The following is a 57,671-nucleotide window of genomic DNA, read 5'->3' as shown; positions in this document are numbered from 1 at the left end:
CCGATGGGCTGCTTGCCCGTCCAGCGCAGATGGAGCGTCGGGTCGTCGCCCGCGATCCACGCGGAGGTCAGGTCCCCGTCGGTCAGATTGCGCGGCGACAGCCCGGCCCCGAGGGAGGCGGTGGAGTCGGCGGTCACCGTGATGCGGTTCTCCTGCTCCGGGGCGACCTCGTACAGCAGCTTGTCCAGCTCCGCGCCCGGCACGGGCACGGCGCTCGCCCTCACCTCGTACGTGCCCGCCGTGGTCGTGCCGAAGACGCGGTGCAGCCCCGGTTCGGTGCCCGTCGGGGAGAGCCCGGTGGGGTCGGCGGCGCGGCGCAGCGAGACCACCTCGGCGGGGGCGCCCGTGTGGTCGGGGCCCTGGGCGTCCGTCGGCAGCCGCAGGGTCCGGGTCACCTGGACGCCGGGGATCTCGATCTCGGAGAAGCCCGCGCCGACCAGCCCGGTGTGCCGCTCCGCCGAGTCCAGGATCGTGATCTTCAGCCAGTTCGTCTCGCCCGGACGGACGCTGACCCTCTGGGTGGAGCCGTCGGCCTGGAGGTTCGTCGACCGTGAGCCCCGCTCGGTCTCCACCTTGATCCGGGTGGGCGCCGACCGCACCCCGTCCTGCGGCAGCGGGGTGACCTCGAACGTGGACGGGAGGTCCTGCGCGTCCTCGAAGTCGATCCGCAGCCACTGCCCGTTGGCCGACCCCGGCGCACCCTCCGCCCAGGCCGTCGCCGGGTCGCCGTCGAAGGCGTTCACCGGGTCGAACTGGGGGAGGTGGAACAGCCAGTTGCCGGACGTCGACGCGGTGACGGACTTCGCGCCCCGCAGCTCCGCCACCGTCTGATGGCCGAGCCCCGTCAGGGGGAGGATCTGCCGCGGTTTCCCGCCCGCGTCCTGCACGCTCCCACTGGGGTTCCGCTCGTCGGCCGTGTACGTGTACGACGTGTTGGCGTTGACCAGGCCGAAGCGGGTGTCCGCGCGCCGCAGCCCGTCGCCGACCACCTGCACGGCCGGGGTGCCGAGACCGGGATGGTTGTCGCCGGTCAGCACGGTCGCGCGGTCCCGCATCGACGGGTCGGCGGCCAGTGGCAGCAGCGACTCCGGGCCGCCGGACACGACGGCGGTGTCCGCGATCCCCTTCAGCCCGGCCTGCCCGGGACGCGGCACGTCCTCGGCCGGCCGGTAGATCTCCACGGCCCGCTGCCGCGCGTACAACCCCTCCACCTGCAAGGGGGTGTTCTCGGCGATCACCCCGCCGGTCATCACCGGCCCGAGCCCCTTCACCCGCTCGTACCCGGACTGCTCCAGGGTCCGCTTCACGGTGGTGGTGGGCACGGATCCGATCTGGTCGGGGTCCAGGTCGTTGCGGACGACGACGTAGTACAGGCCCGCCCTGCTCAAGTAGTCGGCCAGCCCCGGCACTTCGGCGCCCGTCAGCAGCGCCTGCTCGACGGCGTCCATCGCGCGCCGGTTGCCGGGCGTGCCGAAGGGCACGTAGTCGCGCTGCGCCCAGCGGGACTCGGCGAGCACGTCCAGCGGCTGGTCGATGGTGGAGCCCCAGGTGTGGATGCCGTGCGCGGTGGCGGGCACGACCAGGGCCCGGGAGTCCGGGGAGTACTTCTCCAGCCAGTCGGCCGTGGCCCGCCAGTACTTCGGCAGCTCCTGGAACGAGCCCGGTTGCAGCACGGACCCGTTGAGGTACGGCCACAGCAGCCCCGGCAGGACGACCACGGCCGCGACCAGCGGCGCGAACCCGCGCCCCCGCACCCGCCGGGCCCCGCGCTCCCGCGCGGCCACGCCCACGAGGTGCGCGAGTCCCAGGACCAGGGCGAGCGCCAGCCCCGTCTGGAACTTGTAGATGTTCCGGAAGGGCACGAGGGCCCCGTTCAGCAGGTCCTGGACGACCCCGTGGAAGGGCGCCCCGAACGATCCCGCGTACCCGGCGAGCGTGACGAGGGCGACCGTCAGCACGGTCAGCACCAGCCAGCGCCGCTCGGGCAGGTCCCGCCGGGCCAGCCCGGCGAGGCCGAGGCCCGCCGCGAGCGCCGACGACAGGATCACCAGCGCCGACGCGGCCACGGACCAGCCGGCCGGCAGCCATGCCTCCCCGAAGTGCAGATAGCCCACCCAGTTCCCGGCGCCCCGGAGCGCCTCGGTGGCGGACATGGTGGCCGTCGTGGTCTGCGACGTCTCCACGTAGGGCAGGAAGTTCTCCCCGTAGAGGCCGAGGAGCAGCAGCGGCACCACCCACCACAGGGTCGCCAGGATCACCCCCGGCACCCACCAGAGGATCAGTCTCCGCCGGCGTGGTCCCGGCGGCCGGCTGAGCAGGTACAGGCCCACGGGCAGCAGCGAGGCGAGGGTCGAGGCGGCGTTGACCCCGCCCATGAACGGGACGAACAGCGCCGACCGCAGCGCGGCCACCCGTGCGCCGTACCGCTCGTTCGTCAGCGGCAGCAGCACCCACGGCAGGAACGCCCCCGGCAGCGCGGCCGCCGACGTCGACCCGACGACGGTGGTGAACACCGGCCACAGCGCGTACGCGGCGGCCGCCACCAGCCTCGATGCCGGGCTCCCGATCCTCAGCCGTTCGGCCAGCCGCAGCGCGCCCCAGAAGGCCACCGACACGATCAGCGACATCCACAGCCGCTCGGCGAGCCACACGGGCAGCCCGACGAGATCGCTGACCCCGTAGTAGGGCAGCATCGGCCACAGATAGCCGACGTACTGGTCCTGGATCCCGCCGAACCCGCCCCGGTCGTGCCACAACTGCCCGAGGTCGGACACGAACTGCCAGGGGTCGGTGGTCACCCCGAGCTTGGTGTCGAAGGTCTGGCGCCCGGGCCGGGCGAGGACCAGCAGCACGAAGACCACGGCCCAGAACCCCAGGAGCCAGCGGCGCGACCGACGCCCCTCGGGGGGCCGCCCCGTCGTGCCCGCCGGCCGCACCGGCGCGGGAGGTGGAGCCTGGACCGTGCTCGTCATGGTGCACACCGCCGGAGGATGAGAAGGAGGTTCCAGGTGGCGAACTCGCGCAGGCCCGGCGCCTTCACGACGGTCTCCGCGAGAAACGGCCAGTAGCGGGAGCGCGCCGACACGACCGTCACGTCGTCCCGTGCGCGCACCTGCCGCAGAGTGCGTCCGATGTGCACGGCGAACAGGTTCTCGCCGAGCGTGTGCTTGGCGTCCTTCCCGGTACGGCGCCGATAGCGGGCCCGCGCCCGCTCCGCCCCCAGGTAGTGCCAGGGCGCCCACTCGTGGCCGCCCCACGGGGACAGCCAGTTGGTGAACGACACATAGATCAGCCCGTCGGGCCGGGTCACCCGCACCAGCTCACTGAGGAACGTCGGCGGATCCGCCACGTGCTCCAGCACGTTGGACGAGAACGTGACGTCCGCGACCCCGTCGGCCAGCGGCAGCAGATACCCGTCGGCGACCACCGCCCCGTCGGGCGGCTTCGTCCCCAGCTCGGCGAGGTCCGGCTCGAAGAGGTACGCGTGCGCCCCGCGGCGCCGGAACTCCTCCGTGAAGTAGCCGCTGCCCCCGCCGACATCGACGACCGTGCGGCCCTCCAGGGCCCCGCCGTACGCCGCGACCTGGTCGACGGCGTCCCGGGCGAGCAGCGCGTAGCAGGACGCGGGGTCGTCCTGCTCCCTCATGAAGGCCCGGAAGAGGGCGAGGGACCGCCGCAGGGACGGATCCTTCCAAGCACCCGGTCGCGCGTTCAAGAGCCCCCACCCCGCACCGCCTCCGCGGCGACCGCCCGGAACTGCCGCACCGTACGGCCCCACCGGAAGTGCGCCGCCCGTTCCCGTGCCGCCCTCCCCATCAGCTCCCGCCGGTCGGCCGACAGCGCGAGCGCGCACCAGGCCGCGGCGAACGACGACTCCCCCCGGGCCAGCACCCCGGTCTCCCCGTCCACGACGGAGTCCCGCAGCCCCGGCACGTCGAAGGCGACCGACGGGGTCTGCCGCACCGCGGCCTCGGTGACGACGAGCCCCCACCCCTCCACGGCGGACGGGTGCAGCAGCAACCAGGCCGCGCACAGCAGCCGGTGCTTCTCGGCCTCGGAGACATGCCCGGCGAACTCGACGCCGGGCCCGGCCATCGCCTCCAGCCGCTGCCGCTCGGGGCCGTCGCCGACGATGACCAGCCGACCGCCGGTGACGGGCCTGACCCGCTCCCACAGGCGCAGCAGCAGATCGATCCGCTTGTACTCGACCAGCCGTCCCACGGCGACGAACAGCGGCTCGGGCGACCGTTCGGCACGCGGCCCCGGCTCCTCGACCCCGTTGTGGACGACCCGGATCCGTTCGCCGTCCACGCCGATCGCGCGGAGCGCCGTCTCCGTGGACGAGGACACGGCGACCACGAGGTTGCCGCGCTGCGCGCCCGTCAGCGCCCAGTGTTCGAGGCTTCTGCCGAGCCGGGCAGCGGGCGCCAGCGCTCCGCCGAACCGCATCCGCCACAGATCGGTGTGCACATGGTTGACCAGGCACAGCGTCGGCCCGCGATGCCACAGCGGTGTCAGGTACGGCATGCCGTTGCACACCTCGACGAGCAGGTCGCAGTCGCCGACCTGGCGGGCGAGGGCACTTCTGGCCCGGAAGTGGTGGCTCAGGTCGCCGCCCGCGGACACGACCCGGTAGTCGCGCAGGGCCGCCGGGCCCCCGCAGAGCAGGGTGACCTGGTGGCCGAGCCCCGTCAGGCCCTCGGCGAGCCGGTGGACGAGGAGCTCGGAGCCCCCCGCCGCCGGGTTACCGAGGTCACGGCGGGCGAGGAAAACGATCCGGCGTGGCGGTGGGGCGCCCGCCGGGGCGTGCCGGACGCCGCGCGGGAACGCGTCGACCAGCGAGAACGGCACGTGCTGGGGCATGGGTGCTCCAACTCGTCTCGGGGTGCGGAACTCAGCGGGGGAGAAGGAGGTTCGCTGTGAGGGTTGTTCCGGTGGGGCGTGTGGGGGGACGGTCCGGTCGCGGCGGGCAGGTCGTGGTGCGCGGGAGCGAGGTCGGGAGCGAGGTATGGGTGGGCTGTGCTCAGGTGGGGTGGACAGTTTTCGCCGAGAGTTTCGAAGCTGCTACTCACCGACGTGACAATTTCCGGGGTTTGTTGAACTGACGCCCTGTCATATCGTGATCGGATCCTGGGGCGACTCGGACGTTTCGGGGCGCCGCCTGCCGCGCACCACCAAAACGCCACCCGTCACGGCGAGGACGAACCCCACCACAGCGGTACCGATCGGCAACGTCCGCCCCACCAGCCGCAGCAGTCCGCTGTCCCGCTCCGCCTGCTCCACCGCGAACTTCTGCGTCTCGGCGGTGAACGCCAGCTTCCGGCTGTCGAGCAGCACCGCCGCGTCCTCGGTGTCGCCGGGCGCCCGCAGGGTCCGGCGCGGCCCCGTCCGCGCGTAGAGCACGCGTCCCGTGGCCTGGTCGACGACGAGTTCGAGGCCGTGGTTGGCGTACCACTCCTCGGCCGGCACCTGCGGCCGGCCCGGCTCGTCGACGAGGGCTCCGGGCACCAGCCGTGTGCCCGTCCTCGTCGCCGGAACGGTCGCCGTGAAACGCATTCCCTCGTAGCCGCGGATCTTCTTGCGGCCCTCGTAGTGGAGCGTGACCGTCGCGCCGAGCGTGTTGTCCCACCAGCGGTAGGAGCGTTCCCGCACGTCGAAGGGGAACTTCAGGTACGCCTCGCCCTCGATGTACGGCTTCTCCTCGCAGCAGTGCACCGGCCGGTTGGTCCTGCGGTCGCTGACCCAGCGGTGCGGGCTGAAGTCCAGCGCGTCGTGCGGGTCGGCGGCCGGCAGTGACTTCTCCGTGTCGACGCTGGTGATCACGTCCCACACGGCCGCTCCGCTGCGTTCGCTTTCGGCCACATCGCCGCGTACCCGCTGGGTCACGGTGATCTTCTGGTCCGGTACGGTCCGCACCTGCTCCACGTCGAAGACGCTGCCCGTGCCGGTGTAGACGGCGGTCGTGTCGATGTCGATCGGGTTCACCGCGGCCCGTGGCTCCACGTACCAGGCCAGCAGGGGTGCGAGGACCAGCAGGAAGGTGCCGAGGCCCAGCAGGACCAGGGACAGGGGCGAGGCTGTACGGCGCATCCGGGCACTCCAGGGGCGTTGGAAGGTGCGACTCGGGCAGGCGTCTCGGAAGGGGGGACGCCAAGGGGGAAGGTGCGCGTGACGTATGGGCCGGGAACCGTAGGCGGAGTCTTGACGCAGTGTCAATGCATTGCTGACACTGGGCCGGAGCCGGTGTCCGGGACGGACGACCGGCTGAGGGGTCGTCAGAATGCCCCCGGCGAGGTGGACGAGTACCGGGACCGTCAGGAGGTCCCGGGGTGCGGGGTGCCCTGGGTGGGGCCGACCTTTCGACCGAGAGGCTGACCCTGCGATGTCGCACGCCGAGACCACGCACCAGACGCCACCGGACCCGCCCTCCGCGCGGGCGACGGGACTTCCGCGGCGTGCCCTCGCCGCCGCGCTCACCATGGTGGCCGCCGCCGCGCTCGCCGTGGCGGCCGCGTTCGGTGTCGTCGCGCTGCTGGAGGCGACCCCGGACCAGCCGAACACCCCGCTCATCACGTACGAGAACGCCGGTCAGGAGCGCTGAGGGGTGACCGGGCGCCCGGGAACCGTCTCAGTCCGCTCCGCCTGGCACGACGTTCCACGTGACCAGGTGCGGGAGTTCGCCGCGATCGCCATGGCCGAGGCACCCGCCCTCGCCGAGGAGATCCTGGGTGAGATCCGCCGCGAGTACCCCCATCTGCCGGTCGTCCTCGACGACTCCGGAGAGCCGATGGCCCTCATCGGCATCCGCCGCGCCATCGAGGTCTTCGTCCAGCACCTCCAGACCGCGGAGGGCCGCCCGCGGGTGCCTCCCGGTGTGTTCCAGGAGTTCGGCCGGGGCGAGGGCCTGCACGGCCGCAGCCTGGACTCCCTCCAGGCGATCTACCGCCTCGGCGTACGCCTCGCCTGGCGGCGCTTCGCCGAGATCGGCCAGCGCGTGGAGATCCCGCCGCCCGCGATGTACGAGCTGGTCGACGCCGGATACGAGTACCTGGACGGGCTGGTGGACCAGTCGGTGCGCGGCTACGCGGAGGCGGCGGCCCGGCAGGCCGGCGAACGGCTCCGGCTCCAGCGGCGCCTCATGGAGCTGCTCCTCGTCGAGCACCACCGGGGCGACCCCGCGGACGCGCTCACCGAACGCGCCGCCCGCATCGGCTGGCCCCTGCCCGAGAAGGTCGCCGTCGGCGTCCTGCTGCGGCCCGCCCGCGAGGCCATGGCCCCGGCCGTCGGCCAGGGCGTCCTGCTCGACATGGAGTACGAGCAGCCCCGCATGGTCGTGCCCGAACCGGACGCCGCCGGGCGGCACGAACTCCTGCACCGGGCCCTCGCGGGGTGGTCGGGCGCGATCGGGCCGCCGGTGCCACTGGCGGAGGCGGCGAAGTCGCTGCGCTGGGCGGAGGCCGCGGTGAGCCTGATGGAACGCCGGCTGCTGCCCGCCGGGGAGGTGCTGCACTGCACCGAGCACACCGAGGCCCTGGTCCTCCTCCAGCCGGAGGAACTCATCGACGACCTGGCCTTACGCTGCCTGGCGCCCCTCGCGCACTGCGGCCCCACCCACGGGCGCCGCCTCGCCGAGACCCTCCTCGCCTGGCTGGAGACCAGGGGCGGAGCCCCTGAGGTCGCCACCCGCCTCGGCGTCCACCCCCAGACCGTCCGCTACCGCCTGCGCCAGATCCGGGAACTGTGGGGCGACGAGGTCGACGACCCCGACCGCCGCTTCGAGCTGGAACTGGTCCTCAGGGCGCAACGGCTCCGGGGAGAGCTGGGCGACCCGCGCGGCAGACGCTGACGGGCGCGCGGCGGGCGCGACGGGCGCACCGGGGGCCGGGCGGGGGCACCGGGGCTACGTCAGGCCGGACCACGCCTCGTCCACCAGCCGGGCCACCTTGCTCGGCTCGTGGGTGAGGTCCCCCGTGACGTCGCGGACCAGCACGGTCAGCCGCTCGTCGCTGCGCTGACAGGACACCGTGGACACACTGTCGGGCTCCGGCTCGTTCCCGGCGTTGGTCGGCTGGTGGTGGAGGACGCAGTCCACCTTCCCGAAGGTGACCCTCTCGCCGGTCGGCTTCTCCAGACCGAGCGCCGCCGGGTCCGTGTACGGCACATACGGCCGCGGGGAAGGCCCACGGACGGCCGCGAACTGGAAGAACGACACCAGACGGGAGTCGGAGAAGGACTGGACGACCGCCGCCGCGCCCCCGTGCGCCTCGGACAGCAGCTCCCCGCTCCTGCCGTCCCAGTCGCGGGTCCGCTCCGCCTGCTCCTTCCCCTGCGAGGCGTCCAGCTCCAGGACGGCCTTGTCCTGATGGACGAACGCGCCCAGCTTCACCGGCGCCGACAGCTCCCCGCCCCGGCCGGCCGACGCCCCCGCGGCCCCCGGCGCCGCGTCGCCATCGTCCCCCGTGATCAGCCAGGCCCCGCCTACGAGCCCCACCCCGAGCGCCAGGCCGACCAGGCCGCCGAGCAGGAATCGGGCCGCTCTGTCGGCCTCCGTCATCGTCCTCCCCCGTCCCCTTGATGTGGAAAAGGGCTGCCCTCACCCACATGCCGGGAAACACGGGGCGTTCTCGGCCATTGCCCGCCCGCACCACGTTGACTAGCCTGTGTTCGTCATGCCGATCGACTGTTGAAATTTCGAACACAGCCGGTACCGAGAACGAAGAAACAAGGGAGGGGGCCGACCGTGGGACGCCTAGTACCTGCCGTGACCCGGGCGCTCGACATATTGGAGCTCTTCCTGGACGGGGACGGCACGCTCTCCGCCCCCGACATCGTGCGCAAGCTCCAGCTGCCGCGCACCACCGTCCACGAACTGGTCACCACGCTCGCCGCCCGTGGCTACATCGTGCCGGTGGCGGGACAGCCGGGACGTTACCGCCTCGGTGTCCGTCCGTACCAGCTCGGCAGCCGTTACGCCGAGCAGCTGGACCTGGCCGCCGAGGGCCAGCAGGTCGCCCGGACCGTCGCCGAGACCTGCGACGAGACGGTGCACGTGGCGATCCTGGAGTACACGGACGTCATCTACATCGCCAAGGTCGACTCCACGCACGCCGTCCGTATGGTGTCCGCCGCCGGCCGTCGCCTTCCGGCGCACTGCACCTCCGTCGGCAAGATGCTCCTCGCCTCCCTTCCCGAGGCCGAGCTGAACGCCCGGATCCCGGACGACGCCGACCTGGTCGCCATGACGCCCAACAGCATCACCGACCCGAACGCGCTGCGCGAGACCCTGGCCCGGATCCGTGAGCGGGGTCTCGCCGTGGAGAACCGCGAGTCCAACCCCGACGTCTCCTGCGTGGCCGCCCCGGTCCGCGACCGCACGGGCAAGGTCGTCGCCGCGCTCTCCATCTCGATCCCCATGATCCGCTGGAGCGAGGACCGCCGGGACGAGCTGGAGCAGCTCGCCGCCAAGGGCGCCGCGGAACTCTCCGAGCGCCTCGGATACCGGAGCGTGGCATGAGCACGTACGACATCGCCGTACGCGAGTACGCGACCCTCGGCGAGGGGCCCACCTGGGACGCCGACGCCCAGCGGCTGATCTGGATCGACATCCTCCGCTCCCGGGTCTACACCTTCGACCCGGCCTCCGGCCGCCGCACCATCCTCGTCACCGAGCAGCACGTCGGCGCGGCCAAGCCCCGCGTCGGCGGCGGCCTCGTCCTGAACCTGCGGGACGGTGTCGGGCTGCGCGACGCCGACGGCGGCTTCCGCTGGCTGCACCACGAGCCGGTCCCCGGCCGCCGGGCCAACGACGCCGCCGTGGCCCCCGACGGCTCCCTCTTCGCCGGCACCATGCGCTACGACGAGGCCCCGGGCGGCGGCACCCTCGCCCGGTTCACCGCCGAGGGCCTCGCCCAGGGCGTCCTCGACGACGTCGCCGTCAGCAACGGCACCGGCTGGAGCCCGGACGGGCAGCTGATGTACTACATCGACTCGCCGACCCGGCGTATCGACGTCTTCGACTACGCGGAGACCGACGGCGTGCGGCTCCCCGTCGACCGGCGGCCGTTCGTCACCATCGAGGAGGGTGCCGGCTTCCCCGACGGCCTCACCGTCGACGCCGAGGGCTGTGTCTGGGTCGCCCTGTGGGAGGGCGGCGCCGTACGCCGCTACACCCCCTCCGGCGAACTGGACCGGGTCGTCCGGCTGCCCACGCCCCGCCCCACGGCCTGCGCGTTCGGCGGTGCCGACCTGACCGACCTGTACGTCACCACGGCCCGGGTCGGCACCGACACCCCGCATCCGCTGTCGGGTTCGCTGCTGGTGGTACCGGGCGCGGGCAAGGGCCTCGCGCAGCCCGCGTTCGCCGGCTGAGCCCACCCGTACCGCACGTCCGTCGACGGCCCGTCGGCCCCACCCGTACCCCGGTGGGCCGGCGGGCCGTCACTCGTGCGCGGACACACTGCTCTCGGCGGCGGAGGTCGCCGGGTCCACGGGGTCGGTGGGGCACGCCGAGCCGGTCGGGCACGCCGAGCCGGTCGGGTCCGCCGAGCCGGTCGGGCCGGTCGCGAGGGTGCGGACCTCCTCGATCTCCGCGGGGTGGCGCAGCGCCCGGGAGACGGCGTCGATGTCCTGGAGGAGGTCGGTGAGGTCGGAGGAGACGGTGAACTCGGGGTACCCCGTGCGGCCCGGACCGGCCGTGAGGTCGGGGAAGATCAGCGGGCCCGACGTCAGGGAGACGGCGGGCGGCCCGGGGGAGGGCGACGCCTTCCGCGCGGCCAGCGCGTCCTGGATCGTCACCGCGGCGGCCAGCGCCCGCGCCCGGCCGGGACCGTGACCGAGGGCGAGGGCTCCGGCGTAGGCGCGGCGGTGCAGATCGTCGTCGAAGTGGCGGGCCAGCTGGAGCAGGGCGTCGCGGATGAAGGTCTCGCGGCGGGTGAGGCGCAGCTCCGCCGTGGCGCGCAGGGCGAACGGCACCCCGGAGCCGCTGACGCTCCGGGTGAGCAGGTACAGGGGCCGCAGCCGCCGGTGGCTCACCCGCACCCGCCAGCGTTCGTGCAGGTACTGGCCGCCGTGCGGCAGGATGAACCCGACCGCGATGAAGATGGCCGCCACGGCCACCACCGGCGGCGCCACATGGGTGCTCAGCCAGTCCAGGTCGTGGCCCGTCCAGCGGGCGACCAGCGCGGTCAGCTTCGAGGCGTCGTACACCAGGTTGAGCGCGTAGCCGATCCCGAGCGCCTTCAGACCGCCGCGCAGCCACAGGTCCAGGCCCTGGGTGCGGACCCAGCTGCGGATCAGATGACAGGTGATCAGGCAGGCGGCGGTGTGGGCGGCCAGGTAGAGGAGGATCTCCTCGCGCATGAAGGGTGTGGTGGCGTAGTACGTGTCCAGGTCGCGCAGCCGTTCCCGGGGGACGTCCGCCAGCGCGAACAGCACCCACAGGACGACGATCACCGCCGTGTACACGCTGACGACCCAGCGCATGGCGCGGCGGGTCGTCGGGGAGCGGTCCGCCGGGCCGTTGCGCCAGGCGACGATGAGCAGCAGACAGGCCGCGCAGTACGCGGTGATCAGCGAGTACACCCAGGGCGCGGCGATGTTCGGCACGCCGACGACCTGGTTGGTCCAGGCGATCACCGACGGCACCGCGAACAGGAACACGCTGCACGCGAGCAGCAGCAGACCGCCGACCGCCCGCAGGAGCGGGTCCTTCCACAGCTTCACGATGCTGGGCAGCTTGATCACCAGCGCGGCCGTCAGGACGGCCGTGGGGATCCAGAACGAGATGTACAGCCCGCCGAAGAAGTCGGCGGGACTCATGGCACCGGTCGTGGTCGCGGAGACGGTGGCCCCCCTCATCCGCGCCGCCCGCGATAGCCGAGGGACGCCTGGAGGGCCTGCCGCACCGAGTCCGCCCGGTCGGCCGGACCGGCGGGGGCCGGTGCGCCGGGAGCCCGGCTGTCCGGGGCCGGACCGGCGGGGGCCGGACCCGTGGCGTCGCCGTGTCCGGTGTCCACCCAGGGGCGCAGGGCGGTGGCGAGCCGGTGGCCGAAGTCCTCGGCCTCCTGTTCGGCCGAGGCGTGCGAGCCGTCGCGCGCGGCGACCCCGAGGGCGGACCCGGGCCAGCCCGGCCCACCGGACAGCGCGAACGCGGCGGCGTCCGCGCCCGGCACCCGGTGATGGCTGTGCCCGGTGTGCAGATGCCACAACTCATGCCCCAGGATCACCAGTTGCTGCACGGGAGCGGCCCGCTCCTCGACGATCACCAGGTCGAAGCCGGGGAACTCCATCCACAGCCCCGTCACCTCTATCTCGTCCGGGAACCGCTCGAACCGCAGCTCCACGGGCCGCCCACCGCGCCGCGCGCTCATCTCCGCGCACAGCGCCGCCCCCAACTCCCTTACCCCCAGGGGGCCGTCCAGCCGTGCCCGGACCGCCTTGACGAGCCCCGCGGTCAGCCCGCGCCGCTCGGCGGCGGACCGGGCGGGCAGCAGCGCGGCCCGTACCCGGCCGAGGACACCGGTGGCCCCGGCGGCCCCGGTCGACCCGCGCGGCCGTGCGCCGCCCGGTTCACGACGGCTCATTTCCGGGCTCCTCCTCGTCGACGCCGAGCAGCCCTTCGAGCATCACCGCGAGGGCCTCCTGCTTGCGCCGGGTCAGGTGCATCCGCCCCCCGCGCAGCGCGAGGGTCACCACTCCGTGCCGGGTCGCGAACTCGACGAGCGGGCCCTCGCCCCCGGCTCCCTCCAGGCCCTCCAGCACCCGGCGCAGTTCCCGGTCCAGGACGGCGGCGGCCGGGTCGGTGAAGAACCGGACGCCCTCCTCGACGCCGAAGAACGCGGCGAGTTCGGTGAGGTCGGGCACGTTCGGCATCTTCTTGCCGAGCAGCAGCTGCCGGGCCCACTCCGGGCTGATCGACAGCCGCTCCGCGACCTCCTTGCAGACGTCGACGGTGCGTTTGCCGCTCCGCGCGAGATACGCCGTGTGCAGCGCCCGTACCCGCCCGCGCACCCGGTCGTCGATCCGGTCGCCCGGCGGCTCACCCCCGTCGAGCAGGGTCCGCACCACGTCCTCACCGAGCGCGGTGCGCTCCGACAGCGCGGAAACATCGAGGAGTCGCCCCCGATCGGCCCCCGTCCGGGCGGCGAGGACGTCGAGCCGGGCGAGGGTCCGGGGGAGGGGTACGGGGAGGTCGGGCACGGCCAGACCCTACGTGCCCAATGGCCTGAACACCACGGAAATCCAACGATCGTTGAAACCGGACCAACGATCGTTCGACGGACGACACGCCGGTCGACAGGCCCCGCTCGCCCGCTCGCCCGGTCGGCCCCGCCCGCCCGGTCGGCCCCCATTGACTCTCTCCACCGGCGAACATAGCGTCCCGTTCGACTGAACGAGCTGCATCCGTAATGTCGAACGCGAAGGATGTCCATGGCCCGCACAGCCCGCTTCACCCTCGACCCCGCCTTCCAGGTCGGCGAGGTCAACCCCCGACTGTTCGGCTCCTTCGTCGAGCACCTCGGCCGCTGCGTCTACACCGGGATCTTCGAGCCGGACCATCCGGCGGCCGACGAGGCGGGCCTGCGCACCGACGTGCTGGAACTCATCCGTGAGCTGGGTGTCACCACGATCCGCTACCCCGGTGGCAACTTCGTCTCCGGCTACAAGTGGGAGGACTCCGTCGGCCCCGTCGAGGACCGCCCCCGCCGCCTCGACCTCGCCTGGCGCTCCACGGAGACCAACCGCTTCGGCCTCTCCGAGTACATCGCCTTCCTGAAGAAGATCGGCCCGCGGGCCGAGCCCATGATGGCCCTCAACCTCGGCACCCGGGGCGTCGCCGAGGCCCTCGAACTCCAGGAGTACGCCAACCACCCCGCCGGCACCGCCCTGTCGGACCTCCGTGCCGCGCACGGCGACAAGGACCCGTTCGGCATCAGGCTCTGGTGCCTCGGCAACGAGATGGACGGCCCCTGGCAGACCGGTCACAAGACCGCCACCGAGTACGGCCGGATCGCCGCCGAGACCGCCCGCGCCATGCGCCAGATCGACCCCGGTGTCGAACTCGTCGCCTGCGGCTCCTCCAGCCAGTCCATGCCGACCTTCGCCGCCTGGGAGGCGACGGTCCTGGAGGAGACGTACGACCTCGTCGACCACATCTCCCTGCACGCCTACTACCAGCCCGAGAACGGCGACATCGACTCCTTCCTGGCCTCCGCCGTCGACATGGAGTCCTTCATCGAGAACGTGATCGCCACCGCCGACCACGTGGGCGCGAAGCTCAAGTCGAAGAAGAAGATCAACCTCTCCTTCGACGAGTGGAACGTCTGGTACATCTCGAAGTGGCACGAGATCGAGGACTCCGAGACCCGGGACTGGGCGGAGGCCCCCCGCCTCCTGGAGGACAACTACAGCGTCACCGACGCCGTCGTCTTCGGCTCCCTCCTCATCGCGCTGCTCCGGCACGCCGACCGCGTCACCGTCGCCTGCCTCGCCCAGCTCGTCAACGTCATCGCCCCGATCATGACCGAGCCCGGCGGTCCCGCCTGGCGGCAGACGACGTTCTTCCCCTTCGCCCAGGCCGCGCGCTACGGCCGTGGCCGGGTCCTCGACGTACGGGTGGACTCGCCGACGTACGTGACGGAGAAGTACGGGGAGGCGGACCTGCTGCACGCGACCGCCGTGCGGGCAGAGGACGGGTCGGTGACCGTGTTCGCGGTCAACCGGAGCCGTACGGAGGCCCTTCCGCTGGAGGTCGCGCTGGGCGGGCTCGACCTGAGCCGGGTGGTGGAGCACAGCGTGCTGGCCGACGCCGACCCCGACGCCCGGAACACGCTCGCGGAGCCCGAGCGGGTCGGCCCGCACGCGGGCGAGGGGACGACGCTGGAGGGCGGGGTACTGAAGGCCGCCCTCGAACCGCTCTCCTGGAACGTGATCCGCCTCGGCTGATCCCGGACGGGCCCACCGGCGCGCACGGCCACGCGGACGCGGGGCGGGTCTCCCGGCCCGCCCCGCGTGGCCGACAATGTGGCCCATGAGGATCTCTGCACGGGCGGACTACGCCGTACGCGCGGTACTGGAGCTCGCCGTACGGCAGGACGACGACCCGGTGAAGTCCGAGGTCATCGCGACCGTGCAGGAGATCCCCCACAAGTTCCTGGAGGGCATCCTCGGGGACCTGAGGCGCGGCGGCCTCGTGACGAGCCGCCGCGGCGGCAGCGGCGGGTACCGGCTGGCCCGGGACCCCGCCGCGATCACCGTCGCCGACATCATCCGCGCGGTGGACGGACCGATCGTGTCCGTACGGGGCGAGCGGCCCACCGGCCTCACCTACACCGGCTCCGCCGAGCCGCTGCTGCCCCTGTGGATCGCGCTGCGCGCCAACGTGCGCCGCATCCTGGAAGGCGTCACCGTCGCCGACATCGCGGCCGGCGCGCTGCCCGAACCGGTCCGGCGCCTGGCGGCGGAACCGGCGGCCTGGGAGAACCCGTAGCCCCACGGGACTACGGGCCGGTCCGGCTTCTGAGAAGCCGCTTTCGGGGTGAAGTGCTGACAACAGCCGCAGGTTCTCTCTAGCGTTGAAACACCGTAGGCGCTGAGGGGGAGACGTGACCGAGAACCGGATCGAGCTGGCCGACGCCGTGCAGGCGGTACGGGACGAACTGATCACTGCGGCGGCACGCTCCTCCGGTCAAGACGTGATCTTCGAAGTGGGGGACATCGAGCTGGAGTTCAGCGTCGAGCTGCACAAGGAGATCAAGGGTGGTCTCAAGGTGAAGGCATGGGTGGTCGAGGCGGGTGTCGACGGTGGGGGTGACAGCACGCGCACCCATCGGGTCGCCGTGACGCTGAAAGCGCTTGACTCCAGTACCGGTGAGCCGTGGCGCGTACGAAACCAGAGCCGGGGGAGTGTGGCCCGCTTCGGGAGGAGCGGCGGCGAGCAGTGATCGGGGGCGGCGCCCTGGACCGCGTGGTGGCGGTGCTCGGGCGGGGGCAGGGAAGCGGAGTGCTGCTCGGCCGACGGAGCGTACTGACCGCACGGCATGTCGTGGCCGGTGAGGGTGACCTCGAGGTGATCCATCCGTCTTGTGCGGTGCCGGTGAAGTGCCGGGTCGTCTGCGCGGACGAGACCTTCGACGTCGCCTTGCTGGTCGCGGAGTCGGATGTGATCAGCGCCGAGCGCGCAGCCCCGCTGGGCAGCCCCAGGCTCGGCGTGGTCGCCACCGACGCTCCGCTACCGCACTGCCAGATCGTCGGCTTCCCGCAGAACCAGAGGTACGGCGTGCGTGGTGAGGATTTGGAGTACGACCAGTACCGCGTGAGCATCCTGCCGATGGCCGGGCGGATGCGGAGCGTCCTCGTATGTGAACTCGACGCGCCTGGGGCCAAGGACCGGGAGCACAGGAACTCACCGTTGCAAGGGCTCTCCGGCGCGGCGGTGTTCGCCGGATCCGTGCTGCTCGGTGTGGTGATCCAAGTGCCGCGCGGGCGCGACCACTGGCGGATCGAGGCAGTCGCGGTCGAGGCCGCGATGAACGCCATGGGGCTGAACTTCGGACCATGGGAAGAGATCACCGACGTTCACCCTCAGGACGAGCATTTCGAGGCACGCTACGCGGCTGACCTGAGTTCCCAGTACCGCAGGACCGAGATCTTCGGCATCGACGAACTCGGTAGAAGCGAGTCCCGCTGGGATCTCGACACCGCCTATCTCAGCCTGCAGGCGGAGGCCGCCCGTGCGACCCGGCAGCAGGGCGGCCCCGGCTCGTCGCACCAGCGCATCGACTCCCTGCTGAGCGAACGGCCGCGTGCCCTTCTGCGTGGCGAGGCCGGCGCCGGGAAGACCACGCTGGTCTGGTGGCTCGCGGCGCACGCGGCGAACGGCAGCCTGGGGGCAGACCTCGCAGCCCTCAATGGCCTGGTCCCGTTCGTGATCCCCATGCGCGAGGTGCACGCTCGCGGCGGACACTTCCCCAGGGTCTCGGAGCTGTTGTCCGCCGGACGGATCATGACGGACGACGCCCCTGAGGGGTGGGCTCGGCGGGTGCTGGAAGCCGGCCGGGGGCTGCTCCTGGTGGATGGTCTCGACGAGGTCCCCGAACGTGAGCGGGAGGAGGCCCGCCGGTGGCTCACCGCGCTCCTCGACCGCTATCCGCGTACCCGGTGCCTGGCGACGGTTCGTCCCAACGCCGTCGAGAAGGGCTGGCTGGCAAAGGACGGGTTCGCGGAACTGACGCTGCTGCCCATGACCGATGACGACATCCGTGCGTTCGTCGGTGCATGGCACGACGCCGCCCGCCTCGAGTGCGAGCATCTGTACGACACCGGACGAGGCGGTGACGAGCGGCACCTCCTCACCACCCTTGAACAGGAACTGATCCACCAGCTCGGCCAGAACGCCGCGATCCGTGACCTGGCGCGAACCCCACTGCTGTGCGCGGTGATCTGTGCCCTTCACCGTCGTCGCCGCGGACTGCTGCCCACGACACGCTGGTCGCTCTACCGGGCTGCCCTGTCGATGCTGCTCGGAGGCCGTGATGCCGGCCGTGGTGTCCGCCACTCCGAACGGGTGCCTCTCGACTCCGACGAGCAGCACGCCTTGTTGCAGCGGCTCGCCGTCTGGCTCGTGCGTACCGGACAACAGCAGATGACCCACGGTATGGCTGCTCAGCAACTCGGCCAGGCGCTGCGGGACATGACGCACATACGAGAGCAGTCGAAGCCCGATGACGTCCTGCGCTTCCTCCTGGACCGCAGTGGGCTGCTGCAGGAGCGCTCGAATGACGCGATCCAGTTCATCCACCGCACGTTCCAGGACTTCCTGGCGGCGAAGGAGTTCCACGAGAGCGGTTACGTCTTGGAACTTCTGCGGCACGCGGCCGACGAGGCCTGGCGAGACGTGATCGTGCTGGCAGTCGGGCACGCGACGCGCAAGGACGCCCATCACATCGTCGAGAGACTTGTCGATTCCGGGGACGCCGCGCAAGAACGGGGGCAGCGGTGGTACTTCCACCTTCTGGCGGCCCGGTGCGCGACCAGTCTGTTGTCCCTGGACGCGGCGCTGATGGAAAGGGTGCGCGAGCGGGTCGGCGCGTTGATGCCGCTGAAAAGCTGGCGGGAAGCCGACGAACTGGCGGGACTCGGCGACTGGGCCGTCGACCTGCTACCGGACCCTGAGGTTGTGCCTGACTTCGGCGAAGCCCACATCACTGTGGCCGCCCTTACGCGCATTCGCAGTGCGAAGGCCCGTCAGGCGCTCAAGGGATTCGCGGTCCATCCATCGGAGTCCATCCGCTCCTACATCGTGGACGGCTGGAGCCGGCACCCCACCGACGAGTACGCCCGCGAAGTACTGTCCGGTATCCGTGTACACGCTCTGACGGTCGAAGGAAGGTGGCAGCTACCCCATTTGCGTCGCTTCGCATCGATCACCAACATCACCCTCGCAGGCTCCTACACGGCGGAAGAACTGGACGCGCACCTCCCGACAGCAGGTCTCAAGGAGATCCTGTTGTTCGCCAACCACGTGGTCACGCATCTGCATTTCCTGCGACAACGCAGCGACCTGAAGAACTTGGCCCTCCAGTCCTGCCCGCGAGTGACAGATTTTTCCGCTCTGCGGGAGCTCAGCCTGGAAGAGCTTTCCTTGAATGTGAATGGGCTGTCCGTCGAGGAGTTCAGGGAGGCGGGAGCTCTGCCCACACTGCGGGCCCTCGGTCTCACGGGTACGCCAAGCGGTGGCTGGACGGTCTTCGAGCCACATCCGGGGGTCCGCGAGCTGACGGTGGACTCCCCGCACGAAGACTGGTTGGCGCGTCTGGACGACTGGGCCAGCCTTGAGGGCCTGAAGGTGCTCGGAGGCTCTGGTCAGGGAGTGTCCGAGATTCTCTGCGCCGTCTCCGGGGTACCCCGGATAAGTTCTGTGGGCCTGAACGTCCGATCACTGCACGAGTTGGCTGCTTCCGAACCGCTGCCGCATGTTCGGCGACTCGAGCTGTACGGCGTCGTCGACAGCAGCGGCACGGCCTCGCTGTGCCGAGTCTTTCCTCAGCTCGAAGGGCTGACATTGCATCTACGGCCCTCGGTGGAGACGACGGACCCAGTGGATCTGACCGCCCTGCAAAGCCTTCCCGGCTTGCGTCTCACACTGACGGGCCAGATCTGGGAAGGTACGCCCATAGTCGGAGGAGAAGCTTTCGGAGACCGGCTCCATCGTGGGTACATCCTGCTCCCCAAGTAACGGCATCCCGCAGGACGGGCTGGCAGGGCGCCCGCGGGATGCCCCCGCGTGTCACAGCGTTGGAATCAAAACGCAACGCCCCCGGCCCGTGCGACGCGGGCACGCACCATACGATCAAGCCCGAACGTGAGCACGTACGGGCGAGATCCGTATATACGTACAGACGCGTCCCGGGTCCGGCCGGCGGCATCGGCCGGGCGCGGGCGGCGCCGACGGGCGACGGGACGTGCCCGGCGTGCTCGACCTGGGAGAAGTGCCGGCAGCTGGAAGTGGGGAAACCGTGCGCCACAAGGCCCGGATGATCGTGGCGGCCACGGCCGCGCTGACGCTCGCGGCGGGGCTGTCCGGCTGCGGCGGGGACGCGGACGCCGAGTCCGGCCGGGTCTCCCTGACCGTCGTCGCCACCAACTACGGCGACAACGTCCACAAGAACTCCGAGGGTTACTGGGACCGGGTCGTCCTCGCCTTCAACGCCGAGCACCCCGACATCGACGTGAACGTCGAGGTGTACGCCCCGGACGAGGTCGACGAGAAGGTCGCCGAGCTGGTCGAGCGGGGCGAGACGCCCGACATCGTGCAGGCCGACGGCTACTCGCAGTACGCCGCCCAGGGCCTCCTCTACAGCGCCGACGAGGTGCTGTCGGTGCCGGTCCAGGCGTCCTTCGTGTCGAGCCTCGCCGACGCCGGAGAGCTGGACCGGGTGCAGTACGGGCTGCCGTTCACCGCGAGCACCCGGCTGCTCTACTACAACAAGGACCTGTTCGCCGCGGCGGGTCTGCAGCCCCCCAAGAGCTGGGACGGCCTCCTCACGGCGGCGCGGAAGCTGAAGGCCCAGGGCGTGGAGTCCCCGATCGCCGTGCCGCTCGGCCCGGAGGAGGCGGAGGCCGAGACGCTGATGTGGCTGCTGGCCGGCGACGGCGGTTACACCAACGACTCCAACAGCTACGCCCTCGCGTCCCCGGCCAATGTGCGGACGCTGACCTGGCTGCGGGACAAGCTGGTCGGAGAGGGCCTCGCCGGCCCGATCCCGCCCGGTCAGCTCAACCGCGACGACGCCGTGCAGACCTTCCTGCGCGGTGACGCGGCCATGGTCAACGGCCCGCTGTCGCTGATCCGCCAGATCGAGGACTCCTCCGACTCCGTGCCCTACGGGTCGGTCCCGCTGCCGAGCCGCGACGGCCGGGCCACACCGGCCATGGGCACCGCGGACTGGATCGTCGCCTTCAAGAACGACGACCATCGCGAGGCGATGGGGCAGTTCCTCGACTTCCTCTACAGCGACAAGTACGTGATCGAACAGGCCGCCGAGTACGAGCTGCTGCCCGTCACCACGACCGCCGCCGACGCGATGCGCGCCGACAAGCGCCACAAGGCGCTGTGGAGCGGCCTGGACACCCTCCAGAACCTGCGGCTCTACCCCGTCGCCGAGACCAACTGGTCCCAGGTGGCCGCCGCCATCCGTAAGCAGATCGGCGGGGCGGTGAAGGCGAACGGCGATCCGCGGACGGTCCTGGAGTCGATAGCGACGGTCGCGAAGACGGCCGAATGAGCGACTGAGGCGGCGCCCCCTTTCACCGGCCCCCTGCCGCGCCCTGCGGGAGGGGGCCGGTGCCGTCGTGTTCGGCGGAGCCGGAGCCGCACCGCCCCGATCGGCGGACGGCAACCGATCAGCCGAGGTCGAGCGGAAGTGATCGCGGTTCGGTCGAATTCGTACGGTTCCGACCAGGCACAATGCCCTCTCGATCTCCTGGGTACTCATCGGGCGAGCACGGCTAGCGTGGGCGGCGTGCGGCAGATCGCCTTTGACGCCCAGCGCCCCGTGCCCGGGCACTTCGACCCCCATCGAGAGGAGGCGGCTGCGATGCCGGGCGGGGAGACAGACGGCGGAACCGGCGACACCGGCGGCCCGAGCGGCAGCGTCCTCGGTGCTCCCGCGGGCACACAGGTCGGCGCCCCTGCCGGCACACAGGTCGGCACCCCTGCCGGTACACAGGTGGGCACCCCTGCCGGCGGCGCTCCGGACCGCCGCGGCACACTCCTGCTGACACGGCACTTCACCGGCGAGAACCTGGCCCTGGTACGGGCCCAGGTCGAGGACGCGGCGGCCGCCGCGGGCCTCGGGGGCGTACGGCTCGGCGAGTTCACCCTCGCCGTCAGCGAGATCGCCGCCAACGCGGTGGAGCACGCCGGCGGCCGCGGCCGGCTGGAGCTGCGCCGGCTCCCGGACGAACTGGAGTGCCGGATCACCGACGACGGCCCCGGCTTCGTCCCCACCATCCCCGAACTCCTCCCCGGCCTCACCGAAGGCTGCCCGGGCCGCGGCCTCTGGCTCGCCCACCTGGTCACCGACCGCCTGACGGTCACCACCGACACCACAGGATCAGGCGCCGAGGTCACCCTGGCCCTCCGACTCACCTGAGAACACCCGACGCCCCGTCCCCGGCATCCCCCCGGCACCCCATCCCTCCGGCCCTTCCGCCGGTATCGCACCGGCGTAGCCCGTACGCCACAGGGGCAGCACGATGGGGTAGCCATCCGAGTCGCCGCGGCCGTCGCGCCGGGGAAGGGGGACATGTGGACGCTGCCGCCGTCGGAGCCCGTCTGGCGTCGAGTGTGATCGGGCCTTTGGTCAGGAAGCTCTTCGTCCATGAGGGGGCGGGAGCGGGACTCGTCCCGGAGCCCGTGAAGGTATCGGGGCTCGTGTCGTTCCGGGGCGAGAAGCGCGTTCTGGGGGAGCGGGAGCTGCGGAAGGTCGCCGCGGAACTCGTGGCACGCGCCGTCGGATCCGCGGGGCCGGTCGAGCGGCCGGTGGCGTTCGACGAGGAGGAGGCCCTCGCCACGGCGCTGGCGCGCACGTTACGGGCCCTGGGCGACCTGGACATGGACGACGTCCAGGCGGTGCGGCTCGGTCACCGGGCGCTCGCCCGGCGGCTGCGCGACGCGGATCCCCGGGTGACCTTCGACCTGTCCGACGACGCGGCACGGCTGCACGACACCCTGGTGGACGTCGCCTGCCTGCACATCCTGCACTTCTTCACCCAGCGGTCGACCTTCGTGGCCCGCACCCTGGTCGACCAGAGCACCCAACTCGACGACGCGGTCAACCGGATCGACCTCCTCCTCGAACGGACTCCCTCGCCGATCGGCGAGGACGCCGCCTTCGAGGCGCGCTACGCCGCCTACGTCATCGAGAAGTACGGCACGCTCACCATCTACGGCATCGACTTCACCCACTCGCCCGCGGAGTGGCCCCTGGACACGGCCTACCTCAGCCTGGAACTGGGTGTCGGCGAGCGCACCCGGCAGCTTCCGATCCGGGCCGACCACGTGCTGGAGGGACGCGACCGGGTCCTGCTGAGAGGGGTCGCCGGATCCGGGAAGACCACACTCGTGCAGTGGCTGGCGGTGACCGCCGCCCGCCAGGGCTCCACGGCGGGACAGGGGCACCTGGCGTCACTGACCGGCCGTGTCCCGTTCGTCCTCGCCCTGAGGACCCTGACGCACTCGTGGCACGACCTGCCCACTCCCGGCCGCTTTCTGACGGCCGCTCGTAACCCGCTGGCCGACGCGCAGCCGCACGGCTGGGCCGACCGTGTGCTGGAGGCCGGACGCGGCCTGCTCCTCATCGACGGGATGGACGAAGTGCCGTCCTCCGTCCGGGAGAAGGCGAAGGTGTGGCTGCGTGACCTCATCGCCGCCTATCCGGGAAACCTGTGGCTCATCACCTCCCGTCCCTCGGCGGTCCGGGAACACTGGCTGGACGGCCAGGGCTTCACCGAGGGGGCGCTGGCCCCCATGAGCACGGCCGACGTCAACCACTTCATCCGGCGCTGGCACTCGGCGGCCCGGGCCACCGACACCTCCGACTGGGAACTCCTGGACAGCTACGAGCAGTCGCTGATGGAGGCGGTGCGCACCAAAGGTGATCTCTCCCGGCTGGCCACCAACCCCTTGATGTGCGGACTGATCTGCGCCCTCCACCGGGACCGCCGCGGCTTCCTGCCCCGTGCCCGCAAGGACCTGTACGACGCCGCGCTGTCGATGCTGCTGTCCCGCCGGGACATCGAACGGAACATGGGCCTCACCGACAGCATCGACCTCACCGAGGAGCCCAAGACACAGCTCCTCCAGAAACTTGCCTACAAGTTCCTGCTCAACGGCAAGTCGGAGATCGACATCGCCCAGGCGCACATGATCATCCGTCATACGCTGCCGTCGGTGTCCGCCGCCGCGAGCCAGGGCACCGCCGAGCAGATCTTCCGGCATCTGCTGCTGCGCAGCGGCGTGCTGCGTGAACCGGTGCCCGGCACGATCGACTTCATCCACCGCACCTTCCAGGACTACCTGGGCGCCCGGGCGGCCGTGGAGGAGGGGGATCTGTCGCTGCTGGTCCTCCGGGCGACGGACAGCCAGTGGGAGGACGTCATCCGCATGGCCATCGCGCACGCCCGCCCCAAGGAACGCGCGGTGCTGCTCAGCGAACTCATCGCCCGCGGCGATGTCGCCGCACCCCGGCGCCGTACTCTTCTGCACCTGCTCGCCATGGTGTCGCTCGAACACGCCACCGAGCTGGAACCGTCGGTGCGGGCCCGGGTGGAGGAGCGGGCCGCCCGGCTCATCCCGCCGAGAAGCAGTGCCGAGGCCCACGACCTCGCCCAGGTGGGCCCGGTGGTCCTCGAACTGCTCCCCGGTCCGGAGAACCAGGAGCCCGAGACGGCGGTCCTCACCGTGCTGACGGCGACGCTGATCGGGGGCGACGCGGCGATCCCCGTCCTCGCCCGGTACGCGGAACACCCCGATCCGACGGTACGCAGTCATGTCGCCCAGGCCTGGCACCGCTTCGACACCGACGCGTACGCCAGCGAGGTCATCGCCCGCCTCGTCGGGGACGACCTCTACGTCGAGATCGTCACCCCGGCCGAACTGGCGGCGATCGGCCGCCTCGGCGGACACTCCCGGCTGCGTGTCGGCGGGGACCTCTCTCCCGAGGAGTTGGTGCACGGCCTCGTCGGCCGGCCCCTCACCTGCCTGTGGCTGCGCGCCGACCAGGCGCCCGACTGGGCATGGCTCGCCGCCTTCCCCGACCTGCACACCCTGCTGCTCGACCACAGCCCCGACCCCGTCGACCTGTCCTCGCTGACCGTCCATCCACGCCTTCGGACCCTGGGCCTCGACCCGCGCCAGAGGACGGTGGAGGGCGGAGCGCCCCACCCCCGCTTCCGCCTCACCTTCGTCAACTGACCGGAGCCGACGTCCGCACGGCCGCCGAAAGTTGTCGGTCGTCGGGATCGCCTGTCCGCGCGCGGTCGTACGACCGTCCAGGCCCCGCCAGGTGTCCCGGGGCGTGAGGGACCCCGCCCCACACCGCTCGGGGCGTCCGGCTGAGCATGAGTCCTGGCAACAGGACCCACTACCGCTCAGCATTCAGGAACGGTCAGCCCACCTGGTTGTACACCGCCCCCGCCGCCGGCCAGCCCAGCGGCTCCGGCTGCTCCTCGGGGGCCGTACGGCCGCGCACCTGGGCGGCGGTGAGCCCCTGGGCGGCGCCCATCGCGCGACGGTTGGCGGCCGCGGTGGCCATGCCGGGCATCCCGGTCTGGGCGACCGGCTCCAGCCCGGTGGCGGGCGCGGGCGTCATACCGGGGATGCCCGGCATGCCCGGCATGCCCGGCATGGAGGCCACGTTCGGCATGGAGGGGATCGACGGCCCCTGCGGCATGGGGGCGGGGGCCGCCGGAACGGGCGCCGGCATCGGGGCCGGCATGGGCGTCGGCGCCGGAGCGGGTGCCGGGGTCGGTATCTGGGCGGCGACCGGGGTGGGCATCTGGGCGGCGACCGGGGTGGGCATCTGGGCGGCAGCCGGGGTGGGCATGGGGGCCGGGGCCGGGTTCATGCCCGGCATGCCGACCGGGCCGGTGGCCTGCGCGGCGAGCCCCGCCATACCGGCGCCGTTGGTCTCGCTCATCAGCCGGTCCACGGCCGCCGTACCCGAGCTGTAGCTGGTCCCGGTGCCCAGCTCGGGTACGGCGGCTCCCCTCCTGGACCCGTAGAGAACCGACTCCAGGCCGGACACCAGGCGACGCACGTCCACCTGGGGCCGGACCACGAGTCGCAGGAAGCGACTGGACGAGCCGACCTTGTTGCCGCACTCGCGGACCAGGATCCGGTGCTCGGTGAGCAGCCGGTCGCGGACCACGGTGCCCTCGGCGCCCACGGGCAGGCGCACGAAGAGGAAGTTCCCCTGCGACGGATACACCGTCAGACCGGGGAGGGCGGAGAGCTGACGGGCCATGTCCAGGCGGTCGCGCCGCACCTGGTGCAGGCTCTCCATGTACTCGGGGCCGTGGTTCTTCAGCATGAACACCACGTGCTCCGCGAAGGAGTTGAGGTTCCACTTCGGCAGCATCGAGCGGATCTTCCCGGCGAGCGCCGGGTTGGCGACCAGATAGCCGAAACGGATGCCGTGCAGCCCGAAGTTCTTGCCGAGCGAACGCAGCACGACGACGTTGGGCCGCATCACCGCGTCCTGAACCGTGCTCGGCTCGGACTCGGCGTCGGCGAACTCCAGGAACGACTCGTCGATGACGATCAGGTCCAGGTCGGCCATCGCGTCCATGAACTGCACCAGCGCGTGCCGGTGCAGGAAGCCGCCGTCGGGGTTGTTCGGGTTGCAGATGACGGCGACCCGCGTGCCGCGCGCCCGGATGAACTCGGCGTACTGGGCGAGGTCCAGGGCGAAACCGCTGGACTCCTGCAACGGGAACATGTCGACGCGCTTGCCGGTCTCCATCGGCTGGTCGGTCCAGCGGCCGAAGGTGGGGACGGGGACGGCGAGGGACTCCCGGACCAGCAGATGGTCGATCCAGGTGATGAGTTCGGTCGAGCCGTTGCCCATCGCCACGCACTGCGGCGGCAGTTGCAGCAGGTTGCACAGCTCCGCGGTGATGGTGTCGGCACTGCTCGGGTAGTACGTGATGATGTCCTTCAGCCTGCTCGCCAACTCGTCGAACATGGCCGGAGTGGGGAAGTACGGGTTGCACGGTATGCAGAAGTCCACCGGGCCGACCCCGTCGCCGCCCTCACGCGTCAGCGCCGCCATCGAGGGGCTGTGCGCCGTCGTGCTGCGGAACAACGAGGTGACGTTGTCGGCCATGGAACCTCCGTAGGGGGCGGACCCGTGAGGACGAACCGGGTCCGACGACTAAGGGCGGCCCGTGCGGGGGAGCACGGGCCGCCCCTACATACGGAGAAGGCGGTGACGCTGTTCAACCACTGGGAAGTTGGCAGGAACTTGTGAAGAACCTGTGCACTGCCGTGTTCAGGCTCCGAACGAGTGGACCGTCGTCGAGCGGTATGTCTGCCCCGGCCGGAGCACCGTCGACGGGTACGACGGCTTGTTCGGCGAGTCCGGGAAGTGCTGGGTCTCCAGGCACACGGCGTCCCCCTGGCGGTAGATCCGCCCCGACGGTCCGGCGAGCGTGCCGTCGAGGAAGTTCCCCGAGTAGAACTGGAGCCCCGGCTCGGTCGTGGAGATCGTCAGGGTGCGGCCCGAGGACGGGTCGCGCAGGGTCGCGGCCCGCTCCGGGAGATCCGTCCGCCCCTTGTCGAGCACCCAGTTGTGGTCGAACCCCTTGGCGTACAGAAGCTGCTGGTCACGCGTGCGGACGTCCGCGCCGATCGGCTTGGCCCGGCGGAAGTCGAACGGTGTGCCCGCCACCTCGGCCGGTTCACCGGTGGGGATGAGTCCGGCGTCGACGGGCGTGTAGCGGGAGGCGGCGATCTCCAGCTCGTGGTCGTGGGCGGAGCCGCTGCCCTCGCCCGCGAGGTTCCAGTAGACGTGGCTGGTGAGGTTGACGACGGTCGGCCGGTCGGTGGTGGCCTCGTAGTCGACGCGCCAGTCGCCCTCCTCGGTGAGGGTGTAGGTGACCGCGGTCCGCAGGGTGCCGGGGTAGCCCATCTCGCCGTCGGGGCTGGTGCGGGTGAGACGCAGACCCACGTTCGAGTCCTGAACGAACGGTTCGACGTCCCACACCGTCTTGTCGAAGCCGCCGGCACCGCCGTGCAGGCTGTTTCCGCCGTCGTTCACGGACAGCTCGTACGCCGTGTCGTCGAGGGTGAACCGGCCCCCGCCGACGCGGTTGCCGTACCGGCCGATCAGGGCGCCGAAGTAGGGGGAGTCGGCGACGTACTCCTCGACGGAGTCGAAGCCGAGGGAGATGTTCGCGTACCGGCCCTCGCGGTCCGGGACCTCCAGGGACTGCACGATCCCGCCGTACGACAGGACCCGCAGCCGTGTGCCGCCGTTCTCCAGCGACCAGCGGTGGATCTCGGTGCCGTCGGCGAGCTTGCCGAAGACTTCCTTCACCGGTTTGCTCCTCTCACGGGAAAAGGGGGCCCCGCCCGCAGGCGAGGCCCCCTTGCGGGTTCCGTCAGGAACCGCCCTTTCGCTTGTTCCACACGTCGAAGCCGACCGCCGCCAGCAGCACCAGGCCCTTGATGACCTGCTGCCAGTCGGTGCCGATGCCGACCAGGTTCATGCCGTTGTTGAGCACACCGAGGACGACACCACCGATGATCGCGCCGAGGACGGTGCCGACACCGCCGCTCATCGACGCGCCGCCGATGAACGACGCCGCGATCGCCTCCAGCTCGAAGTTGAGGCCCGCCTTCGGTGAGGCGGCGTTGAAGCGGGCGGCGAAGACCAGACCCGCGAGGGCCGCCAGCATGCCCATGTTGAGGAAGATCAGGAAGACGACCTTCTTGTCCTTCACACCGGACAGCTTCGCCGCCGGCAGGTTGCCGCCGATGGCGTAGATGTGGCGGCCGATGATCGCGTTGCGCATCACGTAGCCGAAGCCGACGACCAGCGCGCCGAGGATCAGCAGCACGATCGGGGCGCCCTTGTAGCTGGCGAGCAGCATGGTGACGACGAGCAGGGCGGCGGAGATCGCGACGAGCTTGAGGACGAACAGGTTCATCGGCGGCACGTCGAGCGCGAACTCCTGCTGCCGGCGCCGGTCGCGGAACTCCTGGATCACCACGAACGCGATGACGGCGAAGCCCATCAGCAGCGTCAGGTTGTGGTAGTTGGTCTGCGGGCCGACCTCCGGGAGGAAGCCGTTGGCGACCTTCTGCAGGCCCTCGGGGAACGGGCCGAGGGTCTGGCCCTCCAGGAAGATCTCGGTGAGACCGCGGAAGACGAGCATGCCCGCCAGGGTCACGATGAACGACGGTATCCCGAGATACGCGATGAAGAACCCTTGCGCGGCACCCGCGACGGCGCCCACGGCCAGACAGAGCACCACGGCCAGCGGCCACGGTATGTCGTTGTTGACCATGAACACCGCGGCGATCGACCCGATGAACGCGGTCAGCGAACCCACGGAGAGATCGATGTGCCCGGAGATGATGACCAGCATCATGCCGATCGCGAGGATCAGGATGTAGCTGTTCTGCAGCACCAGGTTCGAGACGTTGCGCGGCAGCAGCAGGTCGCCGTCGGTCCACACCGCGAACAGCGCCACGATCAGGCCGAGGGCGATCAGCATGCCGTACTGGCGCATGTTGCGGCGCATGCCGTCCAGCATCAGCTGGAGCAGACCCCCGCCCGCCGCCGCCCCGGTCTTGCCGGGCGGCGCGGGGGCCGGGCTCTTGGCGGTCACTTCCGTGCTCATCGGGTTACCTCTTTGTCCTTAGTCATCTGACGCATCAGCGACTCCTGCGTGGCCTCCGCACGCGGGAACTCACCTGTCAGCCGCCCCGCGGCCATGGTGTAGATGCGGTCGCACATCCCGAGCAGTTCCGGCAGCTCGGAGGAGATGAAGACGACCGCTTTGCCCTCGGCGGCCAGTTTGTCGATGACCGTGTAGATCTCGTACTTGGCGCCGACGTCGATACCGCGCGTCGGCTCGTCAAGGATCAGCACATCCGGCCCGGCGAAGATCCACTTGCTGAGGACGACCTTCTGCTGGTTGCCGCCGGACAGCTTGCCCACCGGCTCGAAGACGGTCGGCGCCTTGATGTTCATGGACTTGCGGAAGCCCTCGGCGACCTGCCGCTCCCCGTGCTCGTCGACCACACCGCCCTTGGCGACCTTGCCCAGCGCGCTGAGCGAGATGTTCCGGTTGATGGTGTCGATGAGGTTGAGACCGTAGTGCTTGCGGTCCTCGGTGACGTAGGCGATGCCGTTCTTCACCGCCTCGGGGACGGTCTTCGTCCGGATCTCCCGGCCGTCCTTGAGGACCGTGCCACCCGCATACCGGCCGTACGTCCGTCCGAAGACGCTCATCGCGAGTTCGGTGCGGCCGGCGCCCATGAGCCCGGCGATACCGACGATCTCGCCGCGCCGCACCTGGAGCGACACGTCGTCGACCACCTTGCGCTGCTGGTCGATCGGGTGGTGGACGGTCCAGTTGCGGATCTCCAGCGCGGGGGCCGCGCCCTCCTCGGGCTCGTGCGGCGTGCGCTCCGGGAAGCGGTGCTCCAGGTCCCGGCCGACCATCCCGCTGATGATCCGGTCCTCGGTGGTCTCCGGGGACTTCACATCGAGGGTCTCGATGGTCTGCCCGTCGCGGATGATCGTCACCGAGTCCGCGACCTTGCGGATCTCGTTCAGCTTGTGCGAGATGATGATCGAGGTGATGCCCTGCTTCTTCAGCTCCAGGATCAGATCCAGGAGCTTGTCGCTGTCCTCGTCGTTCAGGGCGGCGGTCGGCTCATCCAAGATGAGCAGCTTCACCTTCTTCGACAGCGCCTTGGCGATCTCGACGAGCTGCTGCTTGCCCACCCCGATGTCGGCGACCCGGGTGTCCGGGTGCTCGTCGAGGCCGACGCGGCGCAGCAGCTCGGTCGCGTGCCTCAGCGTCTCGGTCCAGCTGATGAACCCGCGCGTGGCGTGCTCGTTGCCGAGGAAGATGTTCTCCGCGATGGAGAGGTAGGGCACCAGGGCCAGCTCCTGGTGGATGATCACGATGCCGTGCTGCTCGCTGGCCCTGATGTCCTTGAACTCGCAGGTCTCGCCCTCGAAGAGGATGTCCCCCTCGTAGCTGCCGTGCGGGTGGACGCCGGAGAGGACCTTCATGAGGGTCGACTTGCCGGCGCCGTTCTCACCGCAGATGGCATGGACCTCGCCCTGCTGGACGGTCAGGGTGACGTCCGACAGCGCTTTGACGCCGGGAAAGGTCTTGACGATCGAGCGCATTTCCAGGACGGGTCCCGCCATGGTCGTGCCTTCCAATCAGTGGTTCGGGTTCCGCCGGATTACTTGAGGTCGCTCTCCTTGATGTAGCCGGAGTCGACGACGGCCTCCTTGTAGTTGGCCTTGTCCACGCTGACCGGCTCGAGCAGGTACGCCGGGACGACCTTGGCGCCGTTGTCGTAGGTCTTGGTGTCGTTGACCTCGGGCTTCTTCTTGTTCAGCAGCGCGTCGACCATGTTCGAGGCGACCTTGGCCAGCTCGCGGGTGTCCTTGTAGACGGTCATCGACTGCTGGTCGGCGATGATCGACTTCACCGAGGCGACCTCGGCGTCCTGGCCGGTGACGATCGGCAGCGGCTTGCTCTTGGAGCCGTAGTCGTCCGACTTCAGCGCCGAGAGGATGCCGATGGAGATGCCGTCGTACGGGGAGAGGACCGCGTCGACCCGGTCGCTCTTGTACGTCGAGGTCAGGATGTCGTCCATGCGCTTCTGGGCGGTGCCGCCGTCCCAGCGCAGGGTCGTGACCTGGGTGAGCTTGGTCTGGCCGGACTTGACGACGAGCTGCTTCTTGTCGATGTAGGGCTGCAGGACGTTCATCGCGCCCTGGAAGAAGTAGCGGGTGTTGTTGTCGTCGTTGGAGCCGGCGAACAGCTCGACGTTGAACGGGCCCTTCTTCGAGCCGTCCTTCAGGCCGAGCTTGTCGACGATGTAGCCGCCCTGGAGCTCGCCGACCTTCTCGTTGTCGAAGGAGGCGTAGTAGTCGACGTTGGGCGTGCCGAGGATCAGACGGTCGTAGGAGATGACCGGGATGTTCGCGTCCTTGGCCTGCTGGAGCACGTTGTTCATCGACTTGTTGTCGATGGCGGCGACGATGAGGGCCTTCACACCCTGGGTGATCAGGTTCTCGATCTGGCCGACCTGCTGGTCGGGGTCGTCCTCGCCGTAGACCAGCTTGGTCTTGTAGCCCATCTTCTCCAGGTTGGAGACGACGTTGTTGCCGTCGGCGATCCACCGCTCGGAGGACTTGGTCGGCATCGCGATGCCGATGGTGGCGCCCTTGGTGCTGCCGCCCTCCTCCTTGCTGCCGCCCTCACCGCTCTGACCGCAGGCGGACAGGGTCAGGGCGAGGGAGGCGGCGGAGGCTATGGCGGTGAGAGCGGCTCGACGAGTGCGCATGATCATCATCCTTGATGTCTTGGTGCCTGGAACGTTCTGGCGGTGAGGACGGCGCTTCGCGAGCGAGGGAGGAGCCGAAAGGACGCCAGAAGAAGATGTGGGGGATTCTGTGTGACCGCGTCTTCTTCTGTGAAGACAGTTGGCCGGTTCGTTATGCGGGATTACAAAATCGCTTCAGGTTCCCCGGCAGACGCGTGCCGAGCGGCGCCATGTCGCCGTCCGCCCCGTGCCGCGCCAGCAGGTCCAGAGCGAGCCGACCGCGCCGCACCCGCTCCTTGGCGGTCGACAGCGTCACGTCGCGCATGTGGTGCCCGTAGGGGTAGATCCCGGGCGCCTTGGACAGGCCGAACTTCAGGTAGATCGGCGCGCCGCGCCGGATCAGCTCGGCGACCTCGTACATCCGCACGTAGCCGCCGAGGTCGTCGGGCGCCTCGATGTACATGTCCATCGGAGCGCCCGACACCCGCCGGATCTCGGTGAGGTGATCGAGCGTCAGATCGCTCGGCACGTTGATCGAGTCGCCGCCGAGGTTCTCGTAGACGGCGTACGCGGTCGGGTTCACCGGGCCGATGAGCGCCGAGACCTTGAAGGTGGTGTCGGCCGGCAGGATGCCCGCCTCACGGGCGCGGTGCAGCGTCCACAGCACACCCTCGTCGGCGACGAGCAGGCACTTCACGCCCAGCTCGGTCGCGCGCACGGCGTCCTCCACGCAGCCGGCGACCGCGTCGTGGCCACGGGCGCGCAGCCCGGCGCCCCGGGAGTCGGTACGGGTGGAGCCGCCGATGTCCCAGGTGCCGCGGGGGCCGGTGAACAGGCAGAGCTCGATGTCGCGCTCGGCCGTCGCCTCCACCATCTCGGTGATCTCGGCGTCGGTGAGCATCCAGACACCGCTGCCCTGGCTGATCCGGTGGATCGGCACGTCGAGCCGCGAGGCCTCCTTGAGGACCACGGCGAGCGCCTCCGGCCCCTCCACGGAGGGGACCTCGGTGCGCCAGCGGCCGCCGCCGGGGAAGGTGTGCGGAGAGGCGTCGGCGGGGTCGAGGGCGGGCGCGTCCAGGCCGAGCGCGGCGAGCGCCTGCTCGCCGGGCCGACGGGGCGCCGAAGCGTTGGTCTCGGTCACAAGCTGTCCTTCAGGTTCGATATTTCGGACGAGGTTCGCGGCTCATCGCACAGAAATCTTGGGGTGTACGCCGGTACGGAGTAGTCAGGACATCCGTACCGGCGTACGACTCAGGGTTGTGTCACGGCCGCAGGAGGACCTTTCCGACTTTCGGGTCGCCGGAACCCACCAACTCGATGGCCTCCGGGAACTCGTGCAGCGGCAGCTCGTGCGTGACGAGCGGCAGCGGGTCGAGGAGCCCTGCCCCGAAGACCCGGACCGTGTGCGCCCAGGCGTCCGGAGGCGCCCCGAACACGGTGTGCACCTCCAGCTGCCGTACGACGAGGTCCGTCGGGTCGAGGCCGTCCGCGCCCGACGCCGGGATGCCTGTCAGGACCAGCCGTCCGCCGCGCCGCAGCAGCGCGGCGGCGGTGACCGCCGCGTCCGCGGAACCGGCGGTCTCGATGACGACGTCGAAGTCGCCGGGCAGCTCCTCGTCCTTCGTGCGGAAGTCCGAGGCGCCGAACCGCCGGGACAGTTCCGCACGGTCCGGACGGGTGCCCACGACGAGCAGCTCGGCCGGGGACGCCGCCTTCAAGAACTGAACGGCGAACATTCCAAGGGTGCCGGTGCCCACGACGGCCACCCGCTCCCCGGGGACCGCGTTGGCCTTGAGCGCGGCCGCCGCGATGCACGCGGCCGGCTCCAGCAGCGCCGCCGCCGTCAGATCGGCGTCGTCCGGGAGAACGTGCAGCAAACGGGCGGGAAGCGTCAGTGTGGTGGCCATGGCGCCCGGCTGGGTGAAGCCGGTCTCCTCGTACCCCGCCGAGCACAGCGTGGTCTCGCCAGCGTGGCAGCGGTCGCACACCTGGCAGTTCCGGAAGCCCTCGCCCACGACCTTGCGGCCTACGAGACTTGAAGGAACGCCGTCGCCGACGGAGACCACCGTCCCGGACCACTCATGACCCGGGACGAGGGGGTAACGGACGTATCCCTCGGGCCTGTTGCCCTGATACACCTCGCGGTCGCTGCCGCAGATCCCGGAGGCGTGGACACGGACCAGTGCTTCGCCCGCCGCGGGTTGCCGAGGCTCGTGCGGGACGAGCCGGTGCTCGCCCGGAGCCTCGATGACGACGGCGCTGGCCGCGTCGGGCGAGGTCGTCACTGGGTCCCCTTGGGCTTGCGCTGCTCCCAGCCCTCGGCCCACAGGTCGAAGCGGGCCTGCTGCTGCGGGAACTCCGCCGCCGCGTCCACGTCCAGTTCGACGCCGAGGCCCGGCTCGTGGGACAGGTGGAAGCAGCCGTCCTCGGGGTTGACCTGCGGGGCGCCCTTGATGACCTTCTTGATGTCCGCGTCCGCGAAGTCGTTGAAGTGCTCCAGGATCTTGAAGTTCGGCGCGGTGAAGCCGACCTGGAGCGAGGCGGCGGTCAGCACCGGGCCGCCCACGTTGTGCGGCGCGACCAGCATGTAGTGGGTCTCGGCGGTCGCGGCCAGCTTGCGGGTCTCCCAGATGCCGCCGATGTGGCCGACGTCCGGCTGGATGATGTCCACGGCCTGGCTCTCGAAGAGCTCCCGGAACTCGATCCGGTCGTGGATGCGCTCGCCCGTGGCGACCGGCATGTCCACCTTGGCGGCGACCTTCTCCAGCGCCTTCAGGTTCTCCGGCGGCACCGGCTCCTCCAGCCACGCGGGCTTGAAGGGGGCCAGTTCCTTGGCCAGTCGGACCGCGGTGGACGGGGAGAACCGGCCGTGCATCTCCAGCATCAGCTCGGCTTCCGGGCCGATGGCGTCCCGCACGGCCTCGATCAGCGAGACGGCGTACAGGCTCTGCTGGTGGTCGAGTTCGAAGTGGCCGGTGCCGAAGGGGTCGATCTTGAGCGCCCGGTAGCCGCGCTCCATGACGCCCCGCGCCGCCTTGTGGTACGCCTCCGGCGTGCGCTCGGTGGTGTACCAACCGTTCGCGTACGCCTTGACCTTGTCGGTGACCTTGCCGCCGAGCAGCTGCCACACCGGGACGCCGAGGGCCTTGCCCTTGATGTCCCAGCAGGCCATCTCGATGACGGCGATGCCGGACATCACGATCTCGCCGGCCCGACCGTAGTCGCCGTACTTCATCCGCTTGACGAGATCCTCGACAGCGAACGGGTCGGACCCGAGAATGTGGTTGACCTCCGCCTCACGCAAGTAGCCGAGCAAGGCGTCGGTGTGGCCCAGCATGCGGGTCTCGCCGACTCCGGTGAGTCCCTCGTCGGTGTGCACCTGGACGTAGGTCAGGTTCCGCCACGGCGTTCCGACCACGTGTGTGCTGATTCCCGTGATGCGCACGGTGCTCCCTGTCCTTCATCGGTTCTGTTCGAAATTTCGAAGCTCGTTCGAAATGCTGGCGCGACAGTAAGGACGACGCGCTCTTAGTGTCAATGGGTCGAACACACAACAGTCTCGTCACGAAGGTCCCGAAGGTGGGCGATGAGCAGGGCTTGAGCCGTCCTGACCCGCCAGTACACGAGGTTCCTACACAACTTTCACGAGGACGCCTCGGAACGTCACCGGCGCGCCAAATAATCTTCCGGCGTCATGGACTACTGCCACCCGTGCCAACGGCACCTCAACGGCGCCCTGGCTTGTCCCGGGTGCGGCGCACCGGCTGAAGAGAGCCGGTCGTACATGGGCGCATCGCCCGAATCGGACGCCTTCACCACGGAGGAACGCGGCGAAGCGTACGAGCGCGACGAAACGCATGAGCGTGATGAAGCGCGTGAGCGCGACGAAGTGGATGTGTACGGCGAAGCGCGCGAAGGCGACGGTGAGGCGCGTGAGGGCGACGGTGAGGTGAACGCCGGCGGGCGCCGGGCCGCCCGCGCCGCCCGGTCCCGGTCCACGGGCCGCGAACGCGGCGACCGTGCCGCCCGGCGGGACCGGCGGGCGGCCGCGCACCGCCGCCGTCGCAAGCGTCTGTTGCTGGTCGGGGCGGGGCTGGTGCTCGCCGCGGGCGGGCTGAGCCTCGCCGAACTCGGCATGGAGGCACCGCCGTCGCACCCGAACGCGGCGTCCGTGGACGACGCGGTCACCCCGTCGCCGGCGGACTCGGCGGAGGGCGGGCCGGACGGCGACTCCGGTGTGGGCGGGGCGGACGGCGCGGAGGGCACGTCGCCGGACGACTCGCCCTCGCCGTCCGCCTCGAAGTCCCGCAAGTCCAAGGACGACGAGGACGCCGAGGGCGAGGACAAGCCGAAGGACCGTTCCGCGTCGAACGCCTCGGTCCGCCCCACGGCCGCGGCCCCCGCCGAGACCGAGGCCCCGCAGGACCCCGACCCCCCGAACTCGGCCCCCACCACCCCGAAGCCCACGCCCACCCCGTCCCCGTCCGAAACCTGCACGCGCTTTCTGTGGTGGTGCTCGTAGGGCTGAGCGGGGCTTGCGCGGCGGGGATCCGTGGCGCGTGGACCTGCCGGGTCGCCTGCGGCGTGCGGTGCCCTGCCGGATGGCCTGCGGCGTGCGGTGCCCTGCCGGATGGCCTGCGGCGTGCGGGTGCGGGCGGTTCCGTCCTGGCTGGGTGCTCGTGCGGGTGCGGGCGGTTCCGTCCTGGCTGGGTGCTCGTGCGGGTGCGGGCGGTTCGGACCTGGCTGGGCGTCCCTGAGGGTGCGTGGATCCCGTTCTGGCTGGGTGCTCGTGAGGGCGCGGGGATCCCGTCCTGGCTGGGTGCTCGTGAGGTGCGGGATTCCGCCGAGCGGCGCTGTGGCGTGCGGGATCCTGCCTCGTGGTGCTGTGGCGGGCGGAATTCCTGTTGGCTGCTGCTCGTTGGCGCAAAACTGTCGTCGGGCGGCGCCTCCAAGGCGCGGAGTTCCTGCTGGGAGCGCCGGCAGAGCACGGTTTCCCGGCGGGCGGGCCCGTCGGGCGCGAGGGCTCTCCCAGGGGCCGGTGGCGGTGGCCGCCGGCCCGGCATGAGCGCAGGTCAGGACGTCGGTGCGGGACCGGACGGCGAACCCGGCGAGGCCGCGGGCCCGAGCTGACCTCGGCGCGGCCGGGGTGGTCCACCCTCGGCCCCGACGGGGCTCTCCCCGAAGCCTGAGCAACACCCGCCGGCACCCGCGCGCACCCCGCCCCACCCCCGCGCCCCCCAAAGCCCCCGCGCACCCCCGCCCCGAAGCCCCCGGGGCCGCCCCGAAGCCCCCGGGGCCGCCCCGAAGCCGCCCGCGCACCCGCCTCGAAGCCGCCGTGAGCGCCCCTCAACGGCACCCGGCGTCACAGGCTCGATCCCGGTCCCGTGGCGGCTCTTGAGGGCCCTCGCGCAGGGCCTCATGGGCTCGGCGATGGTGTCGCGAACACCTCCGTGGCGCATGTCCACAGCGGTGGCCCGAGAGGCGCTCGGCGGGGGTGGTGAAGCGAGGGCTCGTGGTGTCAACACCGCAGGACCTGGGCGTTTTTCATGGGCGTAACGCGCGTCCGGGAAGGGGCCCGGCGCGACCCGGGCGGGAGGTCGCGTTACTCAACCGTGACGACTTCCCTGCCGCAGCCCTCTTGACCCGCGGGAATTGTTAGCGCTCACAATGACGTCCGCATTCACCAGTCGATTCTCGACGGCACCCGAGGAGGTACGAGCGTCATGCCAGCAGTACTCCAACCCGCTTTCCCCGCCGGTGCCATGGGAACGTCCGGAACCCCGGCGTGAAACCGCCGACGCGGAGCGCTCCGCCCGCAGCAGAGGTCTTATCCGCCGACGACCGCCGAGGAGGTGCGGCCGTGACACACTCACCGCTCCGGCCGCCCACCATGGCGGACGTCGCCCGCCTCGCGGGGGTGTCCCACCAGACCGTCTCCCGGGTCCTGGGGGACCACCCCAACGTGCGGGACGAGACCCGCGCCAGGGTGCAGCGCGCGATCGAGGAGATGGGCTACCGTCGCAACTCCTCCGCGCGGGCCCTGGCCACCCGGCGCACCCGGACCCTGGGTGTGGTGGCCTCGAACACCACGCTCTACGGACCGGCCAGCACCCTGTTCGCGCTGGAGGAGGCGGCCCGGGCCGAGGGGTACCTGGTCTCGACGGTCAGTCTGCGCAAGCTGACCGTGGAAACCCTCTCCGAGGCTCTGGACCACCTCAGCGACGGCGGGGTGGAGGGTGTGATCGCCATCGCCCCGCAGCGGTCGGCGGTCGAGGCCCTCGCCGAACTCCGCCGCCCCTTCCCGGTGGTGGCCGTGGGCACGGGCTCCGCGTCCACGGTCCCGAGCGCCAACGTCGACCAGTACCTCGGTGCCCGGCTCGCCACCGGTCACCTGCTGGCCGCCGGCCACCGTACGGTCTGGCACCTCGCCGGTCCCGAGGACTGGCAGGAGGCCGCCGACCGGGTCGTCGGCTGGCGGGAGACCCTCGAAGAGGCAGGCGTGGAACCGCCGATGCCCCTGAGGGGTGACTGGAGCCCGCTTTCGGGTTACCGTGCGGGCCAGGAACTCGCCGGCTGGGTGGGCCGTGGTCTGACCGCCGTCTTCGTAGCCAACGACCAGATGGCCCTGGGGGTGTTGCGGGCCCTGCGCGAGGCCGGCGTACGCACTCCCCAGGACGTCGCCGTGGTCGGCTACGACGACATCCCCGAGTCGGAGTTCTTCGCACCACCGCTCACCACGGTCCGACAGGACTTCTCCGCGGTGGGCCAACGGAGCATCGCACTGCTCCTGGACCTGATCGAGGGCCGGACCCCCTCGGGTCCGACCCGCATCGCCATCGAACCCCAACTCGTCGTCCGGGCCAGCACCTACCCGTACGCGTCCCCGCCGGGGACCGCACCACCCGGCTGACCCGGCGTCCCACCCACCCCGAATTGACCATTCCTCAGCATCCCTCAGTACGGCCGACATTTCGAACGATGATCGACAGGCTGGACGTCATGCGGCCGGTCCACCCAGTACCAGCAGGTCCACCCGGACCGGCTCTTCAAAGGAGAAGACACATGCTCAACAGAAGGAACTTCCTCACCGCGGCGGTCGGCGTGGCGGCAGCGACGGGTCTGGCGGCCTGCGCGAAGGAGGACGGGGGCGGCACCGGTGGTTCCTCCGGCGGCGGCGGTGACAAGAAGATCACCCTCGGCTTCTCCCAGGTCGGCTCCGAGTCCGGCTGGCGCAGCGCCAACACCGACTCGGTCAAGTCGGCGGCCAAGGAGGCGGGTTACAACCTGAAGTTCTCCGACGCCCAGCAGAAGCAGGAGAACCAGATCTCCGCGATCCGCAGCTTCATCGCGCAGAAGGTGGACGTCATCGCCTTCTCGCCGGTGAAGGTCACCGGCTGGGACGCGGTGCTCCAGGAGGCCAAGGCCGCGAAGATCCCGGTGGTCCTCACCGACCGCTCCGTGGAGACCAAGGACGAGTCCCTGTTCGTGACCCTGGTGGGCTCCGACTTCACGGACGAGGGCCGTCGCGCCGCCAAGATCCTGGAGAAGGTCCTGGAGAAGGCCGGCCACAAGGGCAAGGTGAAGATCGCCCAGCTGGAGGGCACCACCGGTTCCGCCCCCGCGATCGAGCGCGCCAAGGGCTTCAAGGAGGTCATGGACGCGGAGCACAAGGACGACTGGAAGATCGTCGTCACGCAGACCGGTGACTTCACCCGCGCCGGCGGCAAGCAGGTCATGGCGGCCTTCCTCCAGTCCAACCCGGACATCGACGTCCTCTTCGCGCACAACGACGACATGGCCATCGGCGCCATCCAGTCCATCGAGGCGGCCGGCAAGAAGCCCGGCAAGGACATCCTGATCGTCTCGATCGACGGCGTGAAGGACGGCTTCGTGGCCATGTCCGAGGGCAAGATCAACGCCATCGTCGAGTGCAACCCGCTGCTCGGCCCCCAGCTGATGGAGGTCGTGAAGACGGTCAAGGACGGCGGCTCGGTCGAGCGCTGGATCAAGACCAAGGAGAGCGACTTCATGCAGGACCAGGCCAAGGACGCCCTCCCCACCCGCAAGTACTGACCCGCACCTTCCGGCAGGGAGCCTCCGGCCGACCGATCCCTCGGTCCCGGGGCTCCCTGCGGGCCTGAACGAAATCCAAGAGGAGCGCTGCCATGGCAGAGCCACGGCCCGTCCTGGAGATGACGGGCATAGTCAAGGAGTTTCCGGGGGTACGGGCTCTGTCGGGCGTCGACTTCCGGCTCTTCCCCGGCGAGATCCACGCCCTCATGGGCGAGAACGGCGCCGGCAAGTCCACCCTGATCAAGGTGCTGACCGGCGTCTACTCCCTGGACGGCGGCACGATCACCCTCGACGGGAAGTCCGTACGGTTCGCCAGCCCCCTCCAGGCGCAGCAGGCCGGCATCAACACCGTCTACCAGGAGGTCAACCTCTGCCCCAACCTGTCGGTGGCGGAGAACATCTTCATCGGCCGTGAGCCCACCCGCTTCGGCCGCATCCAGTGGAAGCGGATGCGCAAGGAGGCCGCGGAGCTCGTCGACCGGCTCGGCCTCGACATCGACGTGACCGCCCCGCTGTCCGCGTACCCCCTGGCCGTGCAGCAACTGGTCGCGATCGTACGGTCGGTGAGCAGCGGCGACGGCGAGGGCCAGGGCACCAAGGTACTCGTCCTCGACGAGCCGACGTCCAGCCTCGACCGGGACGAGGTCCTCGAACTCTTCCGCCTCATGCGGCGGTTGAAGGACGACGGCGTGGCGATCCTCTTCGTCTCCCACTTCCTCGACCAGATCTACGAGATCTGCGACCGCATGACCGTCCTGCGCAACGGCACCCTCGTCGGCGAGCATATGGTGAGCGACCTCGACCAGGTCGGCCTCATCCAGCTCATGATCGGCAAGGAGCTGGACAAGCTGGAGGAGCTCCACGAGCACCAGCTGCGCGCGGACGTCGGCGAGACCCTGCTGCACGCCGAGGGACTCGGCCGCACCGGTGGTATCGCCCCCTTCGACCTGGAGATCAAGAAGGGCGAGGTCGTGGGCCTCGCCGGACTGCTCGGCTCGGGCCGCACCGAACTCGCCCGGCTGCTGTTCGGCGCCGACCAGCCCGACAGCGGCAAGGTCGCCGTGGGCGGCAAGCAGGTCCCGATGAACGCCCCCAACGACGCCATCGGCGCCGGGGTCGCGTTCTGCTCGGAGAACCGCAAGGCCGAGGGCCTCGTACCGGACCTGACGGTGCGGGAGAACATCATCCTCGCCCTCCAGGCGGCCCGCGGCTGGACCCGGCCCATCCCGGCCGCGCAGCGCGACGAACTCGTGGCCAAGTACATCAAGGCCCTCGACATCCGCCCCGCCAACCCCGAGGCCCGCGTCGGCCAGCTCAGCGGCGGCAACCAGCAGAAGGTGCTGCTCGCCCGCTGGCTGATCACCCAGCCCAAGCTGCTGATCCTCGACGAGCCCACGCGCGGCATCGACATCGGCGCCAAGGCGGAGATCCAGAAACTCGTGGTGTCCCTCTCCGAGGACGGCATGTCCGTGCTCTACATCGCGGCCGAGCTGGAGGAGGTCCTCCGCCTCAGCCACACCATCGGCGTGCTGCGCGACCGCAAGCTGGTGGCGCGCCTGACCAACGGGCCGGAGATCACCACCAGCAGGATCCTGGAGACCATCGCGAGCGGAGAAGACCAGTGAGCACCCCATCCGCAGCCACGACGTCCCGCTGGCGGGCGCTGACGCACCACCACCTGTTCTGGCCGGTCGCGGTCCTGGTAGCCCTGCTGCTCGTCAACGTGCCCTTCACCCCCGACTTCTTCTCGATCAAGATGACGGACGGCCACCTCTACGGCAGCCTCGTCTCGATCGTGCTGTTCGGCTCGCCGCTGATCCTGGTGGCGGTCGGTATGACCCTGGTCATCGCCACCGGCGGCATCGACCTCTCCGTGGGCGCGGTCGTCGCCATCACCGGAGCCCTGACCTGCTCGTACATCAGTGACCAGGCCGACCAGAACGCGCTGTCCGCGGTATTCCTGGCCATGGGCATCGGCCTCGTCGCGGCGGTGGTCTGCGGTCTGTGGAACGGCTTCCTGGTCGCCCGCATGGGCATCCAGCCCATCATCGCCACGCTGATCATCATGGTCGCCGGGCGCGGTGTCGCCCAGCTGATCACCGACGGCCAGATCATCACCGTCAACAGCGAGCCGTACAAGCTGATCGGTGGCGGCTACTGGCTGACCCTGCCGTTCTCCATCTTCGTGGTGGCCGTCGTCGTGGCCGTCACCGTCCTGCTGACCCGCCGCACGGCCCTCGGTCTGCTCGTCGAGTCCGTCGGCGGCAACGCCGAGGCCAGCCGCCTGGTCGGCATCCGCTCCCGCCGCATCAAGATCATGGTGTACATCTTCTGCGCCCTGTGCGCGGGCATCGCCGGCCTGATGATCAGCTCCAACACCTCGGCCGCGGACGGCAACAACGCGGGTCTGTGGATCGAGCTGGACGCCATCCTCGCCGTCGTCATCGGCGGTACGTCGCTGCTGGGCGGCCGGTTCTCCATCGGCGGCACGGTGATCGGCGCCCTGGTCATCCAGACCCTCACGACCACGATCTACACGATCGGCGTCCCGACCCAGACGAACCTGGTCTTCAAGGCCGTGGTCGTCATCGTCGTCTGCCTGCTCCAGTCCCCGAAGTTCCGCGCGAAGGTCTTCGGCGCCAAGTTCGGGCCCAAGTCCGGTGCGGCGAGCGGCGGCAGCGCCGCCGCCGGGCCGGCGAAGACCGTCACGACCGCCGAGGCCGCCCCCAAGATGGAGGTGTCGTGATGAGCGCGACCACCCAGACCCCGACGGCACCGGACAGCCGTACGACGCCGCCGTCCAAGCTCGGCACGCTGCTGGGCGACCGTCGGCTGCCGGTCCTGGTGACCGCCACGCTCTTCCTCGTGATGTACATCGCGGGCCTGAGCCGCTACCAGAACTACGGCTTCGGTGAACCGCAGGTCTTCCTGAACCTGTTCATCGACAACGGCTATCTGCTGGTGGCCGCCGTCGGCGCGACCTTCGTCATCCTGTCCGGCGGCATCGACCTCTCCGTCGGCTCCGTCATCGGCTTCACGACGATGTTCACGGCCTGGATGGTGGAGCGCCAGGGGGTGCCGCTGCCGCTCGCCGTCCTCCTCGCCCTGGGCGTCGGAGCGTTCGGCGGCTTCCTGATGGGCTATGTGATCCACAACTTCGAGATCCAGCCGTTCATCGTGACCCTCGCCGGACTGTTCCTCTTCCGTGGACTGTGCCTGGTCATCACCGAGGAGTCGATCTCGGTCAGCGACGCCTCGGTGAGCAGCCTGGCTCAGACGCGGGTGTCGCTCGGCCTGGGGGATCTGTCGATCGGTGCGATCGCGGCCCTGGTGGTCATCGGCGTGGCGTTCTACGTGCTGCACTACACGCGCTTCGGACGCCGTGTGTACGCCATCGGCGGCAACGAGCAGTCGGCGATGCTGATGGGTCTCCCGCAGGGCCGCACCAAGATCGCCGTGTACACGGTGAGCGGCTTCTGCTCGGCCCTGGCCGGCCTGCTGTTCATGCTGTACATCCAGTCGGGTGACCCGCTGCACGCCGTCGGTATGGAACTCGACGCGATCGCCGCGACCGTCATCGGCGGCACCCTGCTGACCGGCGGCTCCGGCTATGTCATCGGCACGCTGTTCGGCGTCCTCGTCCTGGGCCTCATCAAGAGCATCATCCAGTTCGAGGGCACCCTCAGCTCCTGGTGGACGAAGATCGCCACGGGTGTCCTGCTGTGCGCGTTCATCCTGATCCAGCGCGCGATGACGTCCCGCAAGAAGACCTGACCGCCGGCGACAGCCGTCCTCGACACCGACAGCGGCCCGGCGCACGAACCTCGTGCGCCGGGCCGCTGTCGTTGATGCGCTACGCCTCCAGCATCCGCCGCAGCAGGTCCCGCAGGGACTCCCGTTCCTCCGTCGACAGGCCGGCCAGTGGCTCCCGGGCGAAGTTCAGGGACTCGCGCAGGCCGCGGGCGACCTGGCGGCCCTCCGTCGTCGCGGCGGCCAGCTTCACCCGGCGGTCCTTGGGGTCGGGGCGGCGCTCGACCAGGCCCCGGGCCTCCAGCCGGTCCACTATGCCGGTCACGTTCGACGGCTCGCAGCGCAACTTCTGGGCCAGCTGACGCATGGGGAGCGGTTCGAGGGAAAGGAGCCCGAGGAGGCGGGCCTGCGCTCCGGTGAGGGCGTGCTCGGCCGCGGCGTCCTCGTACTCCGCGTGGTAGCGGGCCACGACGGTGCCGATGAGTTCGACGACCTCGACGGTCAACGGGTCGGCGCGGGGTGTCGTCCTCTGTGTGGCCATGCTCTCCAGGCTACCCCTTTACTTGACAGCATGAAATATTCAGGAGCATGGTTGTTTCAGGTACTGAAGTAACCGCACGGTATGTACGGACGACCCCGGTGATCCGTACGCCGCACGCACCCGCAGGAAGGCCCCCCATGTCCGACACCTCCGCCCTCCCCGCCACCAGCCGCGAATGGCGCCTGCTCAGCCGCCCCGTCGGCTGGCCGAAGTCCGAGGACTTCGCCCTGGTCGAGGCGGAGATCCGGCAGCCCGCCGCCGGTGAGGTCCTGGTGAGGAACAAGTTCCTCTCCGTGGACCCGTACATGCGCGGCCGCATGAGCGCCGCCAAGTCGTACGTCGCCCCCTTCGAGCTGGGCAAGGCCATGCAGGGCGGCGCCGTCGGCGAGGTCGTCGCCTCCGCGGCGGACGGCATCGCCGTCGGCGACCACGTGCTGCACTTCGGCGGCTGGCGCGAGTACGCCACCTTCGACGCCAAGCAGGCCGTCAAGGTCGACCCCGACGCCGCGCCCCTGTCCACCTACCTCGGTGTCCTCGGCATGACCGGCCTCACCGCCTACGCCGGTCTGCTGCGCACCGCCTCCTTCAAGGAGGGCGACTCCGTCTTCGTCTCCGGCGCCGCCGGTGCCGTCGGCAGCCAGGTCGGCCAGATCGCCAAGCTCAAGGGCGCCTCCCGCGTCATCGGCTCGGCCGGTTCCGACGACAAGGTCAAGCTCCTCGTCGAGGAGTACGGCTTCGACGCGGCCTTCAACTACAAGAACGGCTCCGTCGCCGAGCAGCTGCGCGAGGCGGCGCCCGACGGCGTCGACGTCTACTTCGACAACGTGGGCGGCGACCATCTGGAGGCCGCCATCGGGCAGCTCAACCGCGACGGCCGGATCGCCGTCTGCGGCATGATCTCCGTCTACAACAACACCGAGCCCGCCCCCGGCCCGAAGAACCTCGCCCGCCTCATCCAGACCCGCGGCCGCATCCAGGGCTTCCTCGTCGGCGACCACTACGACCTCCAGTCGCAGTTCGTCCAGGAGGTCGGCCCCTGGGTCGCCTCGGGCGCCCTCAAGTACCGCGAGACCGTCGTCGAGGGCATCGAGAACAACCTGGAGGCCTTCCTCGGCGTCCTGCGCGGCGACAACACGGGCAAGATGATCGTCAAGCTCTGATCTTGTCGTTCGTCCGGCGAGGTCGAATCGCGGTCGGTCTCGCCCCGGCGCCGAAACCGGTCAGCCCCCGAACGTGTGGCCGAACTTGGCGTCCTTCTCGGGGGCACCGAGTTTCACGGGGCTGAGCGTGCCGGCGCCCGTCGCGGTCAGGCCGCTCGCGGAGCCGTAGAGGTTCCACAGGGCGCCCGAGTCGGCGAAGGCACCGTCCTCGCCGGGGGCCGTCGCGGTCAGGTCCGCCTTGCCGTCCTTGTTCAGGTCGGAGAGGCTCACCCGGCGGCCGAAGTCGTCGCCCGACTCGGAGACACCCGGCACGCCGGCGGTGGACTGGTTGTAGGCGATCGCGCCCTTGCCGGTCATGCCGCCGGCGGCCCTGGACGCGCCCTTGAGCAGGATCACCGCGCCGGTACCGGTGGCCGCGCCGAGGCTCTCGCCGGGAACGCCGACCGCGACCTCCGCCCTGCCGTCGCCGTTCACGTCACCGGCGCTGAGGGACGCGCCGAAGGCGTCGTGCAGCTCGCTCGCCCCGGGAACCCCTGCGGTGGCCTGGGTGATGACCTTCTTGCGCGAGTTGCTCGGTCCGGTGGAGCCGCCGTACTGGATGATGATGCGGCCCGGAGAGTCGTCGATGACCTCGCTGACGTTGCCGATGTCGCGGGTGATCAGGTCGCCGTAGCCGTCGCCGTCGACATCGCCGACGGTGCCGCTGTACGCCGTGCCGAGGGCCTTGGAGGTGTGGCCGACGCCGGTCCTCGACCCCTTCCAGAAGTGGGCCTCGTGCTGCATCTCCTCGAAGCCGTGCGTGGTGACGATGTCGTCGACACCGTCACCCGTGAGGTCACCGGTGATGAAGGAGCGCAGACCCGAGGAGCCGTCATCCGTGATGATGCTGTCCTGGGTGCGTGTCCTGCCGTCGCGGGTGAACGGGCCGTACTGGATCGTCATCCCGGAGACGTCCGGGTCGTCGCTCGGGGCGGAGTTCACGACGAGGTCGCGCTTGCCGTCGCCGTTGAAGTCGCCGAGGGCGAACTCGGAGTACCGGTACGGCAGAACGGTGTTCTGGCCGGTGAGGCCGTCCTTGGAGCCCCAGAGCACGGTCGGCTCGCCGTCGTCGCCGCCGCTCGCCACGAGCAGGTCGGTGTACGAGTCGCCGTCGAGGTCACCGGGGAGGGTCTGGACACCGAAGGCGAAGGTGCCCTGGAGCTCGCCGGGGACGCCGGGAGTGGCCCGGCTGATCGTCTGGTGGCCCGCCGTTCCGGGCCCGGAGGCCGTGCCGTACACGACCGAGACGTAACCGGCCTTCTCCACACCGCCGACGGTCCCGAAGGGCGCCGCGACCGCGAGGTCGGCGTGCCCGTCGTGGTTGAAGTCGGTCATCGGCGTACGCGGCGGCACGGGCGCGGCCGACGCCGTGCCGGAGGTGGCGAAGAGCGCGAGGGGGGTCGCGAGCGCGGTGACGGCGATCGCGGCGGTGAGAGTGCGGCGGGGCACGGTGCCTCCTGTGCGGAACGTGTGTGACGCAACGGGAGACGGATCACCGCGAGTGAAGGTTGTACACCGCAGGAACTCCGTGAGCACGGCGGGTCCCGCCAGCGGGAGTGGGCCCCCCGTGACGCGCCCCGGTCGCGTTCGTTGCACACGACGGAGTCCGCACCCCTGGACGTGGGGTGCGGACTCCGTCGCGTTCGGTAGCCCGGTTCCGGCCGCTCGGTCGCGGCCGCTCGGGTCAGACCTTCAGGGCCGCCGCGTGGGCCGCCCGCACCAGGCCCACGTTCTCCGGTGCCGCCCCGCCCGGGTAGGCCATGCGGCGCCGGGTGTAGCCGTAGGCGAGGCCGCTGCGCGGGTCGGCGAAGGCCTGGGAGCCACCGGCGCCGCTGTGCCCGAAGGCGCCGGCGCCGAGGAACGGGTAGGCGTTCTCGGCGGTGGCCTGGAAACCGAGCCCGAACGCCTTGTGGGCGCGGGCCACCAGGTCGTGGCCGACGGAGTGGATCTGGCCGAACGCGGCGACCGTGTCCGGCTTCAGCAGCGCCGGACGGCCGTTCAGCCCGTCGACGGCCGCCGCGTACATCCCGGCGAGACCGCGGGCCGACGCCGTGCCGCCCGCCGACGACTGGCCCTTCTCCCGCACGAGACGGGAGTTGGGGAAGGAGGTCAGGTCGTCGGCCCCCGGGATCTGCGAGTTGAAGGCGATCGCCGCCAGCGTGTGCGGGCCCTGCTCCACCGCGTCCAGCTCCGCCTGCTGGGCGGGCGTCGGCAGCATCGGCTGGACGGAGCGGTAGCGCGGCTCGTCACCGGCCGGCAGCCCCAGATGGAAGTCCAGCTCGTACGGGGCGCGGATCCGCTCCTCGTACACCTCCTGGAGCGAACGCCCCGTGGCGCGGCGCACGACCTCTCCCGTCAGGGCGCCGATGACGAGCGCGTGGTAGCCGAAGGCGGCGCCGGGACGCCAGAACGGGCGCTGCCCGGCGAGGCGTTCGGCGATGACCCGGTCGTCGGCCAGTTCCTCGGCCGTGAACCCGGTGTCCGGGCCGAGGAGGCCCGCCCGGTGTGCCAGCAGCTCCCGCAGCGTCACCGCCCCCTTGCCCTCGGCCGCGAACTCCGGCCAGTAGTGGGCGACTTCGCGGTCCAGGTCGAGGACGCCGTCCTGGACGAGGAGCGCGACCACGAGATGGGCGGCCCCCTTGGTGGAGGAGAACACGCCGTGCAGCGCGTCCGCGGACGCCTCCCCGTCGGGGCCGACCCACAGGTCCACGACCCGGCGCCCGCGCACATGGGCACACAACTGGCCCTCGTAGTCCGGGCGTTCGCCCGCCACGAACGCGGTGAAGCGCTCCCGCACCTCCTCGAATCCGGCGGCCACCGTGCCATGGACGGTGACCGTCCGGTTCGCCTCGGTCATACCTGTGCTCTCCTTGCTCGGCCGACGACGGTCGCCGACCGCCGCAGGCGGTCCACGACCGCCTCCGACGGTCGACTGATCGCGCGGTCTATCGGGACACCGTCAGCAACGCCCGCCCCACCTGCGGGAATTCCCCCTTCGGATGGGCGCGGAACAGCGGCTCGGTGCCGAAGAGGACCGCGTGCGGGCCGCGGACCACGGACGCCTGCCCCGCCGCCGCTGCCGGGCCGCCGCTCCCGTCGCCCTGGGGCCGCCAGTGCCCGGACACCAGCGGGTCACCCCTGCCGTACGACTGCTCCACGGTGACCTCGGGGCCGAGGCCGGTGAACCAGACGGGCGCGTAGACGAAGCCGTGGTCGGGGGCGCCGCCCGTCACCGGTCCGCCCGCGTTCACCACGCGCACCACGCCGTTGGCGTCCCCGTTGCCCTCGACCGCCGTCGCCTTCAGCAGGCCGGTGGCGTTGCCGAGCGCGGCCCCGGCCGCGCCCCCGCCGACGAGGCCGTGACCGGCGAGGAAGCCGGTCAGCGCCGTCCGCGCGGCCGCGTTCAGCCCGCCGTACGACAGACCGGACGACACGAACAGCACATCGGCCCGCGACCAGTCGAAGCCCGCGTTGAGGACCGAGGTCGACACCGGGACCACGTCGAAGCCCATCTCCCGCAGCGCGAACAGCTCGCCCGCCGAGACCGCCGCCGCGACCCGGACGGGCCGCAGCACCGGGCCGCCGCTCGCCCTCGTCGACGCGAACACCACGTCGTGCGAGCGGGCGAGCGCCGCCGCCTTCCGGCGGGCCGAGGACGGCACCAGAGCGCTGCCGTCGGCCGCCTGCCGCACCCGGACGCCGTCCCTCAGCAGGGAGTTGAGGGCGGCGATCTCCTGCGGCGAGTCGAGACGCAGACGGAGCGTCCCGTGCGGCGCCACCCGGCCGACGGGGGCCGCGGACCGCACCGGGCGCACGGGCAGCGCCGCCACCCGGCCGCTCTGCGCCGCCACGACGGTCGCGCCCCACAGCCGGCCGAGACTCCAGCCGGAGATGTCGTACATCACCGATACCTTGTCGCTGATGTCCCGCCCGTCCGCCAGCAGCGCGTTGGCCAGCCCGCGCTTGGCCTGACGCATGTCGACGACGTACGACCCCTTCGGGTACGCCCGTCCGCCGAGCCGGAAGCCGGTCGTCGCGCGGGTGACGCGTATGTCGTTGGCGATCAGATGGTCGACGAGGCGCGCGGCGGCCGTCGCGGAACGCTGGGTACGGCCCGCCGGGACGACGTACGCGCGGGGGAACTCGGCCGTGTACACGTCCTCCGGGCCGATGCCGGGCACACCGGGCACCGTCTCCTCGGACACCGGCACCTGGGCGGCGCCCGCGGCACCGCGGCGGAACACCTCGATCTGGTCGGCGAGGAGCGAGGACCGCTTCTCCCGCACGAAGCCGAGGGTGGCCTCCATGGCCGCGCCCGCCACGTCCACGTTGATCGCGGACCGGCGGCGCAGCTCGGCGACCGGCAGCGACTCGTACGCCGCGTTGTTGACCTGGAGCGGTATCTCCACGGTGTGCGCGGCGACCGTGCCGTGGAAAGCCGCGTACTGCGGGGTGAAGACCGGGGGCCAGTCGTCCCAGCCCTCCTCCGCGTCGCGGAACGGGATCTGGGCGGGGTCCACGCCGTCCTTGTCGTGGGTGTAGCCGAGGCCGTTGACGGCGGCCTCCATGCGCAGGGCGTTGGCGTAGGTGTTCTTCAGGAAGAGGTCGTACTCGTAGTTCTCGCCGTGCGGGGGAGTGGTCGGCTCGATGAGGGTGCCGTTGACGTACCCGTGCAGGTCGAGCATGACGGCCGGCTGCTTGCCGATCTGGATCCGCCGCATCGCGCGCACCTCGGGCTGCGAGGCGGTCACGAAGTCGCGGTTCATGTCGAAGCCGCTCGCGTTGGTCCGGGTGCCCGCGATCCGGCCGTCCGGGTTCGCCGTGATGTTGAAGTACAGCCGGCTGTGCGCCAGCAGGTCCTTCGTCCGTGGGTCCTTCGCCTTCGCGAGCCGCTCGACGAGCCGCAGGGCCGCGTCGGTGCCCTCCCACTCGTTGCCGTGGATGTTGTTGTTGAAGAAGACGGGCGTCTTGTACGTCTTCCTGAGGGTCCGGTCCTTGGCCGCGAGCCGGGGCGCGTGCTCGATGCGTTCGCGCATCCGGGCCTGGGCGCGGGCCTGCCGCGCGGTCTCCGGGGCGGTCACGGTGACCAGGTAGAGACGGTGGCCGCCGGCCGAGCGCCCGGCGATCTCGACGCTCACCCGGTCGCCGAGCGCCTGGAGGGCGTTCAGCTTGGGGGCGATGGCGTGGTACGGGGTGAGGCCCAGCTTGATGGACTTGTCGGCGGGGTTCTCCGGGTCCGGGGCGAGGACCTGCTCGCGGGGGTAGCCGCGGACGGCGCGCCCGGCGTCGTCCGCCAGGTCGGTCTCGGGTGCGGTGAGGGCCCGGCGGGCCGCGCTCGCGGGGGCGTCGGACGCGCCCCGGGGGAGCGGGTCGCCCTCGCGGACCGTCGGCCGGGGGTCGGCGCCCGCGGGAGAGGGGGCGATGAGCAGCGCGCCGGCGGTGACGGCGACGACGGCGGCACTGAACAGCGTGGATCTCGGACCGGGTCGGGGCGGACGCACACTACCTCCTGGAGTGGGGGATCCTTGACGGCCGGTGAGCGGGTGTCGACCACAGGTGGTCTACCTGTTCGACTCCCGCGCAACAAGAGGGCCCCCGCGTCACGGAGGTTTCGAACAGGGCGGTGGCGTGGGTGTGTTGGGGGTGTGGGGCGGGCAGGACGGCTCGGTGGGCGGACGTCGTGGGGAAGTGCCGGACGGCGGGGGACGCGGGGATGCGACGATGCGGGTGCTGTCGCACGACGCACGAACCCGTTCGAGAGGGCCCTGGATGTCTGGTGAGGCGCGGACGCACCGCGAAGTGGGGGCCGTGACACGGCCGTCGGGCGCGCGGGCGGAGGTCGGGCGAGGGTGAACCGCCGAGAAGACGTCTGGCTGCGCCGCTTCCCGCAGGCGGGCAACCCCCCGGCCGCACCCGGTGCCGACGCCGACTGCGAACTGGTCTGCTTCCCGCACGCGGGCGGCTCCGCCGCCTACTGGCGGCCCCTGGCCGTCGCCCTCGCCCCGGCCGTGGAGGTGGCGGCCGTGCAGTACCCGGGACGCCTCGACCGGCTGTCCGAGGCGCCGGTCGAGGATCTGCATCTGCTGGCCGACCTGATCGCCGAGGCGCTGGGCCCGCCGGGCGACCGGCCCCGGGCGCTGCTCGGCCACAGCATGGGGGCCTCCCTGGCGTACGAGGTGGCCGTACGGCTCGCCCGGCTGCCCGGCGGTGAGCCCCGGCTGCTCGTCGTGTCGGGCCGCCGCGCGCCCTCCGCGGCCCGGGGCCGCGACCGCAACCTGTACTGGCCGGTGGACGACGCCGAACTCGTCCGCCGCATCCGGGGGTTGGGCGGCACCGACGCCATGATCCTCGACGACGCGGAGCTGCTGGAGCTGATCCTTCCGGCACTGCGCGGCGACTACCGGGCCCTCGCCTCCTACGAGGACACCCCCGGCCGCCCCCTGTCCTGCCCCGTGGTCGCCCTGGCCGGCGACCGGGACCCGCAGGCGACCGTCGAGGAGGTCCGGGGCTGGGGCGAGCAGACCTCGGGCGACTTCCGCACCCGCGTGTTCGAGGGCGGCCACTTCTTCCTCAACGACCACCCCGAGGACGTCGTCGCCCTGATCCGGGAACTGCTGCCGGCCCGCGCCGGCTGACCGACCCGAGAACTGCTGCGGGCCCGCGCCGGCTGACCGACCCGCGCGGCTGACCGGCTCGCACCGGCCTTCACACCCATGAGGGTCAAGGCCGGGCCACGGCACGTCCGGGCAACCTAAAACCCATGCCCGCTTGCCTAACACCCTTAGGCAATTCCATAATCGATCCCACTCGGTGGGAGGAAGACCATGGCGCGGGTGGGGCTCACCCCGGAACGTCTCGTCCGGGCGGGCGCGGAGCTGGCCGACGAGGTCGGGTTCGACGAGGTGACCGTCTCGGCGCTGGCCCGGCGGTTCGACGTCAAGGTGGCCAGCCTGTACTCGCACGTGCGCAACTCCCACGACCTGCGGACCCGTATCGCCCTGTTCGCCCTGGAGGAGCTCGCCGACCGGGGCGCCGCCGCGCTCGCCGGACGGGCCGGGAAGGACGCCCTGGCCGCCATGGCGAACGTGTACCGCGACTACGCCCGCGAACACCCCGGCCGTGCCACCGCCGCCCGGATGCGGCTCGACCCCGAGACAGCCGCCGCCGGCGCGGGCGTCCGGCACGCCCGGATGACCCGGGCGATCCTGCGCGGCTACGACCTGGCGGAACCGGACCAGACCCACGCCGTCCGGCTGCTCGGCAGCTTCTTCCACGGCTACGTCAGCCTCGAACTCGGCGGCGGGTTCAGCCACAGCCTCCCCGACTCCGAGGAGACCTGGACCCGGCTGCTCGACGCCCTCGACGCGCTGCTGCGCAACTGGCCCGCACCCTCCGCCCCTTGACCCCAGGTGAGGCATGCACACCGACGACCACTGGATCAGCACCTCCCTCACGGCCGACCTGCTGCGCGGCGCCCTCGACCTGGAGCGCACCGAGCACGGTCTGCTCCCGCACCGGCTCCCCGCACGCGCCCGCGCCCAGTGCCCCGACCCCCAACTCGCCATGGCGGAGGCCCAGCCCTCCGGCGTACGCCTGGTCTTCCGTACCCGGGCGACCGCCGTCGAGCTCGACACCCTGCCCACCAAGCGGAACTACGTCGGTGCCCCGCCCCGCCCGGACGGTGTCTACGAACTGCTCGTGGACGGCGTCCCGACCGGCCGGGGGAGCGTCACCTCGGGCCACACCCTCACCATCGACATGACGGCCGGAACCACCGAGCGCGAACCGGGAGCCCCGGGCACCGTCCGCTTCACGGACCTCCCGGCCACCGACAAGACCGTCGAGATCTGGCTCCCGCACAACGAGACCACCGAACTGGTCGCGCTGCGCACCGACGCCCCCGTGGAGCCGGCCCCGGACCCCGGCCGCCGGACCTGGCTGCACCACGGCAGCTCGATCAGCCACGGCTCCGACGCCACCGGCCCCACCGGTACCTGGCCCGCCGTCGCCGCCTCCCTCGGCGGTGTCGAACTTCTCAACCTGGGCTTCAGCGGCGGCGCCCTCCTCGACCCGTTCACCGCCCGCACCATCCGTGACACCCCCGCCGACCTGATCAGCCTCAAGATCGGCATCAACATCGTCAACCACGACCTCATGCGGCTGAGGGCCTTCGCCCCCGCCGTGCACGGCTTCCTCGACACCGTCCGCGACGGCCACCCCACGACGCCCCTCCTCGTCGTCTCGCCCATCCTGTGCCCCATCCACGAGACGACCCCCGGCCCCTGCGCCCCCGACTTCACCGGCGTTGGGGAGGGCCGCCTGCGTTTCCGCGCCATGGGCGACCCCGCCGAGGTGCCCCTGGGCAAGCTCAGCCTGGAGGTGATCCGGACCGAACTCGCCCGGCTGGTCGCGGACCGGGCGAAGAGCGACCCGAACCTCCACCACCTGGACGGCCGCGACCTGTACGGCGAGAAGGACGCCGAGGCCCATCCCCTCCCCGACGACCTCCACCCGGACGCGGCCACCCAGCGGCTCATGGCCCGCCGCTTCGCCGCCCGCGCCTTCACCGCCGAGGGCCCCTTCGCACCCTGAGGGGCCGCGGCCCCCCTGGCCCTGCCCGCCCGCCCACCCCACGGATAAAGTGCTGCCATGCGCGATCTAGGGGTGGGTTTCCACTATCTCGTCCAGGGCCAGAAGTGGGTGGCCCGGCACGGCAAGCAGTACGGCTTCGGCCTGATCCCCGGCCTGATCACCCTGGTCCTCTACCTGGCCGCCCTGACCGCCCTGGCGGTGTGGGGCCCGGACTTCGTCGCCTGGTGCACCCCCTTCGCCCACGACTGGTCCAGCCCCTGGTCCGGGCTCTTCCGCGGTCTCCTCACCGCGGTCCTGTTCGCGCTCGCCCTCCTCCTGTCCGTCGTGACCTTCACGGCCATGACCCTCCTCATCGGCCAGCCCTTCTACGAGAACCTCTCCGAGAAGGTCGACCGTGACGTGTCCCCCGACGGCACCGCCCCCGAGTCCGGTCTGCCGTTCTGGCGGGAGCTGTGGATCTCGGCCCGCGACAGCCTCCGTATCGTCGCCAGGGCGGCCCTGTGGGGCGTCCTGCTCTTCGGCCTCGGCTTCGTCCCGTTCGTCGGGCAGACCGTCGTCCCCGTCATCGGCTTCTTCGTGACCGGCTTCTTCCTCACCGAGGAGCTGACGGGGGTCGCCCTCCAGCGCCGCCGGGTCGAACTCCGCGACCGGCTCGGGCTGCTGCGCTCCCGCCGGATGCTGGTGTGGGGCTTCGGCACCCCGCTCGGCCTCGCCTTCCTCGTCCCGTTCGTCGCCGTCTTCCTGATGCCGGGCGCCGTCGCGGGCGCCACCCTGATGGTCCGCGACCTCCTCGGCGAGGAGACGACGGGCGGCGACGACCACGACGACCACGACGGCCGGAGCGGCGGCCCCGGCGGCGGCCACGCGCCCCGGCCCCGGCCGGCGGACCCCTGGACCAAGCCCCAGGTGCGCTGACCGCCCGAGCCGGTCACGACGCGTCCGCGGCCACCCCCACGATGGCGCGTACCTGCGCGATGATGTCCAGCCGGTTCCGCACGAACTCGGGGTCGGTGACCGTCCCGGTCGCCGGGTCGGTGTTGCCCGCCCCGAACTCCAGCACCGGCGTGTGCACATGCCCGCCCGGCAGCGTGTCGTGCAGCCCCAGCCGGTCCCGCAGCAGCGTCGCCCGGTAGGCGATCTCGTTGGAGAGGTAGTTCCCGCCGCCCCCGGCCCTGGCGGTCGAGCCCGCGGTCGGCCCCTCCGGCCGGACGACCGCCGCGGTGCCGCCCGCCGGTATCTCCGTCACGCTCGTGTTGTCGTACACCGGGAAGCGCCCCGTGGCCGCGGCGACGATCTCCGCGTACGGCAGGGTCGTCGACGTCCACTGCGGCTGGGTGGCGGGATCGGTCACCGGGACGGTCTCGGTGCGCGCGACGTCGTCGTTGTCGGGGAAGCCGCCCCGCCAGGCCCCGTTGGTGCGCTCGATGTCGAAGCGCCCGACCCGGCCCTGGCTGACCGTGGCGAAGAGGTCCACCCGGGGCAGCTGCCCGCGCAGGGTGCGCTCCACCGTCCCGTCGGCGAAGTCCTGCCAGCGGACGGGGAAGACGGCCGTCTCGATCCGCGCCGGACCGTCGGCGGTCCGGATCACCGTGCCGTCGAGCGCGAGTGCGGTCGCCCCGGACGGGTTGGAGATCCGGATGTCCCGGTCCAGGGTGAACGGGTCGAACCCGGTGACGAGGATCCGCTTCAGCCCCTTCCCGTCGGCGGAGCGGGGATAACTGATCGCGTCCTGCCCCCGCGACGACTGCTCCAGCCTCCCCAGCAGCGAGGCCCGTCGGGCGTCGCTCAGCCCGAACTTCGGTGCCCACTCGCGTACTTCCCGCGTCATGCCCAACCGGGCCCAGTACAGCGGCCGGTCGTCGTCCCGGCTGAGGTCACCGCCCGCCGGCCCCCGCCCCTGTGCCCGGTCCACGGCCCGCGTCCACAGCCGCGATCCCTCACGGACGACGATCCGCTCCGCCTGCTCGTACGACCGCGCCCCGGCGAGCGCCCGCTCCAACTCCGCTGCCACCCCGTCGAATCCGGACCGCCGCAGAATCTCCTGGGGCACCGCACGGTCGAGCCGCTGCTCCTCGACGGTGAGGGCCGCCGAGGCCCCGGGGGCCGCAGCCGGACCCGAGCCGGAAGCCGCGGCGGGTCCGGGCACGGCGAGCCCCGCGAACAGGGCCACCAGCCCCACCGCTCCCCGCGCCGAGGTCCTGCCGCGCCGCCCCAACCTGAAACCAAGTCCTGTGGAATGCAAGGGAGTTCGAGTCCTTCCGTAGCTGTGGCGCGAGCGCGCCGCGGGGGGTGTAGCCCGGACCGCGGCAGTATCGCGTGACGGAAGGGACGCACGCCATGCCGCGTGCCGTGCGGGACCGGGGCTCAGCCCTCCCGGGACCCCATGGCGGGCACCCACGCCACCCCGGCCGACGAGGCGGCTCGCGAGGCCGTCGTCGACGCGGCTCTGACCGCGCTCGACCTCGACGCGAAGGCCCGGCTCCTCGCCGGCCAGGACTTCTGGACGCTGCCCGCCCTCCCCGAGATCGGCCTGCGCTCCCTGGTGATGTCCGACGGCCCGATCGGCGTACGAGGCGTCCGCTGGACCGCCGACGACCCCTCCGTCGCCCTGCCGTCCCCGACCGCCCTCGCCGCCACCTGGGACGCGGACTGGCCCGCCGGGCCGGTGTGCTGCTCGCCCAGGAGGCCCGCCGCAAGGGCGTCCACGTGCTGCTCGCCCCCACCGTCAACCTGCACCGCTCACCGCTCGGCGGCCGCCACTTCGAGGCGTACAGCGAGGCCCCGTACCTCACCGGAGAGATCGGCACCGGCTATGTGAAGGGCGTCCAGTCCGGCGGTGTCGGCACCACCGTCAAGCACTTCGTCGCCAACGACGCCGAGACCGACCGCTTCACCGTCGACAACCTGGTCTCCGAACGCGCCCTGCGCGAGCTGTACCTGGCGCCCTTCGAGGCGATCGTGGAGAACGCCCACCCCTGGGGCATCATGACCGCCTACAACACGGTCAACGGCACCACGATGACCGAGCACCACTACCTCGTGAACGAGGTCCTGCGCGGCGAATGGGGCTTCGACGGCTTCAACGTCTCCGACTGGACGGCCGCCCGCTCCACCACCGGCGCCCTCACCGGCGGCCTCGACGTCGCCATGCCCGGCCCCGTCACCGTCTACGGCGAGGCCCTCGCCGCCGCCGTACGCGCCGGTGAGGCCACCGAGGCCCAGGTCGACGAGGCGGTCCGCCGCGTCCTGCGGCTCGCCGCCCGCGTCGGCGTCCTGAAGGGCGCCGACCCGGTCGTCCCCGAGCCGCCCGCGCCCGTCGACGGCGCCGCCCTGGCCCGCGAGATCGCCCGCCGCTCCTTCGTCCTCGTACGCAACGAGACCCGAGGCGAGCGGCCCGAGCTCCCCCTGGAGCCGGGCGCGACGGTCGCCCTCGTCGGCGCCGCCGCCCGCGACGCCCGGGTCCTCGGCGGCGGCTCCGCCACCGTCTTCCCCGCCCGGGTCGTCTCCCCGCTCGACGGCCTCACCGCAGCCCTCCCCGAGGGCGCCCCGACCTACGAGTCCATCGAGGTCACCGGTACCACCACGGCGACGGTACGCCTGCGCAACACCGGCACCCGCCCCGGCCGCGAGGTCGTCCAGCTCTACCTCGCCCCGACCGCGCCCGACGCCGACCGCCCGGCGCGCCGGCTGGCCGGCTGGCCGGCTTCGCGACGGTGGAGGCGGCCCCCGGAGCGACGGTGGAGACGACCGTCGAACTCCCGCGCAGGGCCTTCGAGACCTGGGACGGCACGACCGACTCCTGGACGTACCGGAAGGGTCCGTACGAGCTGGCGGCGGGCCGCTCCATCGCCGACCGCCGAGTCAGCACCACGATCGAGGCGTAGCCGCAGGCGCAGGCGTGGGGGGGGGGGGGGGGGCCCTCCCCCTCCCC

At 71.3% G+C, this 57,671-nt stretch carries 43 protein-coding genes and 2 pseudogenes (1 of these 45 running past the window's edge); 24 read left to right on the top strand and 21 right to left on the bottom strand.

Annotation, left to right across the window (positions count from 1 at the left end):
• The 4 genes from SMA5143A_RS30635 to SMA5143A_RS30620 form a co-directional block, all read right to left on the bottom strand.
• Window positions 1-2,972, bottom strand: partial view of an alpha-(1->3)-arabinofuranosyltransferase domain-containing protein gene (locus SMA5143A_RS30635; RefSeq protein ID WP_107466017.1) — the 5' portion only. It extends 1,513 nt beyond the left edge of the window; 2,972 of the gene's 4,485 nt are visible here — the first part of the coding sequence; its start codon is at window positions 2,970-2,972; its stop codon lies off the left edge, out of view.
• The gene (locus SMA5143A_RS30630; protein WP_107466091.1) at window positions 2,969-3,646 is read right to left on the bottom strand and encodes a class I SAM-dependent methyltransferase; all 678 of its coding nucleotides are present in this window, start codon (window positions 3,644-3,646) and stop codon (window positions 2,969-2,971) included. Before SMA5143A_RS30630 ends, SMA5143A_RS30635 begins: the two co-directional genes overlap by 4 nt.
• Window positions 3,647-3,711: 65 nt before the next feature.
• On the bottom strand, window positions 3,712-4,863 hold the full coding sequence (locus SMA5143A_RS30625; protein WP_107466016.1) for a glycosyltransferase family 4 protein: 1,152 nt from the start codon (window positions 4,861-4,863) through the stop codon (window positions 3,712-3,714).
• 249 nt (window positions 4,864-5,112) lie between these two features.
• Complete coding sequence (locus SMA5143A_RS30620) at window positions 5,113-6,090, bottom strand: DUF3068 domain-containing protein (protein ID WP_107466015.1); 978 nt, start codon at window positions 6,088-6,090, stop codon at window positions 5,113-5,115.
• A gap of 292 nt (window positions 6,091-6,382) precedes the next feature.
• On the opposite strand from SMA5143A_RS30620, the gene SMA5143A_RS30615 reads away from it, so the two are divergent.
• Entirely contained in the window at window positions 6,383-6,601 is a 219-nt protein-coding gene (locus SMA5143A_RS30615; protein ID WP_055540075.1) for a hypothetical protein, read from the top strand.
• A 3-nt stretch (window positions 6,602-6,604) separates the two neighbouring features.
• Window positions 6,605-7,846, top strand: a complete 1,242-nt coding sequence (locus tag SMA5143A_RS30610) for a helix-turn-helix domain-containing protein (RefSeq protein ID WP_107466014.1) — start codon at window positions 6,605-6,607, stop codon at window positions 7,844-7,846.
• 54 nt (window positions 7,847-7,900) lie between these two features.
• On the opposite strand, the gene SMA5143A_RS30605 is transcribed toward SMA5143A_RS30610, so the two are convergent.
• Entirely contained in the window at window positions 7,901-8,554 is a 654-nt protein-coding gene (locus SMA5143A_RS30605) for a hypothetical protein (protein WP_107466013.1), read from the bottom strand.
• Window positions 8,555-8,740: 186 nt separating this feature from the next.
• Here SMA5143A_RS30605 and SMA5143A_RS30600 point away from each other — a divergent pair, with 186 nt between their 5' ends.
• Both SMA5143A_RS30600 and SMA5143A_RS30595 read left to right on the top strand, forming a co-directional pair.
• Entirely contained in the window at window positions 8,741-9,514 is a 774-nt protein-coding gene (locus SMA5143A_RS30600) for an IclR family transcriptional regulator (protein WP_107466012.1), read from the top strand.
• Complete coding sequence (locus SMA5143A_RS30595) at window positions 9,511-10,368, top strand: SMP-30/gluconolactonase/LRE family protein (RefSeq protein WP_107466011.1); 858 nt, start codon at window positions 9,511-9,513, stop codon at window positions 10,366-10,368. Before SMA5143A_RS30600 ends, SMA5143A_RS30595 begins: the two co-directional genes overlap by 4 nt.
• A gap of 69 nt (window positions 10,369-10,437) precedes the next feature.
• Here SMA5143A_RS30595 and SMA5143A_RS30590 read toward each other — a convergent pair whose 3' ends face one another.
• The 3 genes from SMA5143A_RS30590 to SMA5143A_RS30580 are packed head-to-tail and all read right to left on the bottom strand — an operon-like array spanning window position 10,438 to window position 13,197.
• The gene (locus SMA5143A_RS30590; protein ID WP_258193824.1) at window positions 10,438-11,817 is read right to left on the bottom strand and encodes an MAB_1171c family putative transporter; all 1,380 of its coding nucleotides are present in this window, start codon (window positions 11,815-11,817) and stop codon (window positions 10,438-10,440) included.
• Between the two features lie 35 nt (window positions 11,818-11,852).
• Window positions 11,853-12,581 (bottom strand): toxin-antitoxin system, toxin component, encoded by a 729-nt coding sequence (locus SMA5143A_RS30585; protein WP_258193823.1) that lies wholly within the window; start codon window positions 12,579-12,581, stop codon window positions 11,853-11,855.
• Window positions 12,568-13,197, bottom strand: a complete 630-nt coding sequence (locus SMA5143A_RS30580) for a transcriptional regulator (RefSeq protein ID WP_107466010.1) — start codon at window positions 13,195-13,197, stop codon at window positions 12,568-12,570. Before SMA5143A_RS30580 ends, SMA5143A_RS30585 begins: the two co-directional genes overlap by 14 nt.
• Before the next feature lie 231 nt (window positions 13,198-13,428).
• Here SMA5143A_RS30580 and arfA point away from each other — a divergent pair, with 231 nt between their 5' ends.
• The 7 genes from arfA to SMA5143A_RS30545 all read left to right on the top strand — a co-directional run bounded on the left by arfA (window position 13,429) and on the right by SMA5143A_RS30545 (window position 24,475).
• Complete coding sequence (gene arfA / locus SMA5143A_RS30575) at window positions 13,429-14,943, top strand: arabinosylfuranosidase ArfA (RefSeq protein ID WP_107466009.1); 1,515 nt, start codon at window positions 13,429-13,431, stop codon at window positions 14,941-14,943.
• A gap of 85 nt (window positions 14,944-15,028) precedes the next feature.
• The gene (locus SMA5143A_RS30570) at window positions 15,029-15,487 is read left to right on the top strand and encodes an RrF2 family transcriptional regulator (protein ID WP_055537546.1); all 459 of its coding nucleotides are present in this window, start codon (window positions 15,029-15,031) and stop codon (window positions 15,485-15,487) included.
• 115 nt (window positions 15,488-15,602) lie between these two features.
• Window positions 15,603-15,941 (top strand): trypco2 family protein, encoded by a 339-nt coding sequence (locus SMA5143A_RS30565; protein WP_107466008.1) that lies wholly within the window; start codon window positions 15,603-15,605, stop codon window positions 15,939-15,941.
• Window positions 15,938-19,234 carry a serine protease gene (locus tag SMA5143A_RS30560; protein ID WP_181362070.1) on the top strand — a complete coding sequence of 1,099 codons (3,297 nt, stop codon included), beginning with the start codon at window positions 15,938-15,940 and terminating at the stop codon, window positions 19,232-19,234. The genes SMA5143A_RS30565 and SMA5143A_RS30560 overlap by 4 nt, the downstream gene beginning before the upstream one ends.
• A gap of 280 nt (window positions 19,235-19,514) precedes the next feature.
• Window positions 19,515-20,783, top strand: coding sequence for an ABC transporter substrate-binding protein (locus SMA5143A_RS30555; RefSeq protein ID WP_258193822.1), 1,269 nt, complete (start codon window positions 19,515-19,517; stop codon window positions 20,781-20,783).
• Window positions 20,784-21,020: 237 nt separating this feature from the next.
• Window positions 21,021-21,653, top strand: a complete 633-nt coding sequence (locus SMA5143A_RS44625; RefSeq protein ID WP_308812053.1) for an ATP-binding protein — start codon at window positions 21,021-21,023, stop codon at window positions 21,651-21,653.
• A gap of 155 nt (window positions 21,654-21,808) precedes the next feature.
• A complete protein-coding gene (locus SMA5143A_RS30545) occupies window positions 21,809-24,475 on the top strand; it encodes an NACHT domain-containing protein (protein WP_107466005.1) in 2,667 nt (888 codons plus the stop codon).
• Window positions 24,476-24,668: 193 nt separating this feature from the next.
• Here SMA5143A_RS30545 and SMA5143A_RS30540 read toward each other — a convergent pair whose 3' ends face one another.
• From SMA5143A_RS30540 to SMA5143A_RS30505, 8 genes and pseudogenes are all read right to left on the bottom strand, one after another.
• Window positions 24,669-26,387: a pyridoxal phosphate-dependent aminotransferase gene (locus SMA5143A_RS30540; RefSeq protein ID WP_107466004.1), complete on the bottom strand. Its 1,719-nt coding sequence runs from the start codon at window positions 26,385-26,387 to the stop codon at window positions 24,669-24,671.
• Between the two features lie 165 nt (window positions 26,388-26,552).
• Window positions 26,553-27,608, bottom strand: a pseudogene (locus SMA5143A_RS30535) (aldose epimerase family protein); the annotation flags it as partial.
• 55 nt (window positions 27,609-27,663) lie between these two features.
• Entirely contained in the window at window positions 27,664-28,908 is a 1,245-nt protein-coding gene (mmsB, locus tag SMA5143A_RS30530; RefSeq protein WP_107466002.1) for a multiple monosaccharide ABC transporter permease, read from the bottom strand.
• Entirely contained in the window at window positions 28,905-30,455 is a 1,551-nt protein-coding gene (mmsA, locus tag SMA5143A_RS30525) for a multiple monosaccharide ABC transporter ATP-binding protein (protein ID WP_107466001.1), read from the bottom strand. The genes mmsB and mmsA overlap by 4 nt, the downstream gene beginning before the upstream one ends.
• Window positions 30,456-30,493: 38 nt before the next feature.
• Window positions 30,494-31,606: a multiple monosaccharide ABC transporter substrate-binding protein gene (gene chvE / locus SMA5143A_RS30520; RefSeq protein ID WP_375136563.1), complete on the bottom strand. Its 1,113-nt coding sequence runs from the start codon at window positions 31,604-31,606 to the stop codon at window positions 30,494-30,496.
• 151 nt (window positions 31,607-31,757) lie between these two features.
• Window positions 31,758-32,726, bottom strand: a complete 969-nt coding sequence (locus SMA5143A_RS30515; RefSeq protein WP_107465999.1) for a hypothetical protein — start codon at window positions 32,724-32,726, stop codon at window positions 31,758-31,760.
• A gap of 121 nt (window positions 32,727-32,847) precedes the next feature.
• The gene (locus SMA5143A_RS30510; RefSeq protein WP_107465998.1) at window positions 32,848-33,870 is read right to left on the bottom strand and encodes a zinc-dependent alcohol dehydrogenase; all 1,023 of its coding nucleotides are present in this window, start codon (window positions 33,868-33,870) and stop codon (window positions 32,848-32,850) included.
• Window positions 33,867-35,030 carry a mandelate racemase/muconate lactonizing enzyme family protein gene (locus tag SMA5143A_RS30505; protein WP_107465997.1) on the bottom strand — a complete coding sequence of 388 codons (1,164 nt, stop codon included), beginning with the start codon at window positions 35,028-35,030 and terminating at the stop codon, window positions 33,867-33,869. The genes SMA5143A_RS30510 and SMA5143A_RS30505 overlap by 4 nt, the downstream gene beginning before the upstream one ends.
• Window positions 35,031-35,279: 249 nt before the next feature.
• On the opposite strand from SMA5143A_RS30505, the gene SMA5143A_RS30500 reads away from it, so the two are divergent.
• The 6 genes from SMA5143A_RS30500 to yjfF all read left to right on the top strand — a co-directional run bounded on the left by SMA5143A_RS30500 (window position 35,280) and on the right by yjfF (window position 43,432).
• Complete coding sequence (locus SMA5143A_RS30500) at window positions 35,280-36,107, top strand: SCO2400 family protein (RefSeq protein WP_107465996.1); 828 nt, start codon at window positions 35,280-35,282, stop codon at window positions 36,105-36,107.
• A gap of 1,338 nt (window positions 36,108-37,445) precedes the next feature.
• Window positions 37,446-38,495 carry a LacI family DNA-binding transcriptional regulator gene (locus tag SMA5143A_RS30495; protein ID WP_107465995.1) on the top strand — a complete coding sequence of 350 codons (1,050 nt, stop codon included), beginning with the start codon at window positions 37,446-37,448 and terminating at the stop codon, window positions 38,493-38,495.
• A gap of 152 nt (window positions 38,496-38,647) precedes the next feature.
• Window positions 38,648-39,658 (top strand): ABC transporter substrate-binding protein, encoded by a 1,011-nt coding sequence (locus tag SMA5143A_RS30490; RefSeq protein ID WP_107465994.1) that lies wholly within the window; start codon window positions 38,648-38,650, stop codon window positions 39,656-39,658.
• Window positions 39,659-39,750: 92 nt separating this feature from the next.
• Window positions 39,751-41,283 carry a sugar ABC transporter ATP-binding protein gene (locus tag SMA5143A_RS30485; protein ID WP_107465993.1) on the top strand — a complete coding sequence of 511 codons (1,533 nt, stop codon included), beginning with the start codon at window positions 39,751-39,753 and terminating at the stop codon, window positions 41,281-41,283.
• Complete coding sequence (locus SMA5143A_RS30480) at window positions 41,280-42,404, top strand: ABC transporter permease (protein WP_107465992.1); 1,125 nt, start codon at window positions 41,280-41,282, stop codon at window positions 42,402-42,404. Before SMA5143A_RS30485 ends, SMA5143A_RS30480 begins: the two co-directional genes overlap by 4 nt.
• Complete coding sequence (yjfF, locus tag SMA5143A_RS30475; RefSeq protein ID WP_107465991.1) at window positions 42,404-43,432, top strand: galactofuranose ABC transporter, permease protein YjfF; 1,029 nt, start codon at window positions 42,404-42,406, stop codon at window positions 43,430-43,432. Before SMA5143A_RS30480 ends, yjfF begins: the two co-directional genes overlap by 1 nt.
• A 79-nt stretch (window positions 43,433-43,511) precedes the next feature.
• On the opposite strand, the gene SMA5143A_RS30470 is transcribed toward yjfF, so the two are convergent.
• The gene (locus SMA5143A_RS30470) at window positions 43,512-43,949 is read right to left on the bottom strand and encodes a MarR family winged helix-turn-helix transcriptional regulator (RefSeq protein ID WP_107465990.1); all 438 of its coding nucleotides are present in this window, start codon (window positions 43,947-43,949) and stop codon (window positions 43,512-43,514) included.
• Between the two features lie 137 nt (window positions 43,950-44,086).
• Here SMA5143A_RS30470 and SMA5143A_RS30465 point away from each other — a divergent pair, with 137 nt between their 5' ends.
• Window positions 44,087-45,109, top strand: a complete 1,023-nt coding sequence (locus tag SMA5143A_RS30465) for an NADP-dependent oxidoreductase (RefSeq protein WP_107465989.1) — start codon at window positions 44,087-44,089, stop codon at window positions 45,107-45,109.
• Window positions 45,110-45,169: 60 nt separating this feature from the next.
• On the opposite strand, the gene SMA5143A_RS30460 is transcribed toward SMA5143A_RS30465, so the two are convergent.
• The 3 genes from SMA5143A_RS30460 to SMA5143A_RS30450 form a co-directional block, all read right to left on the bottom strand.
• Window positions 45,170-46,597, bottom strand: coding sequence for an FG-GAP and VCBS repeat-containing protein (locus SMA5143A_RS30460; protein ID WP_258193817.1), 1,428 nt, complete (start codon window positions 46,595-46,597; stop codon window positions 45,170-45,172).
• Window positions 46,598-46,832: 235 nt separating this feature from the next.
• The gene (locus SMA5143A_RS30455; protein ID WP_107465988.1) at window positions 46,833-48,005 is read right to left on the bottom strand and encodes a serine hydrolase domain-containing protein; all 1,173 of its coding nucleotides are present in this window, start codon (window positions 48,003-48,005) and stop codon (window positions 46,833-46,835) included.
• A gap of 88 nt (window positions 48,006-48,093) precedes the next feature.
• Window positions 48,094-50,649, bottom strand: coding sequence for a M14 family zinc carboxypeptidase (locus SMA5143A_RS30450; RefSeq protein ID WP_107465987.1), 2,556 nt, complete (start codon window positions 50,647-50,649; stop codon window positions 48,094-48,096).
• 348 nt (window positions 50,650-50,997) lie between these two features.
• On the opposite strand from SMA5143A_RS30450, the gene SMA5143A_RS30445 reads away from it, so the two are divergent.
• The 4 genes from SMA5143A_RS30445 (at window position 50,998) to SMA5143A_RS30430 (ending at window position 54,655) form a co-directional block, all read left to right on the top strand.
• Window positions 50,998-51,783: a thioesterase II family protein gene (locus SMA5143A_RS30445; protein WP_107465986.1), complete on the top strand. Its 786-nt coding sequence runs from the start codon at window positions 50,998-51,000 to the stop codon at window positions 51,781-51,783.
• Between the two features lie 189 nt (window positions 51,784-51,972).
• Complete coding sequence (locus tag SMA5143A_RS30440; RefSeq protein WP_107465985.1) at window positions 51,973-52,551, top strand: TetR/AcrR family transcriptional regulator; 579 nt, start codon at window positions 51,973-51,975, stop codon at window positions 52,549-52,551.
• 13 nt (window positions 52,552-52,564) lie between these two features.
• On the top strand, window positions 52,565-53,740 hold the full coding sequence (locus SMA5143A_RS30435; RefSeq protein ID WP_107465984.1) for an SGNH/GDSL hydrolase family protein: 1,176 nt from the start codon (window positions 52,565-52,567) through the stop codon (window positions 53,738-53,740).
• Window positions 53,741-53,797: 57 nt separating this feature from the next.
• The gene (locus SMA5143A_RS30430; protein WP_107465983.1) at window positions 53,798-54,655 is read left to right on the top strand and encodes an EI24 domain-containing protein; all 858 of its coding nucleotides are present in this window, start codon (window positions 53,798-53,800) and stop codon (window positions 54,653-54,655) included.
• A 13-nt stretch (window positions 54,656-54,668) separates the two neighbouring features.
• Here SMA5143A_RS30430 and SMA5143A_RS30425 read toward each other — a convergent pair whose 3' ends face one another.
• Window positions 54,669-55,919, bottom strand: coding sequence for a pyroglutamyl peptidase (locus SMA5143A_RS30425; protein ID WP_181362078.1), 1,251 nt, complete (start codon window positions 55,917-55,919; stop codon window positions 54,669-54,671).
• Between the two features lie 204 nt (window positions 55,920-56,123).
• On the opposite strand from SMA5143A_RS30425, the pseudogene SMA5143A_RS30420 reads away from it, so the two are divergent.
• A pseudogene (locus tag SMA5143A_RS30420) lies at window positions 56,124-57,295 on the top strand (glycoside hydrolase family 3 protein); the annotation flags it as partial.
• A gap of 158 nt (window positions 57,296-57,453) precedes the next feature.
• Window positions 57,454-57,624: a fibronectin type III-like domain-contianing protein gene (locus SMA5143A_RS44830; protein ID WP_375136564.1), complete on the top strand. Its 171-nt coding sequence runs from the start codon at window positions 57,454-57,456 to the stop codon at window positions 57,622-57,624.
• Window positions 57,625-57,671 lie beyond the last annotated feature (47 nt).

The sequence above is a fragment of the Streptomyces sp. MA5143a genome (assembly GCF_900290235.1).
In the GTDB taxonomy this organism is placed as follows: Bacteria; Actinomycetota; Actinomycetes; order Streptomycetales; family Streptomycetaceae; genus Streptomyces.
This window is presented reverse-complemented; position numbering and strand designations above follow the sequence as displayed.

Coding starts and splice junctions, on each gene's coding strand:
- SMA5143A_RS30440 (WP_107465985.1), top strand. CDS start 51,973: ATGGCGCGGGTGGGGCTCACCCCGGAACGTCTCGTCCGGGCGGGCGCG.
- yjfF (WP_107465991.1), top strand. CDS start 42,404: ATGAGCGCGACCACCCAGACCCCGACGGCACCGGACAGCCGTACGACG.
- chvE (WP_375136563.1), bottom strand. CDS start 31,606: ATGCGCACTCGTCGAGCCGCTCTCACCGCCATAGCCTCCGCCGCCTCC.
- SMA5143A_RS30620 (WP_107466015.1), bottom strand. CDS start 6,090: ATGCGCCGTACAGCCTCGCCCCTGTCCCTGGTCCTGCTGGGCCTCGGC.
- SMA5143A_RS30485 (WP_107465993.1), top strand. CDS start 39,751: ATGGCAGAGCCACGGCCCGTCCTGGAGATGACGGGCATAGTCAAGGAG.
- SMA5143A_RS30615 (WP_055540075.1), top strand. CDS start 6,383: ATGTCGCACGCCGAGACCACGCACCAGACGCCACCGGACCCGCCCTCC.
- SMA5143A_RS30500 (WP_107465996.1), top strand. CDS start 35,280: ATGGACTACTGCCACCCGTGCCAACGGCACCTCAACGGCGCCCTGGCT.
- SMA5143A_RS30430 (WP_107465983.1), top strand. CDS start 53,798: ATGCGCGATCTAGGGGTGGGTTTCCACTATCTCGTCCAGGGCCAGAAG.
- SMA5143A_RS30455 (WP_107465988.1), bottom strand. CDS start 48,005: ATGACCGAGGCGAACCGGACGGTCACCGTCCATGGCACGGTGGCCGCC.
- SMA5143A_RS30435 (WP_107465984.1), top strand. CDS start 52,565: ATGCACACCGACGACCACTGGATCAGCACCTCCCTCACGGCCGACCTG.
- arfA (WP_107466009.1), top strand. CDS start 13,429: ATGGCCCGCACAGCCCGCTTCACCCTCGACCCCGCCTTCCAGGTCGGC.
- SMA5143A_RS30590 (WP_258193824.1), bottom strand. CDS start 11,817: ATGAGTCCCGCCGACTTCTTCGGCGGGCTGTACATCTCGTTCTGGATC.
- SMA5143A_RS30490 (WP_107465994.1), top strand. CDS start 38,648: ATGCTCAACAGAAGGAACTTCCTCACCGCGGCGGTCGGCGTGGCGGCA.
- SMA5143A_RS30540 (WP_107466004.1), bottom strand. CDS start 26,387: ATGGCCGACAACGTCACCTCGTTGTTCCGCAGCACGACGGCGCACAGC.
- mmsB (WP_107466002.1), bottom strand. CDS start 28,908: ATGAGCACGGAAGTGACCGCCAAGAGCCCGGCCCCCGCGCCGCCCGGC.
- SMA5143A_RS30625 (WP_107466016.1), bottom strand. CDS start 4,863: ATGCCCCAGCACGTGCCGTTCTCGCTGGTCGACGCGTTCCCGCGCGGC.
- SMA5143A_RS30465 (WP_107465989.1), top strand. CDS start 44,087: ATGTCCGACACCTCCGCCCTCCCCGCCACCAGCCGCGAATGGCGCCTG.
- SMA5143A_RS30630 (WP_107466091.1), bottom strand. CDS start 3,646: ATGAGGGAGCAGGACGACCCCGCGTCCTGCTACGCGCTGCTCGCCCGG.
- SMA5143A_RS30595 (WP_107466011.1), top strand. CDS start 9,511: ATGAGCACGTACGACATCGCCGTACGCGAGTACGCGACCCTCGGCGAG.
- SMA5143A_RS30585 (WP_258193823.1), bottom strand. CDS start 12,581: ATGAGCCGTCGTGAACCGGGCGGCGCACGGCCGCGCGGGTCGACCGGG.
- SMA5143A_RS30470 (WP_107465990.1), bottom strand. CDS start 43,949: ATGGCCACACAGAGGACGACACCCCGCGCCGACCCGTTGACCGTCGAG.
- SMA5143A_RS30605 (WP_107466013.1), bottom strand. CDS start 8,554: ATGACGGAGGCCGACAGAGCGGCCCGATTCCTGCTCGGCGGCCTGGTC.
- SMA5143A_RS30570 (WP_055537546.1), top strand. CDS start 15,029: ATGAGGATCTCTGCACGGGCGGACTACGCCGTACGCGCGGTACTGGAG.
- mmsA (WP_107466001.1), bottom strand. CDS start 30,455: ATGGCGGGACCCGTCCTGGAAATGCGCTCGATCGTCAAGACCTTTCCC.